Source organism: Nocardia barduliensis, from assembly GCF_013315795.1.
Taxonomy (GTDB): domain Bacteria; phylum Actinomycetota; class Actinomycetes; order Mycobacteriales; family Mycobacteriaceae; genus Nocardia; species Nocardia barduliensis.
Window position 1 is genome coordinate 1 of sequence record NZ_JABLTE010000056.1, and the last position, 50308, is coordinate 50308.

At 69.2% G+C, this 50308-nt stretch carries 40 protein-coding genes and 2 pseudogenes; 25 read left to right on the forward strand and 17 right to left on the reverse strand.

Features of this window, described 5'->3' with window-relative positions; genetic code table 11:
- On the reverse strand, positions 1-3175 hold a 3175-nt coding region (locus HOV91_RS22915; RefSeq protein WP_174187479.1), incomplete at its 3' end, for a non-ribosomal peptide synthetase.
- 477 nt (positions 3176-3652) lie between these two features.
- Here HOV91_RS22915 and HOV91_RS22920 point away from each other — a divergent pair.
- The 3 genes from HOV91_RS22920 (at position 3653) to HOV91_RS22930 (ending at position 5681) form a co-directional block, all read left to right on the forward strand.
- Entirely contained in the window at positions 3653-3820 is a 168-nt protein-coding gene (locus tag HOV91_RS22920; protein ID WP_174187480.1) for a DUF4236 domain-containing protein, read from the forward strand.
- Between the two features lie 371 nt (positions 3821-4191).
- Positions 4192-4851: a TetR/AcrR family transcriptional regulator gene (locus HOV91_RS22925; protein ID WP_174187481.1), complete on the forward strand. Its 660-nt coding sequence runs from the start codon at positions 4192-4194 to the stop codon at positions 4849-4851.
- An 11-nt stretch (positions 4852-4862) separates the two neighbouring features.
- Positions 4863-5681 (forward strand): mycofactocin-coupled SDR family oxidoreductase, encoded by an 819-nt coding sequence (locus HOV91_RS22930; protein ID WP_174187482.1) that lies wholly within the window; start codon positions 4863-4865, stop codon positions 5679-5681.
- Positions 5682-5813: 132 nt separating this feature from the next.
- Here the strand turns inward: HOV91_RS22930 and HOV91_RS22935 are convergent, their stop codons facing one another.
- The 7 genes and pseudogenes from HOV91_RS22935 to HOV91_RS22960 all read right to left on the reverse strand — a co-directional run bounded on the left by HOV91_RS22935 (position 5814) and on the right by HOV91_RS22960 (position 11265).
- The gene (locus HOV91_RS22935) at positions 5814-6881 is read right to left on the reverse strand and encodes an ABC transporter permease (protein WP_217441036.1); all 1068 of its coding nucleotides are present in this window, start codon (positions 6879-6881) and stop codon (positions 5814-5816) included.
- A gap of 24 nt (positions 6882-6905) precedes the next feature.
- Positions 6906-7841, reverse strand: coding sequence for an RNA polymerase sigma-70 factor (locus HOV91_RS22940; protein WP_174187483.1), 936 nt, complete (start codon positions 7839-7841; stop codon positions 6906-6908).
- Between the two features lie 149 nt (positions 7842-7990).
- Entirely contained in the window at positions 7991-9181 is a 1191-nt protein-coding gene (locus tag HOV91_RS22945; protein WP_174187484.1) for an NAD(P)/FAD-dependent oxidoreductase, read from the reverse strand.
- A gap of 107 nt (positions 9182-9288) precedes the next feature.
- Positions 9289-9567: a hypothetical protein gene (locus HOV91_RS22950; protein WP_174187485.1), complete on the reverse strand. Its 279-nt coding sequence runs from the start codon at positions 9565-9567 to the stop codon at positions 9289-9291.
- Positions 9568-9628: 61 nt separating this feature from the next.
- Positions 9629-9796, reverse strand: a pseudogene (locus HOV91_RS41115) (three-helix bundle dimerization domain-containing protein); the annotation flags it as partial.
- 306 nt (positions 9797-10102) lie between these two features.
- A complete protein-coding gene (locus tag HOV91_RS22955; RefSeq protein ID WP_174187486.1) occupies positions 10103-11080 on the reverse strand; it encodes an NAD-dependent epimerase/dehydratase family protein in 978 nt (325 codons plus the stop codon).
- 38 nt (positions 11081-11118) lie between these two features.
- Positions 11119-11265, reverse strand: coding sequence for a hypothetical protein (locus HOV91_RS22960; RefSeq protein WP_174187487.1), 147 nt, complete (start codon positions 11263-11265; stop codon positions 11119-11121).
- A gap of 565 nt (positions 11266-11830) precedes the next feature.
- On the opposite strand from HOV91_RS22960, the gene HOV91_RS22965 reads away from it, so the two are divergent.
- The 3 genes from HOV91_RS22965 (at position 11831) to HOV91_RS22975 (ending at position 16357) form a co-directional block, all read left to right on the forward strand.
- Positions 11831-13165 carry a lipase family protein gene (locus HOV91_RS22965; RefSeq protein WP_174187488.1) on the forward strand — a complete coding sequence of 445 codons (1335 nt, stop codon included), beginning with the start codon at positions 11831-11833 and terminating at the stop codon, positions 13163-13165.
- Between the two features lie 186 nt (positions 13166-13351).
- Positions 13352-14947 (forward strand): GMC oxidoreductase, encoded by a 1596-nt coding sequence (locus HOV91_RS22970; protein WP_174187489.1) that lies wholly within the window; start codon positions 13352-13354, stop codon positions 14945-14947.
- A gap of 213 nt (positions 14948-15160) precedes the next feature.
- A complete protein-coding gene (locus tag HOV91_RS22975; protein ID WP_312884738.1) occupies positions 15161-16357 on the forward strand; it encodes a GDSL-type esterase/lipase family protein in 1197 nt (398 codons plus the stop codon).
- A 106-nt stretch (positions 16358-16463) separates the two neighbouring features.
- Here the strand turns inward: HOV91_RS22975 and HOV91_RS22980 are convergent, their stop codons facing one another.
- The 3 genes from HOV91_RS22980 to HOV91_RS22990 all read right to left on the reverse strand — a co-directional run bounded on the left by HOV91_RS22980 (position 16464) and on the right by HOV91_RS22990 (position 19185).
- Complete coding sequence (locus HOV91_RS22980) at positions 16464-17294, reverse strand: LLM class F420-dependent oxidoreductase (RefSeq protein ID WP_174187491.1); 831 nt, start codon at positions 17292-17294, stop codon at positions 16464-16466.
- Positions 17295-17451: 157 nt separating this feature from the next.
- Positions 17452-18066, reverse strand: coding sequence for a class I SAM-dependent methyltransferase (locus tag HOV91_RS22985; protein WP_174187492.1), 615 nt, complete (start codon positions 18064-18066; stop codon positions 17452-17454).
- Between the two features lie 33 nt (positions 18067-18099).
- Positions 18100-19185 carry an aldo/keto reductase gene (locus HOV91_RS22990; protein WP_174187493.1) on the reverse strand — a complete coding sequence of 362 codons (1086 nt, stop codon included), beginning with the start codon at positions 19183-19185 and terminating at the stop codon, positions 18100-18102.
- A gap of 46 nt (positions 19186-19231) precedes the next feature.
- On the opposite strand from HOV91_RS22990, the gene HOV91_RS22995 reads away from it, so the two are divergent.
- The 9 genes from HOV91_RS22995 (at position 19232) to HOV91_RS23035 (ending at position 38093) form a co-directional block, all read left to right on the forward strand.
- A complete protein-coding gene (locus HOV91_RS22995) occupies positions 19232-23137 on the forward strand; it encodes a non-ribosomal peptide synthetase (protein ID WP_246350586.1) in 3906 nt (1301 codons plus the stop codon).
- Complete coding sequence (locus tag HOV91_RS23000) at positions 23124-23621, forward strand: OsmC family protein (RefSeq protein WP_174187495.1); 498 nt, start codon at positions 23124-23126, stop codon at positions 23619-23621. Before HOV91_RS22995 ends, HOV91_RS23000 begins: the two co-directional genes overlap by 14 nt.
- Positions 23618-31246, forward strand: a complete 7629-nt coding sequence (locus HOV91_RS23005; RefSeq protein ID WP_174187496.1) for a type I polyketide synthase — start codon at positions 23618-23620, stop codon at positions 31244-31246. Before HOV91_RS23000 ends, HOV91_RS23005 begins: the two co-directional genes overlap by 4 nt.
- Entirely contained in the window at positions 31243-31965 is a 723-nt protein-coding gene (locus tag HOV91_RS23010) for a class I SAM-dependent methyltransferase (RefSeq protein ID WP_174187497.1), read from the forward strand. Before HOV91_RS23005 ends, HOV91_RS23010 begins: the two co-directional genes overlap by 4 nt.
- Positions 31966-32058: 93 nt before the next feature.
- On the forward strand, positions 32059-33264 hold the full coding sequence (hsaA, locus tag HOV91_RS23015) for a 3-hydroxy-9,10-secoandrosta-1,3,5(10)-triene-9,17-dione monooxygenase oxygenase subunit (protein WP_174187498.1): 1206 nt from the start codon (positions 32059-32061) through the stop codon (positions 33262-33264).
- Positions 33261-34604, forward strand: coding sequence for a class I SAM-dependent methyltransferase (locus tag HOV91_RS23020; protein ID WP_174187499.1), 1344 nt, complete (start codon positions 33261-33263; stop codon positions 34602-34604). The genes hsaA and HOV91_RS23020 overlap by 4 nt, the downstream gene beginning before the upstream one ends.
- Positions 34601-35989 carry an FAD-binding oxidoreductase gene (locus HOV91_RS23025; protein WP_174187500.1) on the forward strand — a complete coding sequence of 463 codons (1389 nt, stop codon included), beginning with the start codon at positions 34601-34603 and terminating at the stop codon, positions 35987-35989. The genes HOV91_RS23020 and HOV91_RS23025 overlap by 4 nt, the downstream gene beginning before the upstream one ends.
- On the forward strand, positions 35986-37107 hold the full coding sequence (locus tag HOV91_RS23030; RefSeq protein ID WP_174187501.1) for a class I SAM-dependent methyltransferase: 1122 nt from the start codon (positions 35986-35988) through the stop codon (positions 37105-37107). Before HOV91_RS23025 ends, HOV91_RS23030 begins: the two co-directional genes overlap by 4 nt.
- A gap of 14 nt (positions 37108-37121) precedes the next feature.
- A complete protein-coding gene (locus HOV91_RS23035) occupies positions 37122-38093 on the forward strand; it encodes a fused (3R)-hydroxyacyl-ACP dehydratase subunits HadA/HadB (RefSeq protein WP_174187502.1) in 972 nt (323 codons plus the stop codon).
- 39 nt (positions 38094-38132) lie between these two features.
- Here the strand turns inward: HOV91_RS23035 and HOV91_RS23040 are convergent, their stop codons facing one another.
- Together HOV91_RS23040 and HOV91_RS23045 are read right to left on the reverse strand one after the other, a co-directional pair.
- On the reverse strand, positions 38133-38894 hold the full coding sequence (locus tag HOV91_RS23040; protein WP_174187503.1) for a TIGR03943 family putative permease subunit: 762 nt from the start codon (positions 38892-38894) through the stop codon (positions 38133-38135).
- Positions 38891-39865, reverse strand: a complete 975-nt coding sequence (locus HOV91_RS23045; protein WP_174187513.1) for a permease — start codon at positions 39863-39865, stop codon at positions 38891-38893. Before HOV91_RS23045 ends, HOV91_RS23040 begins: the two co-directional genes overlap by 4 nt.
- A 152-nt stretch (positions 39866-40017) precedes the next feature.
- Here HOV91_RS23045 and HOV91_RS40000 point away from each other — a divergent pair, with 152 nt between their 5' ends.
- The 3 genes from HOV91_RS40000 (at position 40018) to HOV91_RS23060 (ending at position 43048) form a co-directional block, all read left to right on the forward strand.
- Positions 40018-41160 (forward strand): sensor histidine kinase, encoded by a 1143-nt coding sequence (locus tag HOV91_RS40000; protein ID WP_174187504.1) that lies wholly within the window; start codon positions 40018-40020, stop codon positions 41158-41160.
- Positions 41157-41837, forward strand: a complete 681-nt coding sequence (locus HOV91_RS23055) for a response regulator (protein WP_312884739.1) — start codon at positions 41157-41159, stop codon at positions 41835-41837. The genes HOV91_RS40000 and HOV91_RS23055 overlap by 4 nt, the downstream gene beginning before the upstream one ends.
- A 158-nt stretch (positions 41838-41995) precedes the next feature.
- Entirely contained in the window at positions 41996-43048 is a 1053-nt protein-coding gene (locus HOV91_RS23060; protein ID WP_217441038.1) for an NAD(P)-dependent alcohol dehydrogenase, read from the forward strand.
- Between the two features lie 57 nt (positions 43049-43105).
- Here the strand turns inward: HOV91_RS23060 and HOV91_RS23065 are convergent, their stop codons facing one another.
- Entirely contained in the window at positions 43106-43435 is a 330-nt protein-coding gene (locus HOV91_RS23065; protein ID WP_174187506.1) for an ANTAR domain-containing protein, read from the reverse strand.
- Positions 43436-43867: 432 nt separating this feature from the next.
- Here HOV91_RS23065 and HOV91_RS23070 point away from each other — a divergent pair, with 432 nt between their 5' ends.
- Entirely contained in the window at positions 43868-44236 is a 369-nt protein-coding gene (locus HOV91_RS23070) for a MerR family transcriptional regulator (RefSeq protein ID WP_312884740.1), read from the forward strand.
- A 193-nt stretch (positions 44237-44429) separates the two neighbouring features.
- Here HOV91_RS23070 and HOV91_RS23075 read toward each other — a convergent pair whose 3' ends face one another.
- Complete coding sequence (locus tag HOV91_RS23075; RefSeq protein ID WP_174187507.1) at positions 44430-44924, reverse strand: GtrA family protein; 495 nt, start codon at positions 44922-44924, stop codon at positions 44430-44432.
- 347 nt (positions 44925-45271) lie between these two features.
- Here HOV91_RS23075 and HOV91_RS23080 point away from each other — a divergent pair, with 347 nt between their 5' ends.
- From HOV91_RS23080 to HOV91_RS23095, 4 genes and pseudogenes are all read left to right on the forward strand, one after another.
- The gene (locus HOV91_RS23080) at positions 45272-46336 is read left to right on the forward strand and encodes a fatty acid desaturase family protein (protein ID WP_174187516.1); all 1065 of its coding nucleotides are present in this window, start codon (positions 45272-45274) and stop codon (positions 46334-46336) included.
- Between the two features lie 102 nt (positions 46337-46438).
- Positions 46439-46558: pseudogene (locus HOV91_RS40850) on the forward strand (LuxR C-terminal-related transcriptional regulator); the annotation flags it as partial.
- 114 nt (positions 46559-46672) lie between these two features.
- Entirely contained in the window at positions 46673-46813 is a 141-nt protein-coding gene (locus HOV91_RS23090; RefSeq protein WP_174187509.1) for a hypothetical protein, read from the forward strand.
- Entirely contained in the window at positions 46810-47259 is a 450-nt protein-coding gene (locus HOV91_RS23095) for a MerR family transcriptional regulator (protein WP_174187510.1), read from the forward strand. The genes HOV91_RS23090 and HOV91_RS23095 overlap by 4 nt, the downstream gene beginning before the upstream one ends.
- Positions 47260-47264: 5 nt before the next feature.
- Here HOV91_RS23095 and HOV91_RS23100 read toward each other — a convergent pair whose 3' ends face one another.
- Positions 47265-47768 (reverse strand): SPW repeat protein, encoded by a 504-nt coding sequence (locus tag HOV91_RS23100; protein WP_174187511.1) that lies wholly within the window; start codon positions 47766-47768, stop codon positions 47265-47267.
- A gap of 132 nt (positions 47769-47900) precedes the next feature.
- On the opposite strand from HOV91_RS23100, the gene HOV91_RS23105 reads away from it, so the two are divergent.
- On the forward strand, positions 47901-48344 hold the full coding sequence (locus tag HOV91_RS23105) for a MarR family winged helix-turn-helix transcriptional regulator (RefSeq protein ID WP_246350588.1): 444 nt from the start codon (positions 47901-47903) through the stop codon (positions 48342-48344).
- 79 nt (positions 48345-48423) lie between these two features.
- Positions 48424-50064 carry a RecQ family ATP-dependent DNA helicase gene (locus HOV91_RS23110; RefSeq protein WP_174187512.1) on the forward strand — a complete coding sequence of 547 codons (1641 nt, stop codon included), beginning with the start codon at positions 48424-48426 and terminating at the stop codon, positions 50062-50064.
- Positions 50065-50105: 41 nt separating this feature from the next.
- Here the strand turns inward: HOV91_RS23110 and HOV91_RS23115 are convergent.
- Positions 50106-50308, reverse strand: a 203-nt coding sequence (locus tag HOV91_RS23115) for a ferritin-like domain-containing protein (RefSeq protein WP_281370929.1), incomplete at its 5' end; no start/stop codon positions are given.

Sequence of the window (50308 nt, forward strand, 5' to 3'; positions counted from 1 at the left end):
CGCACAACCGCCGGGCGAACCCGGCGACCGTCGCCTCGTCAAACAGGTCGATGGAATAGGTGAACGCCGCCGAAATCCCCAACGGTGTCCGCTCATCCTCGTGCGGCACCATCGTCAGCTCGAGATCGAACTTCGCCACCGGCACGGTGAAGTCCAAAGGCGAGACCCGCAATCCGGGCAGCTCCAGCGTGGCCGGGGTGAAGTTGTGGAAACTCAGCATCGTCTGCACCACGGGGTGATACGCGCTCGAGCGCACCGGGTCCAGCACCTGCACCAGCCGTTCGAACGGCACATCAGCATGCGCGAACGCCTCAATGTCGCGGCTGCGCACCTGATCGAGCACCTCGGCGAAGCTGTCCCCGGGATCGACCTGGGTACGCAAGGCGAGGGTATTGACGAACATGCCGATCACACCATCCACCACCGCATCACCACGGCCCGCCACCGGCGTGCCCACGGTGATGTCACCGGTGTTGGACAACCGCGCCAGCAACACCGCGAACGCCGCGTGCGCGACCATGAACAACGTCGCCTCGAACCGCTGCGCCAACCCGTTCAGCGCCGAATGCACCCCCGCGTCGATCTTGAACTCGAGGCTGGCTCCGCGGCCGGAGAACACCGCGGGACGCGCCCGATCCGCAGGTAGATCCAACCGTTCCGGCACATCGGCCAGCCGCTGCCGCCAAAAGCCGATCTGACGGGCGAAAAGGGAGTTCTGATCGCTCTCCTCACCCAGCATCTCCCGCTGCCACAACGTGTAATCCGCGTACTGCACCGGCAGCGGCTCCCAGCTCGGAGCACTTCCGGCCGCCCTGGCCGAATACGCGGTCATCAAGTCACGGGCCAGCGGACCCATGGACGAACCATCCGCGGCGATGTGATGCACCACGGCCACGAGCACATGCTCGCTCTCGGCCGAACGCAGCAAACACAACCGCATCGGCGGCGCGACCGTCACATCGAAGCCCTCGGTCATCGCCGCCAGCAAGTGCTGCGGAATCTGGGCTTCGGTGATCTCTCGAACCTCGAGGTCCGGTACCGCCACCGGATCGGAGACCGGGTGCACACGCTGGCTTCCGGTGCCGTCGTGCTCCGGATAGCTGGTGCGCAGCACCTCGTGCCGTTCGATCAGATCCCGGATGGCGGCCCGCAGCGCGTCCACGTCCAGATGGCCGCTCAACCGCACCGCCAGCGGAATGTTGTCGACGGCGCTCGCCGGGTCGAACCGGTTGAGGAACCACATTCGTTGCTGCGCATAGGAGAGAGGCACCCGCTCCGGTCGCGTCATCGGCCGGGGCGCGGCAACCGCGATACCGTCGGGCTGCTCCAAGCGTTCGGCCAGCCTGGCCACCACCGAGTTCTCGAACAGCAGTGAGACCGGCACCCGCACACCCAGCGCCGTGGCGAGCCGGGCGGCGGCCTGCGCTGCCAGGAGCGAATTTCCGCCCAGTTCGAAGAAGTCGTCGTCCGCACCGACTCGGCCGGCATCCGCACCGCCTTGCGGCAGCAGCACGGCGGCGAAAGTGTCGGCGACCAATCGCTCGGTCGCCGAGACGGGTGCCTGGAACTTCCGGGCACTGAGCACCGGTCGCGGCAGTGCGGCGCGATCCAGTTTTCCGACCGGGGTGAGCGGTAGCTCGTCGAGCACCGTGATCGAGACCGGAATCATGTAGGGCGGGAGTGCTCGCGCGATGAACTCGGTGAGTTCGGCGGTATCGATGCTGATTCGGCCGCTGTCCGCATCCGTGGTGGACACGGCGCGGGGGAGCACGTACGCGGCGAGCGCTTGGACGCCGGACGGCAGCGTCACGCCGAGTGTGGCGGCGTAGTCGACGTCCGGGTGCGCGGTCAACGCGGCGTCGATCTCGGCCGGTTCGATTCGCAAGCCGCGGATCTTGACCTGGAAATCCACTCGTCCGTGATATTCGAGCATCCCCGCCGCGGTGCGCCGCACCAGGTCGCCCGTGCGATACATGCGCCCGCCCCCGCTCGCGGAGAAGGGACCGGCCACGAAACGTTCCGCGGTCAACCCCGGCCGTCGCAGATATCCCTCGGCCAGCGCCGGACCCGACAGGTACAGCTCGCCCACCACACCCGGCGGCACCAGCCGCAACCGCGCGTCTAGCACGTGCGCGCCCATACCGGGAACCGGCGTGCCGATATGCGACAGATCGTCCGCGGTGAGCGCCGCGGTGCCGGTCGCGACGATCGTGCTCTCGGTGGGGCCGTACAGGATGTAGAACGACCGGCCCGGCGCCCACCGAGCGGCCAGCTCCGCGCCCACCCGCTCGCCACCACACAGGATCGCCCGCAGCTCGTCCAGGCCTGCCGGGTCCAGCGACTCCAAGGCGGCGGGGGTGATGCACAGATGGGTCACCCGCTCGCGCCGCAGCAGGTCGGCCAGCTCCGCACCACCGAATACCGTGGGCGGCGCCACTACCAGCGTCGCACCGGCCGAGAACGCCAAGAGCATCTCGATCAACGAGAAATCGAAGCTCGGCGAACACAGATGCGTCACCCGCGACTGCCGGGTCACCCCCCGGACGGCGACCTCGTGCTGAACCAGACTCGCCAAACCGGCATGCGTGACCGCGACTCCCTTCGGTCTACCCGTCGACCCGGAGGTGTAGATCACATAGGCCACATGCTGTTCCGTCAGCGGGCGAAGCCGGTCCACGTAGGACACCGAATGCGCCGGCTCGGCAGCGATCCGTTCCCCATGTTCCGCGGAATCGAACTCGATCCACTCGATGGCACCGCTCGGCAGCCCTGCCCGATCCGCCCTGACGGTCAGGCCCAGCACGGCGCCGGAGTCCGCCAGCATGTGCTCGATCCGATCCGCCGGGTAACCGGGATCCACCGGCAGATAGGCGGCGCCGGTCTTCGCCACCGCCCATACGCCCAGCACCGACTCGACCGACCGCGTAACCGCCACCGCCACCACATCGCCCGGCCCCACCCCGAACCGGATCAGATAGCGCGCCAGCCGCGAAGAGGCTTCGTCGAGTTCCCGATAGGTCAGCGCGCGCTGATCGCCCGGATCTCCGGTCGGGTTGAACCGGAGCGCCACCGCGTCGAAGGCCGTGTCGACCGCCGCGGTGAGCAACTGGGGAAAAAGGGGATTACGTGATCGGGAATGGTGGACGCGACGTGCGGAACGACGTGTGGCGGTCATGCGCTAGCGGATCACTCTCTAGGTCGAACACTCCCACCCTGGCAATCGAGCCGGAAGCCAGTGCGTCGATGCATGACCTTGCCGCCAGAGCGTGCTGTCGGACATTAGCGAACGACGAGCGAATAGACTCGCCGCCAGTGGGAAGCGTCCGGAGCGAGCTGATACCGCCCGAACCGCACCACGATCGGATCGGGCGAGCCGCGCGTCGGGTCATGGGTGGAGCAGGGCTTTGATAGCGCGGCGTTCGTCCATCGCCCGGTAGCCTTCAGCGACCTCGGCCAACGGCAGTTGTCTGCGAATTGCGCTGCGGGGAACGGGTATCGACGTAGGGGGAGAGGTGGGGTCGGCGATCCGGCACCGGCTCGGCGAGTGGGGGTTGCAGAAGCCGATGGTGGGTATTCAGTCGCCTGACGAGTAAAAGTCATGCGGGATAACCTGATCGGTTGTCCCCGGGGATGCGAGTCAGGGAGGCTGCTCATGCCTATCAGATACCGTCAGCGTAAATCCTTCGGGCCGCTGAAGTTCAATTTCACCCAGTCGGGTCTGTCTTCGTGGGGTATCAAGATCGGCCCCTGGTCGTGGAACTCCCGCAGCAAGAAGAACAGTGTCGACCTGCCGGGACCGATGAGCTGGCGTCAGCGCTGAGCGGGTCGGCGTCCAGCTACTGGATCTCGTAGTCCGAACACCACATCGCCCTGCTGTCAGGATCGTTGGAGATCCGTCGACACGGACCGTGTGTGGGAAGCGGCTGCGGACGCCTACCCCGTGGGTGATATCGATGGAGGCCGAGCGACCTTTGGTTCGCTCGGCCTCCGTCCTCTTTCGGGTACAGGGACGCCCGGCCGGGTGCGGTGTGGTCGGTAGCGATCTTTTACGGTCAAAAGTATGCACATACACGGATATGCGCATTCAACTATGTTGCGGCCTGAGAGTCACTGTCTCGGATCGCGGCGCCGCTCGAATCCTCGACAAATTACGCCACCTGACTTAATCTCGCGGCGGAGGAACGGAGCGAGATGGCGCGGCACAGCGACGCGGCCCGGCGGGCCCTGATGGACGCGGCGGAGGAACTGTACGGCCGGTACGGCATCGACCAGGTCTCCAGCCGACGGATCGCCGAACACGCGGGCAATGCCAACCACTCCGCGGTGGCCTACCACTTCGGCGACCGGGACGGGCTGATCGGCGCCATGCTGGACCGATACACCGAGCAGTCCGAGTTGCTGCGGGCCGACATGCTGGCCGCGCTCGAACCCGAGCCCACGCTGGTGGATCTGCTGCGTTGCCTGATCGTCCCAGCCGTCCGCAGCCTCGCCGACCGGGCCGCGCCCTCGTGGCGGGCACGCTTCGTCAACCAGGTGCGCGCGACACCGTCGACGGCGGTGCTGCTGGAGCGGCCGATCGGCGGGCGCGCGGCCACCGACACGATCATGGCCGCGACCCGGGAACGGTTGCGCGGCATCGACCAGCAGGTGCTGGACGGCCGCGGCTGGATCCTCACCCGGATGGTGTTCGAGGTCTGTGCCGCCTACGAAGCGGAGGTCGCGGCGGGGCAGCGGGAGTCCGACTGGGCCGCGTTGGGCTGTTTCCTCACCGATGCGGCGGCCGGGATGCTCGCCGCGCCGGTCACCGTCTCCCACGGGTTCGCCCCGGACCCGTCGCTCATTCGCATCTGAGAGGATTCACCATGACAGGACGTGTAGCAGGCAAGGTAGCGCTGATCACCGGCGCGGCGCGCGGTCAGGGTCGCGCGCACGCGGTGCGGCTGGCCCGGGAAGGCGCCGACATCGTCGCGATCGATCTGGCCGGACCGCTGCCCGGTGTGCCCTACGACTCGCCCACCCCGGACGACCTGGACGAGACCGTGCGGCAGGTGAAGGAGGCGGGCGGCCGGATCGTCGCCGCCATCGCCGACGTCCGCGATATCGACGCCATGAGGTCGGCCACCGACGCCGCTGTCGCCGACCTGGGCAGGCTCGACATCGTGATTGCCAACGCGGGCATCTGTATCCCCGCCGCATGGGACAAGATCACCCCGCAGGCGTTCCGGGACACCATCGACACCAATGTGATCGGAGTCTGGAACACCGTCATGGTCACCGCGCCGCACTTGATCGCGGGTGGGCGCGGCGGCTCGATCGTGCTCACCAGTTCCTATGCGGGGGTGAAGATGCAGCCGTTCATGGTGCACTACACCGCCAGCAAGCACGCGGTGACCGGGATGGCGCGGGCTTTCGCCGCCGAACTCGGCAAGTACGAGATCCGGGTCAACAGCATCCATCCCGGCGGCGTGCACACGCCCATGGGTTCGGGCGACATGCAGTCCGCGCTCGCCGCGGCGGGCGAGACCAACCCGCTGCTCAACGGGATGGGCACGCCTTTCCTGCCGCGCTGGGCGGCGACCGCGGAGGAGATCGCCGATGCGGTGCTCTTCCTGGTCGGCGACGAATCGAAGTACATCACCGCGGTGCCGCTTTCCATCGACGGCGGGGCCGCGCACTTCTGACGCAAATCCCCGGCAGGACGCGCGTCAGACCTGGGCAGATCCAGACGCGCGGACATCGGTAGACGAATCTGAGCGCTCTGATCCGTTCGGTATCGCTCGCGGGCGGGGTGTCGTCGCGCAGTGGACTGATGACTACGACGTCAGCCTCTGTGGGTCGTTGACGTCGTACCCGCCGGTGGTCCGAGTACTCCTCGGCAGTCCCGCCGTGATGGTGGCGGTCCGTCGCGCGCGCAGGCCGCCTAACAGGCACAGTACGACACCGAACAGGAACCAGGCCACCAGGACGGTGACGGGATGGGTGGCTCCGTGGCCGTCGAAGAAGGCGGTGGAGCGCAGCAATTGACCACCTGCCCCGGGAGGCAGCAATTGGCCGAGCCCGCCGGACCAGCCGGGCAGCATCTCGGGTGCGGTCGCCGTCCCCGAGAGGGGGTTGCCGATGAGCATCATGGTGACGGCGCCGATTCCGATGCCGAGGTATCCGAGCAGGGATTCCAGCCCGAGGACGGTCAGGGAGGTGGCCGCGATGGTCAGCGCGACGGCTCCGGTGTTCGCGGCGTAGGGACCGCTCAGTGAGCCGAGCCAGAACTGCAGGATCGCTGTCACGGCCGCACCGCCGGTTGCCGCGAAGGCGAGCGCCCCGGTGACCCGGCGTGCGGTGCCGCGAACGCGTCCGGTCAGCAGCACGGCGGCCAGCAGACCGCCCATGACCAGCGGCAGGGCGCCTGCGGCCAACCCGGCGCCGCGCGGGTCGTCGGCGGGCAGCGCGGCGAGGTCGCGGACAGCGACCGGCGGACCGGACTTGCCTGCCTGGCCGAGGCCGTTCGCCGTGGCCTGCAGGGTCTGGGCGACCGCGGTGCTTGCGGCGGAGGCGATGACGACTTGCGGGGAGCCGGAGCTGACATCGATCGCTCCGTAGACTCGCCGGTCGCGGATGAGTTGTTCAGCGGCCGCGGTGTCGGAGACCTCGGTGATCTCGAAGCCACCGGGCAGACGTTGGTCGAGGGCGCTGCGGACCTGCGCGACCGCGGTGGCCGGCCCGGCGACCGCGATCGGCACATCGTGTACCGACGACCGCGCCGACGGCCAGGCGAAAGCGGTGAGCAATACGCTGGTGATCGCTGTGAGCAGGACGACTGCTCCGGCCACCGTCGGCCATCGGGACGGACCGGTATCGGTGGCGAGCGGTGCCCGCAGGGTCATGTCTACTCCTCGAACGGTGGGTGTTCATCGCAGGGCGAGTGGGGTCTCGGACTCGATGTGGGTGAGCTTCTGCGGGTTGCGGACGTAGTAGAGACCGGTGATGTGGGTGTCCTCGACGCGGATCGCGATGACGCCGTCGAGTTGCCCGTCCACGTGCAGAGCCAGTGCGGGGCTGCCGTTGACCGTGGTCGCCTCGACGGTGAGCGGGACGTCGTTCTTGGTGAGGCCGCCGACGATGAAGCGGGCCACCTTGCCTGCGCCGGTGACCGGACGCGGTGTGGCCTGTTTGATGCCGCCTCCGTCGCTGATCGCCACGACGTCGGGAGCGAGTACGTCGAGCAGGCCCTGCAGGTCCCGGGTCTCGAGTGCGCGCCGGAACGCCTCGGCAGCCGCCTCGGCCTGGCGCGCGGTGACCGAGCGGCGCGGCCTGCGGGCTTCGACGCGGCGGCGGGCGCGGTGGGCGATCTGGTACACGGCGGCGGGTGTCTTGTCGATCGCGGCCGCGATCTCGTCGTAGCCCACGCCGAATGCTTCGCGGAGCACGAACACCGCCCGCTCGGTCGGCGTCAACGTCTCGAGCACGAGCATCAACGCCATCGAGACGCTCTCGGCGAGTTCCACGTCGGCGGCGACATCCGGAGTGGTGAGCAGCGGCTCCGGTAGCCAGGAGCCGACGTAAGCTTCCCTGCGGCGCTTCATCGAACGCATCCGATTGAGCGCCTGGCGGGCAGTGATCCGAACCAAGTAGGCGCGCGGGTCGTCGACGTGGGCCGCGTCGACCGCGACCCAGCGCAACCAGGTCTCCTGCAGGACGTCGTCGGCGTCGGCCCCCGATCCGAGCATCTCGTAGGCGACGGTGAAGAGCAGATTGCGGTGGGCAACAAAGGTATTCGTCGCCTCGACAGTCGCGTTGTCGCCGCCTGCCTGTCGCTGCCCACCAGGTTCGCTTGTTCGGTCCATGGAGTCCTCTTCCGTCTCTTCTCGATAGCCGTTCGATCCGGCCCGGCGTCGCCGAGCGACCCGCGCGCGGCAGCCTCCCGATCAGGGCCGCTGCCGCGCATCGGGCAGCCGGAGTCGCCGGTATCCGGGCGCGACGACAGGTCGGTGTCCTACGCGACCGATGCCGCCGCGCTGCCGTGCCGGGCCTGCAGCAGAGCGGGCCTGTGCTTGCCGTCCTTGGGCCAGGAGTGCGAGCCGGGCTTGCGCGCTTCGTTCACCAGGTGTCGAACACTGAAGGCGCAGGACATTTCCTTGAGTTTCTTACCCACGGGCCCGCTGAAGTAGAGCCGCATCGCGGTGTCGTCCTTGTGGGCGAGCTGGAAGATGCCGGTGCGGCGGCCGAAGCTGATGCACATCGCGGGGAACGACAGGTCGATCGGCGCGGGCCGGTCACCCGCGATCCGGTTCAGCACGGTATCGGCGGCATGGGCGCCCAGGCATCCCGCAGCGTAGGCGCTCATCCGGAACGGCAGATCCGACGGTGCCGCCGAATCGCCTGCCGCGATGATGCGCTCGTCGTCGACGCTGGTCAGTGTCTCGTCGGTGCGCAGGCGACCGGCGGTATCGGTGTTCAGTCCGCTGCGGGCGGCCAGATCGGGCACACCGAATCCCGCGGTCCAGATGGTGACCTGACTCGGCAACGTGCGGCCGTCGTCGAGTTCCACGGCTTCCTGGGTCACCGCGGCGACCGACGCGCCGGGGCCTTCCAGCACGTCGACTCCCAGCTTCGCGAGGTATTTGCGGGCTGTGCCTCGAGCCCTGGGGTGCAGGTACGGGCCGAGGACACGTCCACAGACCAGCGTGACGGCGCGACCTTGCTCGGCCAGTTCCGCGGCGGTCTCGATGCCGGTGGGACCGCCGCCGACGACCGTCACCGCGGCTGTCACGGGCGTGTCGAAGAGCAGCGACCGCAGCCGCTGCGCCGCCTCCAGAGTGGCGACGGGGTAGGCGAACTCGGCCGCGCCCGGCACCTGGGCGCCGGCGCTGCCGCTGCCCACCGCGTAGATCAGGTAGTCGTAGTTGATACTGCCGCTCTCCGCCAGCGTCACACTGCGCCCGGCCGCGTCGATCCGCGTCGCGCTGTCGACGACCAGCCGGACGCCGTCGGCCAGGACTTCCGCGTAGTCGACGACCGCATCGTGGGTCCCGCCGACGAGCTGGTGCAGACGCAGCCGCGGGACGAAGAGCGCTCGCGGATTGATCACCGTCACCGCTACGTCGTCGCGCTGCGTCAGTCGATTGGCGGCCATCACTCCGGCGTATCCGCCGCCGAGCACGACCACGTCGGTCTTCTTGCTCATGGTGTCTCCTTCTCCGAGGGGGTCGTACACAAGACACCGGGAGAGCGAAGATACTGACATCGTGTGAGGCAGGTCACTCGGACGACGCCGCGGTTACCCGTTTCGGCTCAGCCAGGCGCGGGCACCGGATCGTTTCCGCTCAGGCTCGGCGACCGGTGGGCGAGTTCCCTGCGGGGGAGTGAGCCATCGGGCGCGACGCCGGGGAACCGGTGGCGTAGCTGAGTGATGCAGCGGAGCACTTCGTGCAGTTCGGTTCGGAGCCTGCGCAACTCGGTGGCGCGCTCGGCCGGGCTCGAGGACCCGGCGCGCGTCATGGCCTCGATGAAGGAGTCCAGCTCGTCCGCCTCCGCGACGAGCAGGGTCGACGAACACTTCCGCTTGGGCACGGTCCGCTTGGTTCTGCACGGTCGGCTCAGCCCAGCCCGAGGTCTCGGAGAGTTCTCTCCCCGCGCGGAGTTCCACCAGTAGTGGCACGAATTCGCGTACGGACGCGCGTCCGAAGCTTTCATGGGTTCTTCGCACGACCAATGCCACGGCCTCGGGGGGAACCTCCGGGTGGCACTGCACGAGTCGTCGGACGACATATCTGATCTGGCTGGCCTCGTCGTTCTGCATGCTCAGTCCCTGTTGGGGGCCGTACACGCAGAGCGCGACGACCACGCGTTGTGAGAATTGGGCCGAAACACCACGGCGGCGCGGGAACTTCTCGCGGTTCTGCCCCGCCGTTACGCGAGACTTCCCGGTAGCGCCCTTCGAACGGGACTTCACAGCGGACCGGCCGCGGCGCGACTACCAGGAGCGTCACGCGATCAATGTACCGTTGTATGACGGTACGATCAATGGCGGCAAGGAAATTCGGTGATCTCGCCGCCCGCGGAACAGGTCCGGCCGCAACGGCTCGTCGGGTCTGAATCTACCGGCTCAGCGGGCGGCGGCGAGTGCCGCGAGCGTCTCGGCGGAGGTATGGCCCGGCTTCCAGCCGAGGTCCCGTTTCGCGCGGCTGGTGTCCATGACGACGGGGGTGCGGACGATGTGCAGCCATTCGAGGGTGGCGGGCACGAACGGGAGGCGGGCGAGCGCAGCGGATGCGGCGGTGGCGGCGACCGCAGGCACGCGCACCGGCCTGCCGCCCAGCGCGGTTACCACCTCGGAGAGTGTGAGGGTGCCGTCACCGGCGATGTTGTAGGCACCGGGCGGCGCGTCCGCGGTGGCGGCCAGGGCGATGGCGGCGGCCACGTCGTCGTGGTGGACGAGTTGCAGCGGATGGCCTGGATCGGGGATCACCGGCTTGAACAAGGCATTCGACCGGGCCAGGGTGCGCAGCGGGCCGGGGAGTTTCTCCCACGGCAGGTCATGCAGGGCCGGTGCCTTCGGGCCGGCCACGATGCACGGCCGCAGTACGAATATCTCGAGGTCGGACCCAGCGGTGATCTCGGCGAGCGCCGCCTCGCACGCGGCCTTCTGCTCGGAGTAGTAATGCTCGGGCGAGCCTTGCGGCGGCACGTCCTCGGTAATGGGGGACGGGTTGCCCGGGTGGTAGCCGTAGGCCGCGACCGATGAGGTGTAGACGAGGCGGCGGACCCGCTCGGCGGCCACCGTCGCCTCGAAGACGTTGCGGGTGCCCGCGAGATTCACCCGCGCGCTCTCCTCGCGCGAGCCCATGATCACGAATGCCAGGTGGATCACCACGTCGGCATCGGCGACCAAGGCGTCCACGGCGGCTCGGTCGAGGATGTCGCCGCGCCGGTACTCGGTCTTCGTCCAGCCGTGTGCGGCGGGGTCGAACGGGCGGCGGGCCATTCCGACGATCCGGTCGACCGCCGGGTCGTTTTCGAGCGCGGTAACGGTGGAGATGCCGATCTCGCCGGTCGGCCCGGTGACGGCGACGGTGATACCCATGCGGCCGGAATGCCCCGGCCGCCGTGGGCGAAACGTGCTCAGTCGGGCGGTTCGACGGCGCCCGCCTCCTGGTTCACGTCCTCGTTCTCCGGGGTTTCGCGGGTTTCGAGATCCAGGTCGTCGGGGTGGGAAGTGTCGGTCTGGTCGCCCAATTCGGGTGCGTTCTGGTTTCCGGGTTCGGTCACGTTCGTGGCCTACCCATCGGCGTCTTCTTCACACGGGGGCCGCGCGTTACCTGTGTGCCGCACACCGTCGCGCGTCCGGAAGGGTCGCCGACGGTACCGGTATCGGCAAGGCCGAGGCGCGCGAGCGGCAATGGCGCGCATCAGGGCAGCTCGCCTAGGTGAAGTCGTTACTCGATTCGCCACCGCGGCACGGAGTTTCGAGTGCATATTTTCATCCGCCGATGACGAATGGCGAGCGAGCCGTCCACCCGCACCGTCAGCTCCCACTGGCCTTACCGAGCAGCGCCTACGGGACGTCCGTGCCGGGGCGAGACACGGGGCTCGGCGCCTGGTCGCCGAGCCCGGTGGTCCTGCCGACCTGCGATCCCGAGCGAGTGCCTTCTCGAACCCGATTGCGTCGTGCGGCGGAATTTCGACGCGGGAAATAGGCAGCGCGTGATTCCAACTTCCGGGTAACCATGTTACCGTTCCGTAAGTTGCATGCTGTGACGCATTTCATGTCGAACAGCTATTGCGACGTAGGACACTCGGCAATGGTGCTGGGTGGTGTACATGGAGAGTCTGGATGCTTCAGCAGGATGGGCGCCGTTCACGTCCGAGGTGGCGGCGTTGGGCCGTTCCGGCGGCGGTGGCCGTTGTCTGTGTCACCGCGGTGGCCGTGGTGGGCACGGATACGCAAGAGGCGGCGGCCGCGCCGGTGAGTGATTTCTATGTTCCGCCCGCGCAGATTCCGTCGGAGCGGGGTGCGATCGTCAAGACGGCGCCGATGAGTCTGTTTGCGACGGTGCCGACGGACAAGGGGTGGCCGGGTAAGGCGCAGCATGTCATGTACACCTCGCGGTTGCAGGACGGGTCGCCGGTGGCGGTGTCGGGGACGTTCATCGATGCGACCGGTCCGTGGCAGGGGCCGGGTCCGCGTCCGACGGTGGTCATCGCCCCGGGTACTTCGGGCCAGGGTGATCGCTGCGCGATGTCGGTGGCATTCTCCACCGGAATCACGGTCTTCACCGACCCTTCGCCGGGGTTGTCGGCGAATCAGGAACTGCCTGCCTCGGCGGTGTGGAGTGGGCTGGGCGCTCGGGTTCTGGTGACCGACTACATCGGGCTGGGCACGCCGGGTATTCATACCTACGCCAACCGGATCGAGGCCGCACACGCGGTGCTCGACGGCGCCCGCGCCGCCAATACTCTCGCCGGGGTCGGTCCCGACACCCCGTTGGTGTTGTGGGGCTACTCCCAGGGCGGTGGCGCCACCGCGGCCGCGGCGGAGATGCAGCCGGAATATGCCCCCGAACTCAACCTCAAAGGCACCTGGGCCGGCGGTCCGGTGGCGGATCTGGCCGCGATTCTGGAACGCATCGACGGCTCCCTCATCAGCGGCGCGATCGGCTTCGCGATCAACGGGTTGCTCGCGCGCTATCCGGACCTGCACAAGGCGGTCGATCGGGTGACGAGTCCGGCGGGGCGCGCCGTGCTGGAGACGCTGAGCGATGAGTGCATCGGTGACATCATCGTCCGCCATCCCTTCCTGAAGACCGGTTCGCTGACCAACGACGGCCGATCGTTGACCGAGCATCTGGCGGCGATTCCCGAAGCGGGGCCTGTGCTGGCGGAACTGCGTATCGGTAATCGCACTCCGGCGACGCCGGTGTTGATCACCAGCGGGTTGAACGACGACACCGTTCCTTACGGTCAGGCGCGTCGGCTCGCGGAGGACTGGTGCGCGAAAGGCGCCACGGTGACGTTCCGGACCAACGACCTGCCGCCGATCTTGCCGGGCACCACCATTCCGAACCATTTCGGTCCGGAGATGATCGACGGTTTCGGCCCGGACAACGCGATCGTCTACCTGCTCGATCGCCTCGCGGACAAACCCGTCACCGGCTGCACCATCGACTGACCGCCTTCGCGCCGAAGTCGAATCGGCGCGTCCCCAGGTCTACGACCAACCGAGTCGACCTTGCCTGGCTTGCGGCGGAGATTGCCGGGCCACGCGCACACCCTCCTTGATCCGGGCTGTCGAAAATCCGGCTCGCACGGCGCTCAGGACTTGGTTCGACACGCATTCACCACCGAAGGAATCTCGATGACAGCAATCTCGCGCCGGTCACTGCTGACCGGTGTCGCCGCCACCGGCGCCGCGGCCTTGGCCGCCCGCACGCTAGGCGCTCCCGCCCCGGCCGCCGCACAGGTGAACAACATCGCCACGACCTACGAGGAGCACCGCGTGGTGGTGGTCGGCTCCGGTTTCGGTGGCGGAGTCAGTGCCCTGCGCCTGGCGCAAGCGGGTGTACCCGTGACCGTACTCGAGCGCGGTATGCGCTGGAGCACCGGACCGAATGCCGAAACGTTCCCGCGCGCTTCGTCACCGGACAAACGACTGCTGTGGTATCGGTCCAGCCCGAACGTTTTCGGGCGACCGATGGTGTTCGAGCCTTACACCGGCCTGGTCGAAGCGGTGCCGGGGGTGAACATGACCGCCCTGTGCGCGGCGGGCGTGGGTGGCGGTTCCCTTGTCTACCAGGGGATGTCGCTGCAACCCACGCAGGAGGTGTTCGACACCCACTTCCCGCAGGAACTGGACTGGGCGCTGATGAACCGGGTCCACTACCCGCGGGTGGCCCGGATGCTGGGCTTGGCCGAGGCCCCCGACGAGCTGATCGCCAGCGAGAACTACCGAGCGGCCCGAGTATTCGCCGACCGTGTCCGGCGGGCCGGGATGCCGTTGTCGAAGATCCCGATGCCCATCGACTGGGATTTCGCGCTGGCCGAGTTGCGCGGGGAGATGAAGCCGTCCTACACCAACGGGGACGGCGCGATGGGCGTCAACAACGGCGGCAAGCATTCGGTCGATGTCACGTATATCGCCGCCGCCGAGGCCACCGGCTTGGTGCGAGTGCAAACCCTGCACGAGGTCACCGACGTCGAACGCGCATCCGACGGCCGGTGGATCGTGCATGTGCGGCGCTTGGATACCACCGGCGCGGTGGTCGAGAACAAGGTCATCACCACCGGTGCGTTGATCATGGCGGCGGGCAGTCTCAACACCACCCGGCTGCTGATGCGCGCGGGCGCCAAGGGGCTCATCCGCGATCTGCCCGACGGGCTCGGCCGGGGCTGGGGCACCAACGCGGACCGCATCTATGTCTGGACCGATCCCTCGGCCGAGTTCGGTGCGCCCCAAGGCGGACCGGTGGTCTTCGGCAGCAAGAACTGGGACGATCCGCACGCCGCCCACACCGTGATCCAGGCATCCATCCCGCCGCTGTCGCTGGACCCGCGCAGCACGATGATGGTCGGATTCGGCGTCAGCGCGGGACGTGGCGCGTTCAGCTACGACTCGGCACGCGACGACGCGATCCTGCATTGGCCCACCGATGGCGACAGCTACATCCAGGACAATCACATCGCTCCTGCCATGCACCGGATCGCAGGACCGGACGGCATGCTGATCGATACCAACGCCTTGTTCCCCTCGACCTGGCATCCCCTGGGAGGGGCGTGTATGGGCGATGTCTGCGACCTGGACGGCCGCGTCCACGACCAACCGGGGCTCTATGTCCTCGACGGTGCGCTGATGCCGGGCAACACCGCGGCGTGCAACCCGTCGATGACCATTGCCGCGGTCGCCGAACGCGCACTGGACAACATCGTCGCCCGCGACATCGGCAGCCGGATCTGAGTCCGAGTTTCCGTCCATGGAGAGGTGAAGATCGTGCGACCTTTTGCGGCGACTCCCGCGAGTCCGGTCGAAGCTGTCCCCGGTGCGCGAAACCGGCGGCGTGCCCGTCATTGCGGGGCAGTGTTGGGCGCTGTCGTCCTGCTCGCGGCCCGCGCCGCCGCGGGAGATCCTGCGGTGGGTCGGGCGGCGCCTTCCGGGTGCGGCGAGCATTTCGTGGCGTCGTGGACGGCCAGCCCCACCGATTCGGTGACCCCGCTCGACGCGGCCGGAGGGCCGATTCCACTCGCGGTCCAGGATCAGAGTTTCCGGATGGTCGTCACTCCGCATCTGGGTGGCTCGCGACTGCGTGTGCATCTGACCAACCGGTTCGGGCTGACGCCGGTCACATTCGAACGGGTGAGCATTGCCGACCAGTTGTCGGGCGCGGCGGTGGCGAATGTGGCGCCGGTGCTGTTCGACGGGAAGACGGCGGTCACCTTGCCTCCCGGAGCCGATATCGTCAGCGATCCGGTGTCGTTCACTGTCGCGGCGTTCGCCCCGGTGGCGGTCAGTATCTATGTTCCCGATTCGGCTGGGCCGCCGACCAAGCACTGGAATGCCAACGCCACCTCGTTCTACTCTCCGGCCGGTAGCGGTGATCTCACCGCGCAGACAGGCGCCGACGGATTCAGCTCCACCACCGGTTCCTGGTTGTATGTCGCCGCTGTGGACGTGCTCGCCCCCGCACATACTCGTGCGGTGGTGGCGTTCGGTGACTCCATCACCGACGGCTTCGTGGGCGCCAACGCTTTGAGCGTGCCGGTCGACCGTGGAGCGGCCGACACCAACGGACGCTATCCCGACGTTCTGCAGCGTCGTCTGGACACCGCGGGCATTCCGATCTCCGTGGTCAACGCCGGGATCGGCAGCAACCGCGTGCTCACCAGCGGTGAGCCGCTGCTGCTCGGCCCCAGCGGGCTGTCGCGCTTCGAACGTGACGCGCTCGCTCAGTCCGGGGTCAGCGGGGTACTCGTGCAAGAAGGCATCAACGATCTCGGGTTGCCGCCGCCCGCCGAGGCCACCCGGATGATCGCCGGATACGAGCAACTCATCGCCGCGGCACACCGGCACGGCAAGAAGATCTGGCTGGGAACGCTGCTCCCCGCCTCCGACGCCGTTGTCGACGGTGTACTCCTGGCACCCCGCAGCGAGATCGACCGGCAGCAGATAAACGCCTGGATACGTACCCAGAACCTGGCCGACGGCGTCGTCGACTTCGACGCGGCCCTGCGCGATCCCGCCGACCCGTCCGTGCTGCGAGATGTGTATTCCAGCCCGGATCGCCTGCACCCGAGCCTCGCCGGCTATCGGGCGATGGCCGAGACCGTAGACCTCGCCCTGCTCGAGGACTCGCCTGCGCCCGCCTGCTGACGATCTCGCGGCCTCAGCCGTGGCCGGGGCGCGGTGTCGATGCGGAGCCCTCGTCTGCCCTCCGACGATTGTCGGAGGGTCCTGGCCGCGGCCTTCGCGCGGTGCTTCAGTCGGCCGCCGTCAGCAGCGGCGCCAGTTGGCGCAGCGGGCCGAGATAGTCCTCGCCCAACGCCTGCAGGGCGAGATGATCGGCTCCTGCCCTCAGATGCTCCACCAGTTGGCCGGTGACCTCGACGGGGCTGCCGTGCACGGCGAGCACATCGATGAGACGGTCACTGCCCGGTATGGTCACGTCTTCCTCGGAGAAGCCGAGCCGCCGGAGGTTCGAGACGTAGTTGCGCAGGCCGAGATACATCTTCACCATCTGCCTGCCGACCTCGCGGGCCCGCTGGGGATCGTCGTCGAGCACGAATTTCTGCTCCGCCACCAACAGCGCGGAGCCGAGGATCTGGCGCGCCTGCGCGGTGTGCTCCGGCGGGGTCAGATACGGCAGCGCGCCCGCGGTGCGCGTACGCGCAAGTTCGAGCACCTTCGGCCCGAGCGCGGCCAAGGCCATCCGGTCCTTGGGCACCCCGGCCGCGTCGAGTTCGTCGAGGTATCGCACCAGCGCGTCGTACGGTTTCTGGAAGGGCGCATTGACTTCCGGATGGCCCGCGCCGATTCCGAGCAGGAAACGACCGGGGAAGCGCTGCTCGATCCGGTGGAACGATTCGGCGACGGCGGGCGCCGGGGCGGTCCAGATATTCACGATGCTGGTGGCGACGATCAGCGTCTCCGTCGCCTCGAGCAACGATTCGGCCACCGGCAGGTCAGCGGGCGGCGACCCACCGAGCCACAATGCGCCGTAGCCGAGCTTCTCCAGTTCAGCGGCGTCATCGGGAGTGAACCCTAGATAGCCGCGCCATACTCCGAAGCGTCCGAGACCGTCGATCGCCATAGCGTCCGAGCCTTCCTGTTGCCGTTGCCTGTCCACTGCTCATTCAACCGTGCCAGTGCCAGTAGGCCGCAGCGGTGCAGCGGCACGCCCACTCGCAGCCATCGGAAGCCTGCCAGACTTTTTGGAGTGGAGTGATCGACACCCGGCGCAGTACTCGTCAGCTCGGCCGCGATGCCGTGACGAGTTGGAAGGCATCGCCGACCCGCTCGACGCGCGGTTGGTGAAAGCCCGCCGCCTCGAGCATCGCGACGAGTTCGGCGTCGGAGTGAAAGCGCACGCGCTTCGCCAACGGCGCGGGCATGGCCGAGCGCGGCGGCTCCGGTGCGACGGTGTGCAGGACGAGGCGCCCGCCCGGCGCGAGCACCCGATGCAGTTCGGTGAGCAGGGCTGGAACCGAGACGAAGAACAGCACGTTCATCGCGGTCGCACAGGTGAAGTGCCGGTCCGGCAAGGGCAACGATTCGGCCGCAGCTTCGATCACCTCGAGCCGGCCCTCGCGCACGGCGTCCGCGTTGGCCGTCTTCGTCAGCGTCACCATGTCGGCGCTGTGATCCACCGCGGTCATCCGGCAGCCGAGCGCGAGCGCCTGTGCGGCGAAGGTGCCGCCGCCGCAGCCGATTTCGAGCAAGTGATCATCCGGTGTGAGGTTCAGCGCCGCCAGCGTGTCGCGGAAGATCCCGTAGTGCGACTTCATGTCGCGCCACATCATGCGGGCCATCCGGCCCCGGGGCCTGCGCAGCAGGTGGTCGGTGAACAGGTCGAAGAGAGCCAAGACTGTTTCCTCGGTCGGTGTCGGTGATCGGTGTCAGGATCGGGGATGCGGGTCGATGCGCATGTCTCCGAAGACGCTCCGGCGCGCCATCGGGCTTGCGAGGACGTTGTGTGGATACCCCGCGGCGACGGCGGAGGCTTTCCGCAGGTACTCGAGCTGGTCGTCATCGAAGTGCACGGTCAGGGCGCCGAGATTGTCCTCGAGCTGGGGGAGGGTGCGTGCGCCGAGAACGGGCACGGTGACATCGGGCCGGCGCAGCGTCCAGGCGAGGGCTACCTGCGCCGGTGAACGACCGAGCTCCTCGGCGACACGGCGCACCGAATCGGCGAGGGCCAAGGATCGTTCGGTGAGCCCGTCACCGGCGAGGATCAGGTCCTTGCGGGAGGTCCCCACCGTCGGCCTGCGCGCGTCCGACGGCAGATCGGCCCGGGTGTACTTGCCGGTGAGAACCCCGCCCGCCAGTGGTGACCAGGCGACGACGCCGAGCCCGAGTTCCCGTGCCATGGGCAGCATGTCTTGCTCGGCGGTGCGCTCGGCGAGGTTGTATTCGAGCTGGACCGCGATGAGCGGCGTCCAGCCGCGCAGGTCGGCAATGGTCTGCATGCGTGCGATCTGCCAGGCGGGGGTGTTCGAGATGCCGACGTACAGGACTTTGCCCGTGCGCACCAGATCGTCCAGGCCGCGCAGGATCTCCTCCACCGGTGTCAGGTCGTCCCACAGGTGCAGGTAGAGCAGATCGAGATAGTCGGTGTTCAGGCGGCGCAGGCTGGCCTCGACCGAGGCGATCATGTTCTTGCGGTGGTTGCCGCCGGAGTTCGGGTCGGTGAGCCGTCGCAGCGCGCTGTACTTGGTCGCCAGGACGAGGGTGTCCCGGTCGGTGGCGGCGAACTCGCCGAGCCATTCCTCGGCGGTGCCGTTGGTGTAGTTGCCCGCGGTGTCGAGGAAGTTGCCGCCGCGTGTGACATACGCGTCGAAGATCCGCCGGGCCTCCTGCTTGTCCGCCCCCCACCCCCAGGCGGACCCGAAGGTCAAGGTGCCCAGAGCCATTGGTGACACACGCAGTCCGGACCGGCCGAGCAATCGGTAGTGGTCCAGCGCATTATTGAAAAGGAATGTCATTTGCGGTTAGTGTAGGCGCGTTGAGTTACCCGAGCAAGGGCTGGAGATGCCGACAACCGTGAATGAAGTTCGCCGTTGCGCCGCAACGGTTCTCGGAATCGACGCGAGCGAGATCGACGCGCGGCGCCCGTTGCAGGAGCTCGGGTTGGATTCTTTCCTGGCCGCCCGGCTACATCTGCGTCTGGCCGAACGAACGGGCGTCCGCGTCCCGCTCGCCTCCTTCGTCGGAGCCACACTCGAATCACTGGGCGCCGAAGTGGAAAAGCGCATCGCGACAAGGGATCACGCGCCCGTTGCCGATGCCGCGCCGTCGCCCACCGCCGCGGCGCCCGACGCCGTCGACGAGGAGGAGCTCACGGCGATCCAGGCGTCCTACTGGGTCGGCCGGGAAGAGGGGATGCCACTCGGCGGGGTAGCGACCTTCTACTACTTCGAGTTCGACCGCGACCCGGAGCGGTTCGCGGCGGTGGACGGGCGATCCGAGGTCGGCGTGCTGGAGGCGGCCTGGAACAAGGTCGTCGCACGTCACGACATGCTGCGGGCCGTCGTCACCGATGAGGGCCGCCAGCGGGTGCTACCGGCCGGACATCCTTACCGCATCGGGATCACCGATCTGCGAGACCCGGGAAGCGACGCCTCCGCAGAGCTGGCGCGCCTACGGCGGGAGAAGTCGCATCAGGTGTGCGACACCGCGACCGGACCCTTGTTCGACATCCACGCCGCGCTGCTGCCATCCGGCGCGATCCGGCTGTTCGTCGGCTTCGACATCATGATGCTGGACATGGCGAGCTGGATTCAGCTCATGCGGGAGTGGGGATCGTTCGTCGCCGATCCCGGCGCCGTATTGCCCGCACCCTCGACGTCGTTCCTGCGGGTACTGCGCGCACGCCGGACGGCCGAAACGGCGCGACGTGAGCGGGACAAGGCGTATTGGCAGGAACGACTGACCGTACTGCCGCCCGGCCCGCGGTTGCCCTACGCCGTCGCACCGGAAAGCGTTCGCACCGCGCACTTCCGCCGTCATGAGGAACGGCTGAGTCCGGCACACTGGTCGGCTCTCACCACGCACGCGGCACGGCGCGGACTGAGCCCTACCGCCGTGCTGCTCGCGGCCTTCGGTCTCACCCTGTCGCGCTGGGGTGCCACCGACGCGTTCTGCCTCAACGCCACCCTGTTCGACCGGCCCGACGACGGCGCGGACATCGAAGGCGTGGTCGGTGACTTCAGCACCACCGCGCTGGTCGAGATGCCGTCGCCGGAAGTGGGATCCTGGCAGGGCTTCACCGATTTCGCCCGCCGCGTCAACGAACGGTTCTGGGCTGATCTGGAACACCGCTCCTACAGCGGTGTCGAGGTGCAGCGCGAGCAGGCGCCCGACCTCGCCCCGCGCTATCCGGTGGTCTTCACCAGCGGCGTGGGCCTGGGCCAGTCCGAGGGTCCAGCCGCGGGCTGGCTGGGCGACGAGATCTTCGGCGTGTCGCAGACCCCGCAGGTGACCCTCGACCACATCGTCTGGGACGAAGCGGGTGGACTGCGGCTGGCGTGGGACGCGGTCGAGGAGGTCTTCCCGCCCGACTTCGTGACGCAGATGCTCACCGCCCATGCCCGCCTGCTGCGTCGGCTGGCCGAGGACGAGGCCGCCTGGGAAACCGTCGACCTGGGCTGGAACCCGCTTTTCGAGTCGGTGCACCCGCTGCCACCCGGACTCGGCGCCGGGCTGCTCACCGACCCGCAGCGCGACCAGACGGCGACGCGGCCCGATGCCGCCGCCGTGCTGTCCTCCACGGGAATGCTCACGCACGGCGAGGTCCGCGCGCGGGCACGGGCGCTGGCCGGGCGGCTGATCGCGGCCGGGGTCCGGCCACAGGAACGGGTGGCGGTTCTCGCGCCCAAGTCGGCGGCACAGATCGTCGCCGTTTACGGAGTCCTCTGGGCGGGAGCGGCATTCGTGCCCGTCGAGCCCGACTGGCCCGCGTCGCGGATCGCCTCGGTCTGTCGCCGTGCCGGGATCACGCACGCCGTGGCCGCACCCGGCGTGGAGTTGCCCGAGAACGTCACCGCGCACGCGCTCGAGTCGGCGTCCGGTGTTGTCACCGTGGACCAGCCGCCGGCCGCCGCGGACGACACCTTGGCCTACATCATCTTCACCTCCGGATCGACCGGTGAGCCGAAGGGCGTCGCGGTCGAACATCGCGCCGCGCGCACCACCATCGACGACATCAACGACCGCTTCGGCGTCGGCCCCAGCGACCGGGTGCTCGCACTCTCGGCACTGAGCTTCGATCTGTCCGTGTACGACATCTTCGGCGTGCTCGGCGCGGGCGGCGCGCTGGTCCTGCCGGATGCCGAGGGGCTGCGCGATCCGGGGCACTGGTGTGAACTCGTCGCGGCGCATCAGGTCACCGTGTGGAACACCGCGCCCGCGCTCGCCGAGATGCTCGTCGAATACGCCGAGGCCGATCCGGCGGCTGCGGCTCGGCTGCGCTCGCTGCGCGTGTTGCTGCTGTCCGGGGACTGGATCCCGCTGTCGCTGCCGGATCGGCTCCGTGCGGTGATCGGCGAGCACGTGCGGGTGATCAGCCTCGGTGGGGCGACCGAGGCCGCCATCTGGTCGATCTGCTATCCGATCCGGAAGGTGCGGCCCGAATGGACCAGCATCCCGTACGGCACGGCGTTGCGCGCGCAGTCGTTTCTCGTACTCGACGACGAAGGACTGCCCTGTCCGATCGGTGTCCCCGGTGAGCTGCACATCGGAGGCGCCGGTCTGGCCCGCGGGTATGTCGGTGACGACGAGCAGACCGCGCGCCGTTTCCTCCGGCACGACCGGCTGGGGCAGCGGCTTTATCGAACCGGTGACTTGGGCAAATGGCGTCCCGACGGAACGATCGAGTTCCTCGGCCGGGTCGACCGGCAGGTCAAGGTGCGCGGCCACCGCATCGAACTGGGCGAGATCGAAGCCGTGCTCGCCCGTCATCCGGGCGTCCGCCGCTGTGTGGCGGCGGCCGTGCCGGGGGCGGACGACCGTCCGCAGCTCGTGGCCTACCTGGTGACCGATGACGCGCCCGCGCGGACAACGGATCTCGCCGACCACGCGGCGCGACACCTGCCGCAGTACATGGTGCCGTCCCGCTGGGTGCGACTGGACGCCTTGCCGTTGACGTCCAACGGCAAGGTCGACCATGCCCGGCTGCCGAACCCGTTCCGTCCCGGCGCCACCGCCGCGACGGCCCCGGCCGAGGACGGTCGTGCAGTCGACGGGTCCTCCCGCCCGACGCCCGAAAAACACTCCCCACCAGATGATCCCGCGCAATCATTCGTGGTGACGGCCGCAGCGGCTTCCGGCGATCTCCCGGGCACACCGGGTGCGGCAGGTGAGCAGGCGTGGACCCCGGCCGACGATTGGCTACTACACGCGGCGCGACAGGCCGAGGCGCTCGGACTGACGCTGACGTTGCGCGCGGAACCCGTCGATGACGCCGCCGCGACCGACGCGGGGGAGTGGGTCGGCCGACTGCATGCCGCCGCCACGGCGGGCGGGCTGACCGCCGAGGTCAGCTTCGGCGAAGCGGCCGAACTCGTGCTCACCCCCGCGATCACGACGGCCACGGCCGCCCGCGTGCGGGTGGAGGCCGTGATCGCCGAGGTCTTCACCGATCTGCTCGGCCCAGCAGTCGCGGCGACCACCCCCTTCCACGATCTCGGCGCGACCTCGCTGACCTTGGTTCGCGCCCATCGCAGGCTGCGGCACCTCACCCCGGCGCTCACGGTCCCGGACATCTTCCGGCTCGGCACCGTCCGGCGGCTGGCGGACTGGATCGCCGAGCGTGTCGCGCCGGGCGCGTCGCCGAGCGAAGCCGATGCCGTGCCGATCGATCTCACCGCCGCCGCCGCGCGCGGCCGCCGCCGCCGTGCGCACCATTCGAAAGCGAGGCTCGCGGATGTCGTTCGCTGACACCGTATTCCGGCTGCGTTCCGCCGCGAGCCGTGCGGCCGACCGCAGACAGCGATTCACCGTCCACACCGCCCACCGCTCCGGCACCCCCACCGAGATGTCGGTGCGCATCGGACGCCACAGCCTCGTCGTCGACGAACCCGTGGCGGCCGGGGGCGGTGACGCCGGTCCCGACCCGATCGGCATGGCCTTGGCCGCGCTGGGCGCCTGTCAGGCGGTCACGTACCGGTTTCACGCGGCACGGCTGGGTATCGACATCCGTTCGCTGTCGGTGGACGTCACCGCCGATGTGGATCTCGGTCCCGTTTTCGGGCTCGCCGATCCCGCACCGCCGGGGCGCATCCGCGTCCGTGCCCAGGTCGGCGGCCCGGACGAACCGGCACGGTATCGGGAGCTGCATCGGCTCGTCGAGGCTTCCTGCCCGGTGCTGGCGATGCTGCGCGGACAACTGACGGTGGACTCGGAAGTGGAGATCGAATCGTGAACGACGACAACGCCGTCGCCATCATCGGGATGGCCTGCCGGTTTCCGGGTGCGCCCGACCTGGCCGCGTACTGGGACCTGATCGCCTCGGGCCGGGAAGGTCTGACCCGGTTCGACGACGCGGAGCTCGCCGCGCGCGGCGTGTCCGCCGAACTGCGCGCGCACCGCAATTACGTACCCGTCGGCGCGGTGATCGACGGGCAGGACCGTTTCGAGCCGGAGCATTTCGGCATCGTGGCGCGCGATGCCGAACTGATGGACCCACAGCTGCGGCTGCTGCTGGAATGCGCATGGGACGCCCTGGGCGACGCGGGATACCGAGGTGGGACAGGTCTCGACGCGGTCGGCGTTTTCACCGGGACCTCACCCAGTGACTACCTGGAACACAATCTCGCCGCCTACCGCGCGGATGCCGAACGGGATCCGATCGGCCGGCTGCAAGCGGAGATGGGCACGCTCACCGACTATTTCCCGCAGCAGATCGCCTACCGGCTCGACCTCACCGGACCCGCTGTCGCGGTGCAGGCCACCTGCGCGACCTCGCTGGTCGCGGTCCACACTGCCGCGCAGGCGTTGTTGTCGGAGGAATGCGACGCCGCTCTGGCCGGGGGCGCGTCGTTGATCGTCCCCCAAGGACGCGGCTACCTGCACGTGCCCGACGCGATCTTCTCCGCGGACGGTCGTACCCGAGCGTTCGGAGCGGGCGCGACGGGCATGGTGCACAGCCAAGGCGTCGGCGTGGTGGTGCTGCGGCGGCTCGCGGACGCGCTCGCCGACGGCGACCCGATCTACGCGGTGGTGCGCGGCAGCGCGGTGAACCACGACGGTGGCGGCAAGGCCGGTTTCGCCGCTCCGTCGGCGGCCGGGCGGGCGCGCGTGATCGCCGAGGCGCTCGCGGTCGCCGATATCGGGATCGACGCGGTGGACCTGATCGAGGCGCACGGCACGGCGACACCACTGGGCGATCAGATCGAGCTGGCGGCGCTGGCTGCGGTGTTCGCCGACCGGACGGCGGCACAGCCGATCGCGCTGGGGTCGGTGAAGAGCAATATCGGCCACACCAACAGCGCGGCGGGCATCGCGTCACTGATCAAAACCGCCCTCGCCCTGGCCCATCGGCGCATTCCGGCGACGCTGCACGCCAGTCCGGCCCATCCCGACCTGGAACGCCACCGGCGGCTGTTCGAAGTCGTCGAGCACACCCGGGACTGGCCGGAGCGCGACGGAACCCGGATCGCAGGGGTGAGTTCCTTCGGTATCGGCGGCGCCAATTGTCACGCGGTGCTCGAACAAGCTCCCGTGCGCGGCGGTTCGAGCGATCCCGACCCGCGCGCGCAACTGGTCCTGGTTTCGGCGGTCACGGAAGCCGGATGCCGGGAGCAGATCGCGCAGGCCGATGCCGGTGTGACCGCGGAAACCAGAGCCGATTACGCCTATACCGTTTCGCGCGGGCCGCATCCGGAATCGGGGTGGCGTGCCGCGGCGCTGCTGTCGAACGAGGACCCGAACTCGCGGCCCGTTGCCGTCGGGCCGGTACCGTCCAGGCGACCGGAGATCGTCTTCGCGTTCCCTGGCGCCGGTGCGCAGTATTCGGGCATGGGCGCCGGGCTCTATCGCGACGAGCCCGAGTTCGCCGCTCGCATCGATGAATGCGCCGAAGCCATGCAGCCGGTGCTGAACTACGACATCCGTGCGATCGTCGACGGCCGCGCTCCCGCGCAGGACGTGGACGACGTGCGCTACGGACAGCCCGCCCTGTTCGCGGTGTCGGTCGCCACCGCGGCGACCCTGCGCCACTACGGCATCGAGCCCGACGCCGTCATCGGCCACAGTTTGGGCGAATACGTCGCCGCCGTGGTGGCGGGAGCGCTGAGCTTGCCCGACGCCGCCCGATTGGTGGCGGTGCGGTCCGTCGCACTGGCGGACACCGCGCCCGGAGCGATGCTGGCGATCACGCTCGGCGAGGAGGATGTACGCGCCGCTGTGGCCCGCTACCCGGAGATCGCGCTCGCCGCCGTCAACGGCCCGGACGCCTGCGTGGTCTCGGGACCGGTCGACGCCATCGAGACGCTGTCGGCCGCCCTCGGCCGCGCCGGGATTCGCGCGAGCAGGCTGCGCGTCAACGCGGCGCTGCATTCTCCCGCGGTCGCCGCGGCGGCCACGGCGCTGCGCTCCGCTGCCGAGCACGTGCCGTCCGCACCGGCCACCCTGCCGCTCTACAGCACCCTCACCGGTCGCAGGACCCGATCCTTCGACGCGGAGCACTGGGCGCGGCATCTGCGTGAACCGGTGCTCTTCGCGTCCGCGCTGCGGGCCGCGACCGCCGCGGCTGCGACGGTCCTCGTCCAGGTCGGACCGGGCAGCGCCCTCGCCGCGCTCGCGCGCCGAAACACGCAAACCACGCTGACAACCACGTTGACAACGCTTCCGGAAGCCGACGAGCGCACCGGCGACACCGCACCGGATCGCGCCGCGCTGCTCACCGCGGTCGGTCAGCTGTGGTGTACCGGCGCGACGGTGGACGTCGATGCTCTGCATCGCCGCCGCCGTCGCACGCGCCTGCCCGCCTACCCGTTCCAACGGCGCAGCGTGTGGATCGAGCCGCCCAACGTCACCGGACCGGCCTCGGTCGCGCGGGAGGCCCGATCAGCGCAGGACGGTAGCCGTCCCCAGCTCGGTCCAGAGGTACGGATCGAGGCGTCGGCGGCGCTCGCGCCCTCTGCGGAGCGGACTCCAGCGGTCGTCGAAACGCAGGCGGTATCGGTGGTCCGCGAACCGGTGCGGCCCACCCCAGAACCGGTGCTGCCCACCCCAGAACCGGTGTTGTCCGCCCGTGAACCGGTGTGGTCCACCAGCGATTCGGTGCTGCCTGCCCGCGATTCGGTACTGCCTGCCCGCGGATCGGTGTGGTCCATCAGTGATTCGGTGCTGCCTGCCCGCGATTCGGCGTGGTCTACCGGTGAATCGGTGTTGTCCGGCCCCGAACCGGTGTGGTCCACCGGTGAACCGGTGTCGCCTACCTACGAACCGGCATTGCCCATTCGTGAACCGGCGGTGCCCAACGGGCGGACGGAAGCGACCGAACCGGACCGGCGGCCCGAACCGCCGACGAGAAACGACGGGCCGCAACCGGCGACGTTACCTACCCCTGACCTGGTAGGTGGAAACGGAACACCGGAATCACCGGCCCCGACCGCGGTATCGGGACCTGGCGGGTCGCGCACGTTCGAGAGTCCGGAAGAGGACAAGATCGCCGCACTCTGGGAGGAGTTGCTGGGGGAGCGGGTCCCCGGCGCCGAGGCGGACTTCTTCGCGCTCGGCGGAACCTCCCTGCTGGCGACCCGGATGCTCGACATTCTCAACGAAGGCGAGCGCACCGATATCCGCATGCGGGAGCTGCTCGCTCACTCCACTGTGGCGGCCTTCGCGGCGCTGCTGCGAAGCCGCCGCCCGGCATCGTCCGTCGCGGCCGCGCCTGCGGTACCCGAGCCCCTCGCGACCGAGGTCGAACTCCCGGTACGCGCGGACGTGCCGGTCGCCGACGCCACGTTCCCGCTCACCCGCGTGCAGCACGCGTATTGGGTCGGCCGGTCGGGCGCCTTCGGGCTGAGTGACGTGGCGTGTCACATCTATCTCGAATACGACTGCGACAAGCTGGATCTGGATCGCTACGAGCAGGCGTGGAACCGCGCGATCCGGCGGCACGAGATGCTGCGGGCGGTCGTCACCGAGGACGGGCGCAATCAGATCCTCGCCGAGGTGCCGGAGTACCGGATCCGCCGCCACGATCTCACCGGCTCCACCGGCCGGGCCCGTGCGGACACGCTGGAAGACCTGCGGCGGCGGCTGTCGCACCGGGTGCACCGTCCGGACCGCTGGCCCCTGTTCGATGTGCGCGCCGCCCTACTGGACGACACCACCACCCGGCTGTTCATCGGCATCGATGCGCTGATCTGCGACGCGGGCAGTTTCCTCGTCCTCGATCGAGATCTGCGCCTGCTCTACACCGACCCGGCGGCGGTGCTGCCGCCGTTGCCGACCCGGTTCGCCGATTACGTGGCACATACCGAGGCACGCGCCGAGTCCGCGGACCGCAAGCGGGCGATCGACTACTGGCGGCGCCGGATGGACGACCTGCCCGGGGCGCCCGCCCTGCCGACCATCAGCCGCACCCAGACCCAGCCCTGGTTCGGCCGCCGTGCGGACCGTCTCGCACCAGCGGAATGGCAGGGGCTGCGGCGGCTGGCCGCCGATCATGGCGTCACGCCCTCCGCTGTGCTGCTCACCGCGTACTCGGACGTGCTCGCCGCCTGGTCCGGCGACGAGCGGTTCACCCTGTCGCTGACTCTGGTCGACCGGCCGGTGGCGCTGCCCGGGATCGACGGCGCGGTGGGCGATTTCACCACGCTCCTGGCGCACGAAGTCGATCGCACCGATGGCGGCGCCTTCGCGGAGCGGGTCGTCCGCACCCAGCGGCGACTGTTCGACGACATCGATCACCGCGAGTACTCGGCGCTGGATCTGCTCGCCGAACTGTCCACCCGCACCGGGCAGCGCCGGCTGCTGCCGGTGGTGTTCACCAGTGCCCTCGATATGGCCCAGCTGGTCGGCGGCGCACCGGACCTGGAGTGGGCGGGCCGCATCGTGCACGGCGTGAGCCAGACGCCGCAAGTGTGGCTCGACCACCAGGCGTTCGTGGATGCCGGGGGACTGCGTCTGCAATGGGACGTCCTCGAGACCGTCCTGGATCCCGTGGCCGCGGATACCGCCTTCGCTTCCTACGTGGAGTGGCTGCGCCGTCTCGCCGCTGATCCGGAGGCGTGGACCGTACCGGACGCCGGTACGCGACGGGAAGACCGGGACGACGACGTGGCCGCCGCCGTGTCCGCGATCTGGGCGCAGGTTCTCAACGTGGAAATCGATGTGCTGCGGCCTGATTCGACGTTCGTTGGCCTGGGCGGCGACTCGGTTCTGGCGGTGCGCATGGCCACCATGGTGCGCACCCGACTCGGTGTCGCGGTGCCCGTGGCGGAGCTGGTCGGGGATCTCTCGTTCGCCGATCTCATCGAGCTGATCGCCGAGCGGCGCTCCGGTATCGCGGCGACGGCTGTCGAGCTGGCGCGCCAGGCCGACCCGGCCGCGCCGTTCCCGCTCACCCCGCTGCAACAGGCATATTGGGTCGGTCAGCAGCACGGGTACGCCCTGAGCTACGACTCGGCGCACAACTATGTCGACTTCCGGCTCACCGGGATAGATCCGACCGTTCTGGACGAGGCGGTGCGACGGCAGGTGGAACGCCAGCCCATGCTGCGGGCGGTCTTCCTACCGGACGGCACGCAGCAGGTGCTGCCCGCCGGTGATCCGCGACTTGCCGCGCTGCCGATCATCCACCTCGACCTGCGGACCGCGAATGCGGCTGAGATCGACCGGCGGCTGGCCGCCATCCGAGCCGATGTGCAGCGCTCCGGCCCGCGGCTGGATCCGTGGCCGTTCGCCGTCACCGCCGTCCGGCTTCCCGGCGACGAACTGAGTTTGCACATCGTGTGCAGTCTGCTCGTGGCCGACGGGTGGTCGGTGCAGCTGATGTTCACCGAGCTGTTCACCTACCTCGACGAACCCAATACGGTGCTGCCCGCGCTCACCGCGCACTTCGGCGACTACGTGGAAACGATCTCCCGCCAGCGCGGCGAACCGGAGTGGCGAGCACAGCGCGACTGGTGGTGGGAACGCATCGACGATCTTCCGCCCGCGCCCGCGTTACCGCTGGCGGTGCCGTTCGATCAGGTGCGTCCGGACACGCTGGAGCGGCGTGAGTTCCGAGTATCCGGCGAGCGCATGGCGGTCCTGCGCGATCGCTGCGCCGAGTACAACATCACACCGACCACGGCGTTCGCCACCTGCTGGGCGGCGGCGCTGGCCCGGCTGGCCGGGCACCGCCGATTCCTGCTGAACGTGCTCTACCTCAACCGCCTGCACCTTCCGCGCGATCTGGACCACGCCATCGGCCCGTACGCGGGCACCGTACTGCTCGACATCGCCCTGCCCGCGCAGCCGACCTTCCTCACCGCCGCCCGGACGGTGCAGGAGGCCATCGCCACCATGCTCGACCACGGACAGGTCACCGGCGTCGAGGTGCTGCGGGAACTGGCGCGGCGCAGGCGCGACACCGCACCCCAGGCGCCGGTTGTCTTCCACAGCACCCTCGGGCTCAATCCGCCGGGCGGGACGCCCGACACGGTCGGCGTTCGCGATTTCTACCAGCGGGTGCGCACGCCACAGGTGGCCTTGGACATGCAGGTGTTCCAGTGGGACTGGGACGACTCGGTGGTCGTGAACCTGGACGCGGTCGCGGAACTGTTCTCGCCGGGCGTGCTGGACAGTCTGTTCGCGCAGGTGTGCGACCTGATCACCGCGCTCGTGGACCGGCCGGACACCTGGACCGCGCCGCTCGCGGTACCCGATGCCGAACGACCCGCGCACAGCGTCACCGCACCGGTGCCCGCGGCGGTGGGCGGCCCGCCGGCCACCGAGACCGAGCGCGCCGTCGCCGAACTGTGGCAGCGGATGGTGGACGTCCCCGGTGGCCTCGACCGCGGCACCGACTTCTTCACCATCGGAGGCGATTCGGTACTCGCGATCCGGATGCTCAACCGCCTGCGTGGCGAGCTCGGCTTGGCCGTTTCGCCACGGGAGTTCCTCGCCGACCCCACGCTGGCGGCCGTCGCGGCGGCCGCGCGGCACGAAGCCGCGGAGCCGTCCGTCCCGGGTGATTGCCTGGTGCCGCTGCGCGACGGAGTGGGACGCCCGCTGTTCTTGATCCACCCGACCGGTGGCGATGTGCTCTGCTATGTCGATCTGGCTCGCACGCTCGACACCGGAGCACCGATCGTCGGAATACAGGACCCGGAACTGGCCGGTGCGCCGGGACCGGAGACGATCGCCGAGCTGGCGCGGGTGTACGAGGGCGTGGTGCGCGCGCACCAGCCGGCCGGCCCATACCGGATCGGCGGCTGGTCGATGGGCGGCATCATCGCGCACGAAGTCGCACGCCGGCTGCGCGCCGCGGGGGACACCGTGGAGGCGTTGATCCTGCTCGACTCGAACATCGCCGACCGGATCCATCATGTCGACGGGCGCGGATTCTGGACGCGCTACCTCGGATCCCTCGCCGCTTTCCTCGACTTGGACCTCGAAACCGCCACGCTCGGCGCCGAGTTCGACAGGGATCCGGACGAGCGGCAGCGAGCCGAGATCCGGCGTCGACTGGCTGCCGCCGGACTCGTCGAGCGCGGCGACCCGGCCGACCAGCGGGTCAGGGAGGACATCTTCCGGCGGCACCTGCGGGCCCTCGGTACCCACCACACCGGTCATCTCGACGGCGAGGGGCTCGAGATGCTCCTGGTGCGCGCCGATCTGCCCGCGCCGCACAACTCCGGTGTCGGCATGGGAGTCGACGACTGCTCCGATCTCGAGGACCTCGGGTGGGCAGCGCATACCGACGTTGTCATCGATACCCGGCCGGTCGCGGCCCACCACTACGCGCTGCTGCGTCCGCCCGCCGTCCTGACGGTCGCCCACCTGGTGTCGGAACTGCTCGCGAGCCTGGACGAATCGGAGAAGCCGTGACCGACGACTATGCCGCCGCGGCGGAGTTCTACGACCTGATGGCCACGCCATACGTGGCGGGTGTGGAACCGGTGCTGACGAAACTGCTGGCCCAGGTGGACACCATCGCCGGACCGGTGGTCGACATCGGGGCGGGCACCGGACTGTCCACGATGCTCGTCGCCGACGCGTTGCCGGACGCGCGGATCGTCGCGGTGGAACCGGCCGCCGCGATGCGCGCGGTGCTGCTGTCGCGACTGGCCGCCCGCAAAGACCTGCGCGAACGAATCACGGTGCTGCCGTATGGGTTCCTCGATATCCGACTGCCCACGGGATGCGCGGCGGTGGTCGCCCTCGGTGTGATCGGGCACTTCGATCCCGTGACCCGTCCCCGGGTGTGGGCGGCCATCGCGGACGCGCTGGCGCCGGGCGCCGACGCGGTGGTCGAAGTGCAGCGTCCCGGCCGCGTCGAACCGTCGGCGGAACGGCGTTACACCACCGCCAGGGCCGGTGACCTGCGGTACGAGGGTTGGAGCCGGGCCGACCCGGTGGACGCGGAAACCCTCGTCTGGCGGATGACCTACCGCACCTACGACGGCGACCGACTGGTGCAGGAGGTGTGCACCGAACACCAGGTCTGGCCGGCCGACGCCGACCGGCTCGCCGCCGAGGCGCGCACGGCCGGGCTGCGTCTGGCCGACGCGGACCCCACGACCGGGCTGCTGCGCTTCACCCGCTGACGGCTCCCCGCACCTGGAGACCGCACCGGTACAGACGATGACGGTCTCGCCGACCGTGCCCGGACAACCCGACTCGCTATGGAGGACAACGCAATGACCGACGACGCCACCGCCGCGGTACTGGCCGCGGTCGGTGAACTGCTGCCGACGCTGAGCAAGCGTGCCCAGGACACCGAACAGGCCAGGCGGATTCCGGCGGAGTCGCTGGAGGAGATCACCGCGACCGGGTTCTTCGGCCTGCTGCGCCCGCGCCGCTACGGCGGACACGAAGCGCATCCGGTCGTCTTCTACACGGCAGCCGCCGAGCTGGCCTCGGCCTGCGGCTCGACCGGGTGGGTCGCCTCCGTCCTCGGCGTATCGCCGTGGAACCTGGCACTCTTCGACGGACTCGCCCAAGAAGAGGTCTGGGGCTCCGGGGTCGACACACCCATCTGCTCCTCGTACGCCATGACGGGCACTGCCGTCCCGGTCGATGGCGGCTATCTGCTCACCGGCACCTGGGGTTTCGCGTCCGGTTGTGACCACGCGCGGTGGGCGTTGCTGGGCGCACGGGTCATGGTCGACGGCGAACCGGTCGATTCGTGCACCTTCCTGGTGCCCGCCGGGGACTACGTCGTCGCCGACGTGTGGCAGGCGATGGGCCTGCGGGGCACCGGGAGCAACGATATCCATGTCGAGGAGGTGTTCGTGCCCGGGCACCGGGTGCTCGCCTCGGACGCGGTGACCGCCTGCCGTACGCCCGGACAGCAGGTCAACGACGCACCGCTGTACCGGATTCCATTCGGCTGCCTGCACACCAGCGCCATCACCGCCGCCATCGTCGGCATGGCGCGCGGCGGCTATCGCGCGTATCTCGAGCAGCAGAGCGACCGGGTGCGGGCCGCGCTGCCCGGTGACGCGCGCAAGGACACCGGATATCGCGGCGACCGATTGCGCGACGATCCGGCCACGCTGGAACGCATCGCGTTCGCCGCCACCGAAATCGATGCGGCCTGGCGCCAGCTCACCCACAACATCGATGACCTGTACGCCCTGGCGGCGGCAGACCGGCCCATCGGACCGCGTGATCGCTTGCGGCTGCGCCGCGACCAGGTCCGCGGCACCGAGCGTGCGGTGGCGGCCATGGATCGATTGTTCGAAAGCTCCGGTGGCCGCGCCTTGCGGCCGGACAGCGCCGTGCAGCGTTTCTGGCGCGACGTGCACGGAGGGCGGGCGCACGCGGCCAACGATCCCGAACGCGTGTACCGCATGTTCGCCGCGGCCGAACTCGCGGCGGTATCGGAGGCGCGCGAGCCGTGACGGATCAGTTGGCCGCCGTTCTCGGGCGGCATCCCTGGGTCGGCTCGGCATGGTGGGACGGGCGGCGCGCGGCGCTGGTGGTGCGCCCCGCCGCCGAAGCCGTCGCGGTGCGGCCTGTCCCCGGGGCACTGCTCATCGAGTACCTCGAGCACTGGCGGCACGTGTACGAGTACGTCTACTCCTCCGCGGAGCTACGCCACGGCGACGATCTCGATCTGTCGGGATGGCGGGCCTCCGACACCGGCGCGGCGTTCCCCCGCGAGCACATGCTGGAGTGGATCGATCACGCCGTCGGCCTGGTGCGTCGCCGACAGCCCGGTATCGTCCTCGAGATCGGCTGTGGCAGTGGGCTTCTCGTTCACCGGCTGCATTCCTCGACACGTGGTTATGTGGGGCTCGATCCGGCCGAGCCCGTGGTGGAGAGGTTGCGCGAGCGGCGGCTCCCGGGAGTGTCGGTGCTGCGGGCCGCCGCGCACGAGCTCACCGCGCGCGAGGTGACGGCGGCCTTGCGTGCCCTGGACGCGAGCGGGCGTCCGGACTGCGTGGTGCTCAACAGCGTGACCCAGTGCTTCCCGGACGAGCGGTACCTCGCCGCCGTCCTCGATGACGCACTCGACGTGGTCGCGCCCGGCGGCGCCGTCGTCGTGGGTGACATCCGCAATCTCGCCGGAGCGCGAGATTTCGCGAACTGGCTGGAGCTGGCCCGCGATCCCGGTCTGAGCGCCGACGACCTGGCCCGGCGAGCCGCCGCCCGGCTGGAGGCCGACGAAGAGCTCCTGTGCGACCCTCGGTTCTTCGCTCGGACCGCTCGCAAGCATCCGCGATCGGTGCGCGTGGCCTGTTACGCCAAGCCGATGCGGGACGACACCGAGCTGACCCGATACCGCTACGACGTGGTGCTGACCGTAGACGCGCCGGAACCCGGCCCGATCCGCGCCGTCGCGTGGCGTGACCTGCCCGGCCGCGGTGCCGACCGGATCGGCGCGCTCGCCGACACCGTAGGCCGGGACGCGACCCTGGTCACCGGCATCCCGAACGCGCTGCTCGACCACGACGCGGCGGACGCGGTCACCCCGGCCGCGCTCGCGGCGGCGCTGCCGCCGGAATGCGCGGTCCTGCTCGACTCGGCCGACGCCCGGCTCCTCGCGGCCGGTCGGCCCGAACACCAAACGGATCTGGAAGCCGTGCGTGCCGACGCGCCGCACCGCGTATGCAACGACCCGTTCGCCCGTTACGTGCGGCACCGGATGCCGGAAGTCCTCACCGACTATCTCGAATTGCTCGGCGCCGCAGCGACACCGCCTCCCATCATCGTCTCCGAGGAGTTCGCCGCCCCATGACCACCACACGACCCGCGGACCACCTCGCCGACCTGCGCGCGGCCTGCCGAGGCCCGGTCCTGCTGCCGGGTGATCCGGGTTACGACCGGGCGCGGCGACGCTGGAACACCGCTGTCGACCAGCGACCTGCCGCCGTCGTGCGCTGCGCCCGGGTCCCCGACGTGCGGGCCGCGGTCACGACCGCGGGGCGGCACGGGATGGCCGTGTCGATCCGCGGCGGCGGGCACGAGGTCGCTCGGCACGCGGCGGCCGACGGCGCGCTGCTGCTGGATCTGTCGGGCCTGCGGACCATCACCATCGATCCCGGCGCCCGGCGCGCCACCGTCGGCGCGGGCGTCACCTGGGCGGACTTCGATCGTGCCTGCCACCGGCACGGCCTCGCCGTGACCGGGGCGGACGTGTCCACCGTTGGCGTGATCGGCTCCACGCTGTGCGGCGGCAGCGGGTGGTTGCAGCGAATGGCCGGTTTCACCTGCGACAGCGTGCGTTCCGCCCAGGTGGTGCTTGCCGACGGACAGTTGGTGCACACCAGCCGCGAGCACCACCCCGACCTGCTGTGGGCGCTGCTCGGCGGCGGCGGCAATTACGGCGTCGTCGTGGCTGTGGAGTTCGAACTGCATCCGATCGGCCCCGTGCACGCGGGCACGCTGCTGTTCCGGCTCGAGGCGGGACGCGGAGTCTTCCGCGAGTTCCGCGAACTCTGCGCGGAGGCCCCGGACGAGTTGGCGCTGCGCGCGACCCTGCTGCACTGGCCGCCCACCGCACCCGAGGGGCCGCCGATGGCGGCGATCACAGTCGCCTACTTCGGACCCGCCGACCGGGCCCGCACGGAATTGGCGAGACTGAAGCGCTTGGGGGAGCCGGAGCTCGACCTCATCCGGCCGCTGGAATATCCCCAGCTGCAACGCAATACCGAACAGGCGTTCCACGAAGGCCACGGCACCGCAACCGGAACCGAATGGCTGCGCGAATTCGACGACGACGCCGTCGACGCGCTCATCGACCTCGCGGCCGCCATGCCCACACCGTATTCGCTCGTCTCCGTCCACCAACTCGGTGGCGCGCTGCGCCGGGTGCCCGCGGACGCGACGGCGTTCGGATACCACGACGCCGCCTACCACGCGGTCATGTTCTCCGGCGGACCCGCCGGGACGGACCTGGACCACTCACGGCGGTGGATCGCCGAGGTGGTGGACGCGCTGCAAGGCTGTTCGGCAGGCGGGCCCTATATCGGGATCCTCGACGACACCGCGTCACCAGAACGGGTGCGCCGCGCCTACCACCGCGATTCCTACGCACGACTGCAGCAGCTCAAAGCCGCCTACGACCCCGGCAATCTGTTCCGCGCCAATCACAACATCCCGCCGTTGAACGGTGCGCGATGACCACCGACGAGGCTCTCGACATCGCCGGGCGCGCCGCGGCCGCGGTCGCGGATTTCGATGCGCGACACTGCCTTTCCGCACGCGACGACCTGGACCTGTTCGGGTTGCGCGCGATGGCGGACGCGCTGCGACCGGCCCTGTCCGGCGGTGCGGCGCGCACCGAGGACGAGATCGCGGCAGCGCTGGCCGTCGCGCCACGCCATCGCTGGCTGCTGCGCCGCTGGCTCGGCCTGCTCGCCGCGCGCGGATGGCTGGACCACGAGGACGGGCGTACTTTCTCGTCCCTCCGGCAGGTCGCGGCGCCGAACCGCGCGCAGCTCGACCGAGTCTGCGCCGATCTCGGGTTCTCCCCACAGCTCGCGCGGTTCTTCGCTGCCGCCAACCGCCATGCGCTCGATCTGCTGCGGGACCGGGTACTGGCCCAGGAACTGTTGTTCCCGGACGCCGACCTGCTCACCGCCGAGGCCGCGTACCGGGACAACCCGGTGAACAGATACCTGAACGCGGCGGCCGGCGCGGTCGTCGGCCGGGCGGTGGCGGATCTCGCCACCGACCGCCACCCCGTATGCATCCTGGAACTGGGCGCAGGGGTCGGCGGCACCACCGCCGACCTGCTGCCGGTACTCGACGGTCTGCCGGTCGAATACCATTTCACCGACGTGTCGGCGTTCTTCCTCGACGCCGCCCGTGCGCGTTTCTCGCACTACCCTTGGCTGCGGTTCGATCTGCTCGATCTCAACGCCGACTTGCCGCCGCGGCGGTCCTTCGACATCATCCTGGCGGCGAATGTGCTGCACAACGCGCAGCACTGCGGCGCGACGCTGGCACGTCTGCGCGAGTCGCTGCGCCCCCGCGGTCACCTCGTCGTCATCGAGTCCTGTCGGGAACACTGCCAGTTGCTCACCTCCATGCACTTCCTGATGTCTCCCCGACCCGGCGGTGTCCGCCCCGGTCGCGACGATGTGCGTGCCGGGACCGACCGGATCTTCCTGACCGAAACGCAGTGGCGCGCCGAGCTCATCGCGGCCGATCTGCCCGCCCGGCTGGTTCTGCCCGGACCGGAGCAGCCGTTGGCAGCCCACGGGCAACGGATCTTCGCCGCTCGTACCCACCGGTGACCGCAGGAGTCGTCATGTCCCCACACCCCACCGTTGGCCGTAGTTTCCCCGGCCTCGACCACTACGAGGTCGGCCGGGAGCAGGTCCGGGATTTCGCCCGTGCCGTCCAGGACTTCCACCCCGCGCACTGGGACGACGCCACCGCCGTCGCGCTCGGCCACCCGGGCCTGGTCGCGCCGATCACTTTCGCCTCGGCGGTCGGCTCCCTCGCGCAACGCTCGCAGATGCGGGACGCGCTCGACGGCTACAACCCAGCGCACCTGCTCCAAGTGGACCAGGACATTCACTGCCATCGCCCCGTAGTCGCGGGGGATCGGCTGACGCGCGAGATCATCGTCGATTCCCGCCGGTCCACACCGAGCGGTGAGTTGATCGCCGTCACCACCGTCATCCGTGACGAGACGGCGAACCTGGTGCAGACCGTGCACACCACCCTCGCGGGGCGCGCTCAGGATCTCGCACCGACGGTGGACACCCTCGCCATGCTAGACCTCGGCGCAGCGGCGCCAGCGGCGAAACCAGCTGCGCCGCAGAACGTGCGATCATCGCCCCCCATGAAAGGCGCCTGCTCGGCTGTCCCCGACTTGACGGTGGGACGAGAATTCCCGCAACGCGTGTTCCGCTTGTCGCGCGGTGAGCTCGTGTACTACGCCGGTGTCTCCGGCGATGTCAATCCGATTCACTGGAGCGACGAAGCGGCCAGGCATGCGGGGCTGCGCGGGGTGACCGCCCACGGCATGCTGACGATGGGGCTGGGCGCCGCCTGCCTGAGCGAATGGCTGGGCGCCGCCGATTGCGTCGCGAGCTATTACGTGCGGTTCGCGAGCCCTGTCCTCACGCATGCCCACCGCATGGCCGAGATCACCTTCGGCGGCACGGTCCGCTCCGTCGACGGCGCCACCGGACGGGCGGTCATATCGCTCACCGCCCACTGTGACGATGTCGCTGTCTTCGCCGGAGCGTCGGCAACGGTGTACGCAAGATGAAAGTCAGCGGCGGTCGTCACCCTGTTCGCCGCCGCGGTTTCAACGATCTTGCTCGTAGGTGTGGTCCGGCTTCGCCACCCTCTGGTAGTCCGTGACGCGGAGCGTGGGAACGAGGTCGGGGTCGTGCTGCGCGCTGCCCGGCTCGACGACACCGCGAACCTCAAGCCACGCGTCGTCCTCGATCGCTTCGGCCAGCCCGGCCAAGTGCACCTGCACGTACCGGGCATCGCCCACACAGCAGGTGATGACTACCCGGGCGAGGTCCACAGCAGGTGTATCGGGTTCGTGCTGCCCGAGATCGTTCGGCCGCATGACGAATCCGCTGATCATCACCTCCCTGCCGTCCAGCGAGTGCTCGGAGTCCAGCAGAGCCCTGTTCACCAGGTCGACGAGCCGCAGGGTCGGCACGCCGTCCGCGGGCAGTGGCGGAAACGGCCGCTGCCGCGGTCCGGCGTCGGGCGAATCGCGTGGCACCACCTGGACGCGGGAGCTGGTCAGCGCGGCCTCGGCGCCCAGCGGGGGCGGAGCGATGAGCAGCAGTGCGGCGGCGGGAAGCAACAGCAGCCAGTGAACTCGGCCGCTGCCGTGCGAATGGCCGTGCTCGTCGGCGGCGGTCGCCGCGCCGCGTCCGATGTCACGCGCGATCGCCACCAGCCCCAACAGGATGAATCCGATACCGCTGATCACCAGGAACGGATGCAGGCTCGGCTTCACGTAGCGCAGGTACGAGCCATCGAGCGCGGTCCACAAGACCGCGCCGCCGATCAGCAGCAACAGCAGGTTCTGCGTCTCCCGCCTCATCGGGCGCCTCCCAGGAAAACGTATCCGGCCACGGTGCCGCACACCACGGCCACCACGAATGTCAACGGCGCGAACCGCATCGCGAACGAGCGCCCGAACGAACCCGCCTGCATGGCGAACAGCTTCACATCGACCGCCGGGCCGACCACCAGGAACACCAGTCGCGGCAGCAGCGGCAGCGCCGACATGCTCGCCGCGACGAACGCGTCGGCCTCCGAGCACAGGGCGAGCGCGATCGCCAGCAGCGCCATCACCAGGATGGCCATCAGCATCTGGCCGGCCAGGTGTCCATACCAGGCGGGCGGAACCAGCACGTGCAGCGCGGCGGCGGCCGCAGCGCCGAGGACCAGAAACGCGCTGGCCTGCAACAGATCATGGCGGGCGGCCTCGGTGAAGACCTCCCAGCGGGTGCGGCCCACCGCGCAGTGGTCGTGCCCGCCGCTGGGGAGCAGCCACGCCGGACGCCCGATCCGCGACCAGATCAGCCCCATCACCACCGCCGTGGCCAGCGAACCGGTGAACCGCGCCGCGACCATACCCGGTTCGCCGGGGAACGCGACGGCGGTGGCGATCAGCACGACGGGATTGATCGCGGGCGCGGACAGCATGAAGGTCAACGCCACCGAACCCGGCGCCCCCTGTTCGGTGAGCCGCCGCGCGACCGGTACCACCCCGCACTCGCATCCCGGTAGCGCCATACCGGCCAGCCCGGCCACGCCGACCGCGGCGGACTCGTTGCGCGGCAGCATCCGCCGCAGCACAGCGGGCGAGACGAAGGCCGCGATACACCCACTGACCAGCACCCCGAGCACCAGGAACGGCACCGCCTGCACGAACACGCCCGCGAAGACCGTCACCGCGGTCTGTAACCGCGCCGATGCGCCGACCGCGCGGACCAGGGGCGCTTGCAGGGCCACGGCCAGGACGACCAGCGTGGCCAGCACGTACATCGAGGGAACCCTCGTCCGCATCGAGTTCAGACTGTTCTGCGCGAGCACGCCTCCATCCTGTCAGCACCCGCGGTGTGCCGAGTAACCCTATGCGCGTGCGTCATACGCCGGTCGCCGAACTACGCGCCCCGCGCCGGTTTCCCTTCCTCGCATCCGAACGCGATCATTGAGGCGTGCGTCAACTCCTCCGCTCGGTATGGTACGAGCCCCACGCGCCGAACCCGCCGCGGCGGTCCTGGCGGGACTGGGCGCTGGTCGGGGTGTTCCTCGGGCTCGTGCTGCTGGAAGGGTCGCTGCGGCAGGATCTTTCGCATCGAGTCGTCTGGGTTCTCGTCGCGGTCGCGATCATGCCCACGTTGTTGTGGCGCCGGAGCAGACCGTTGCTGATGGTCGCTGTCGCCTTCACCGGGTCAGCCGCGACGACCGTGCTGCTGGGGGGCGATCAGTCCGGTATCGACGCGATGGGGGCGATGCTACTGCTGCCGTACGCGTTGTTCCGATGGGGATCCGGGCGGGACATCGTGACGGGATCGGTGCTCGTCTTCGCGACCGCGGGCATCGCCATGCTCGCCGGCGGTCTGCCGGTCACCGATGTCGCCGGTGGGCTCGTCGTGCTGTCCTCGGCCGTGGCGCTCGGCCTGGCGTTCCGGTACCGGGCTCGGGCGAAGGCGCGCGAACTCGACCAGGTCAAGCTGATCGAACGCGAACGACTGGCCCGCGACCTGCACGACACCGTCGCGCATCACGTCTCGGCCATGGCGATTCGCGCCCAGGCGGGTCTGGCGACCGCGCAGTCCACACCCGGCGCCGCCGTCGACGCGCTGCGGCTCATCGAGTCCGAGGCAGCGCTCGCCCTCGCGGAGATGCGCGCCATCGTGCGCGTGCTGCGGCGCAACCAGCCACCGGTGGAAGGGGACCGCACGCCCAACCCGGGCATCGCCGACCTGGCTCGACTCGCCGAGCCCACCGGCGCCGGTCCGCCCGTCGACGTGGCGATCAGCGGCGACGTCACCGATCTGCCCGCGACCCTCGGCACCGCGATCTACCGCCTGGCCCAGGAGTCGGTCACCAACGCCGTGCGGCACGCGCGGCACGCCACCCGCATCGAGGTGCGGGTCACCGCCGAGGACACCGCCGTGCGGCTGGTCGTGCGCGACGACGGCACAGCCGCGCGCTCGGTCGGATCACCGGGTTACGGGCTGGTCGGCATGATCGAGCGCGCCGACTTGCTCGGCGGCACCTGCGCGGCGGGCCCGAACCCCGGCCGGGGATGGACCGTCACGGCGGTGCTGCCTCGCAAAGGCGCGGCGACGTGAGGACCGGTGAGCCGGTGGACCAGAGCCTGCGCGTGGTCGTGGCCGACGACCAGGAGATCGTCCGCACCGGACTGGTGATGATCCTCGACGCCCAGCCGGGCATCGAGGTCGTCGGCGCGGCGGCGGACGGGGAACAGGCCGTCGAACTCGCCATGGACCTGCGCCCCGACGTGTGCCTGTTCGATATCCGCATGCCGGGCGTCGACGGTATCGAAGCCACCCGCCGTCTGGCCGGGCCGACCGTCGAGGACCCCCTCGCCGTGGTCGTCATCACCACCTTCGACCTCGACGAATACGTCTACGCGGCGCTGCGGGCAGGCGCCCGCGGCTTCCTGCTGAAGGAGGCCGGGGCAGCGATGCTCACCCAGGCCGTCCACGCCGCCGCTCGCGGCGACGCGCTCATCGCCCCGAGCGTCACCGCGCGCCTGCTGGCCGCCTTCGCCGCGGGCGGCCCCGCCGCGTCGCAGGTCCAGCCCGCCACCGCGCTCACCGACCGCGAGGAGCAGATCCTGGCCGCCGTCGCACGCGGGCGCACCAACAACGAGATCGCCGCGGAGCTGTACATCAGCCTCAGCACGGTCAAGACCCACATCGCGAGCCTGATGGCCAAACTCGGCGCGCGCAACCGCGTCGAGATCGTCATCTGGGCCTACGAGACCCGCCGCGTCCAGCGCTGACCGGTCGCGCGCATCGGCCGAAAGTACCAGCGCGCCACCGGCCTCCCGGACGACGCGGATCGAACCGCTCGTCCGATGTGGTGCACCCCCTTGGATCGCCAAGATTGCGTCATACCGTCGACACCGGCGGCCCGGCACCGACCATTCGAGGAGACATCATGTCGGCTTCGGCGAACGCGATCACACCCGACGCATCCGACGGCGATCGGAGACCCACGATGCAGGCGATCGTCCAACGCGGCTACGGCCTGCCCGAACAGGTGCTCGGACTCGCCGACGTCGACCGACCCGCACCCGGCGACGACGACGTCCTGATCCGGATGCGGGCCACCAGCGTGAACACCCCGGACTGGCTCGCGGTGACCGGCGTCCCGTACCTGCTGCGGCTGCAATTCGGCATCGCGGGACCGTCGGCGCCGGTGCGGGGCAGCGATATCGCCGGAGTCGTGCAATCCGTCGGCAAGAACGTGACCGACTTCCGGCCGGGCGACGAGGTGCTGGGTTCGCTGTGGGACAACAGCGCGAAGTCGTCGGTCGGCACGTTCGCTCAATACACTGTGGCGCCGGCGTCTCGACTGATCACCAAACCCGCCGCGCTGTCCTTCGAGGAGGCAGCGGCGGCTGTCATGTCGGGCGTCACGGCACTGCTCGCGATACGAGACGTGGGGCGGACCGGGCCGGGCAAGCGCGTGCTGATCAACGGCGCATCCGGTGGCGTCGGCACATTCGCGGTACAGATCGCCAAAACACTCGGCGCGCATGTCACCGGCGTGTGCAGCACACGGAACGCCGAGTTCGTCCAAGCGCTCGGCGCCGACGAAGTCATCGACTACACCCGCACGGATCACACCCGCGGCACCCGGCGCTACGACGTGATCCTCGACAACGTGTTGAATCACCCGCCCGCCAGAACAGCCCGCCTGCTGGCGTCCGGCGGAACCTTGATTCCCAACAGCGTCGGACCCGGCCGCGGACTGGTGGGAAGCCTGCCGAGAATCGTGCGAGCGAAGACGATGCGCTGGGGCTCGACCGATGTCCGCACCGCCACCTGCCTGCCCACCCGCGAGAACCTCGGCGATCTCGCCGCCCTGCTGGTATCCGGCGACGTCAAGGTGATCATCGAGAAGTCCTACCCGCTCACCGAAGCCGCCCAGGCGGTCGCCCACATGCTGGCACATCACGCCAGAGGCAACATCGTCATCACGATGTAGGCGGCGTCCGTGCCGGGCCCCTCCGGCAGCGTCATGGGTGGGACCGCCGATACGGGCTCATCGAGCATCACGGGTAGGTCCCAGCGGCGTGGTCGCGCTGGAGTCGCGCGGGGGCGGCGGTCCGAGCATGATCCGGTCCAGTTCGGCGCGCAGCTGCCCGACCGTGTGCTGCCCCCCTGAGCCCGGGAGTTCGGTGACGATCCGCTGGGCCAGGTCATGGACGCGCACATCGGTGTTCCGCGAAGACGACCGCATCAACTGGAACGCTCGCTCCTCGCCGATTCCGTACAGCAACATCACGATGCCTTTGGCCTGCTCGGTCACCGCCCTGGTGGCCTCGAACGCGCACCGTTCGACACCGTCCGACGGCTTGGGCTCGGTATCCACACCCAACGCATACCCGGCGCACGCCGGGAAGTAAACACCCGCACCGGCAGGAAAAAATCTACAGCGAGGGATGTAGACATGCTGCGAGACGAGGTATACAGTCGCTGTCGTTGGAGATTCGAAGTCCAGTTGGCCGGGCAGGTGAACTGCCTGGAAGCAAGATCCACCATCCCCTCCGGCGGAGAAGAGAATCCGGTGCAGTCGGCCGGACCGCCGGAGGGGGTGACGCAATACCGCAGACAGGTCCGTCGATCCGGGAGGTGGTCGCTGAAACAGTTTCCTACACGCTCCGTGCCCGGAAAGAAGTATCCGGCGCGGTGTTCGACGCCGACCCTGCTGGTCGGCGGATGGAATTGAAATCAAACCCCTTCGAAAGTCCCGGGCCCCGGCGCACTGCGCCGGGGCCTGACGGCGTTGACCCCGAGAGGTGTTGTGGACCAACCGAACACGAACCCCACCAGCGGCTCCAGTGCGGCGGACCGGCTCGATGACGATGACTACCCCGCCTACAGCATGGGCCGGGCGGCGGAAATCCTCGGCGTCACCCCCGCCTTCCTCCGCGGTCTCGACGCCGCCGAGCTACTGACACCACAGCGCTCCGAGGGTGGGCATCGCCGTTACTCCCGCTACCAACTGCGCTTGGCCGCGCGGGTCCGCCAACTCGTCGACAGCGGCAACACCCTCGAGGCCGCCACCCGCATCGTCATCCTCGAAGACCAACTCGCCGAAGCCCAACGCCTCAACACCGAACTTCAACACACCCTGGACCAGCGCACCGACACCACCACCCACCCCGATTGAACCCGGCTGCCAGCTAGCGCCTCGACCACGACTGCTCGCGTGCGGCGTCCATCTCGAGCTCATGTCTCTGCCGTGGCCCGCTTCGACGCCTCTGGGCGTGGTCGTCGAAACCAGTTGCCTGGGCCATGCGGCCAGCCAGGGCCCCGAGGCCCGCCAAAAGAATCGACCAGGGCGATCCGAGGTCGGAGACCCTTCAGAAGACGAGGCCACGCAGTGCCAGGAAGCGCATACCGCCGACCGCCGCCATGACGGCGATCACGGCGCCCGCCTGGGCGATCTCGTCGAGGCCGGGGGCCCAGAACTCCAGACCGGCCAGCGCCGCGGTGCTGATCAGAAGGCCGATCAGCGCCAGCCCGCCGCCTTCCCACTGTGCGGTGAACCAGCCGACCCGTCCAGCCGCGCGGAAGGTGAGCCGTCGATGCAATTCGTTCGCGATCACCGTGCTGACGATCGAACCGGCGATATTGGCGACCAGTGGGCAGATCCCGTCCATCGCTACGAACAGCAGGAGATAGGCGATGTTGCTCGAGCCGCCGACCAGTGCGAATCGGATCACCTGGGCGAAGGCGTGATCGCCGCGCAGATACCGCGTCACTCGGGCGATGCCGTCGAGCCATTCCGTGCGCAGCATCGGACAGGGGCCGACACCGACGACCTGAGCGATGCCATCGAGGATCGTCTTGTCCATGTACGTCTTCCGCATCCCGGAAGCTGCCATCGCCGTGCTGTTCACATGAGTACTGTCGCCAGCACGGCTGACACCGCTCTGACGCCGACCTGACATCTGCACTGACACGATGTCCGGCCTGGTCGTGTAGGCAGTGTCGGAGGTGTATCCGTCGGCTCGCGGAGGTGGATTTGTCACGCGGATGTGTGGCGAACCGGTGCATGTGTTTACCTAGTGGTGGTCCGAGCGCGGCATCCTGTTGTTCCTGAAGGTTGAGCCGTTCTGTGCTCGACTTCCGATCGGGCAGCAGTGGTCGGATGAGGTCCGGCGGATGATGGCGAGAGCAGGACGGTAGGCGGCCCGTGGTGATGGAAAGTGCTGTGTCCGCGCGCGGCAGCGAGTATGCGGTGTTGCTGCGGCGGGTGCGGGAAGCAGGGCTGCTGAAGCGGCGACTGCGTTATTACGTCTGGAAGAGTGCGATCACCGCCGGGGCGCTGGCGGCCGGGTGGGCGGCGTTCGTGTGGATCGGCGATTCCTGGTGGCAGCTGGGCGTCGCCGTGTTCCTGGCTGCGGTGTTCGCCCAGATCGCCTTCCTGGGCCATGATGCCGGGCACCGGCAGATCTTCGTCACCCGGCGTGCCAACTACCTGTACGGAGTGCTTTTCGGCAATCTCGGCATCGGGGTGAGCATCGGCTGGTGGACCTGTAATCACAACCGGCACCACGCGCATCCGAATACCGAGGGCGCGGACCCCGACGTCATGGGGGTGCTGGCGCACTCCGGCGATCGAGCGCGCGCGAGCCGGGGCCTACGGCGGCTGATCTTCCAGAACCAGGCTTGGCTGTTCTTTCCGATGCTTCTGTTGGAGGGCGCGAGCCTGCACTACGCGAGCGCCCGTGCGGTGCTGCGGTGGGCGATCCCGCACCGCGCCTTGGAGGCGTTCTTGCTCGCCGCGCACGCCACGGGGTACCTCTGCACGGTGTTCCTGGTTTTGTCCCCGGTCAAGGCGGTGGTCTTCATCCTCGTGCAGCAGGGCCTGTTCGGGTTCTATATGGGCTGCACCTTCGCGCCCAACCACAAGGGGATGGAAGTGCTGACGGCCGCCGACTCCAGGGGCTTTCTCCGCCTTCAGGTGCTCACCTCCCGCAACGTCCGCGGCGGCTGGTTCACCGATGCGGCCCTGGGTGGCCTGAACTACCAGATCGAGCATCACCTGTTCCCGTCCATGCCCAGGCCCAACCTGCGCCGAGCGCAGCCGATGGTCGCGAAGCACTGCGCCGAACTCGGACTGCCCTACTGCGAGACCAGCCTCGCGGGCTCCTACGTGCAGGCCCTGCGTCACCTCCACAGCGTCGGGCGACTCGCCCGGCCGCTCACTCCCGCCGGTCGAGTCGGTCATTCGGCCGACGCCGCGACCGATGGGGCCGGCTGAATCGGTGCACGACGCCGGATGGCACGGGCGAGGCCGCGTCCGAACCGGCGGGTGCACTGGACTCAGGGGCGGCTCTGTGTGTACCGACGAACCCGTCAGCTTCGGCTCGTGGTATCGCCACGCACCGTCGACCGGCACTTGGAGAACATCCTCGGCAAGCTCGGCTTCTCCTCGCGGACGCAAATCGCCGCCTGGACGGCGCACATGCACCCACGGCGATAACGCGTGCCGCCGATCAGGGGCAGCGGCAGTTGCGGTCGCCGCCGCACGCGTCGGTGGTGGCGCCGAGGGGCTGGGGTTGCATCCTGTACCCGGGTACAGGCTTACCGTGGCGGTATGACGATTTCGCCTTCTTCCGGGGAGTGGGTGCCGGATTCGTGCACCTTGCCCACCGTCGAGCAGCCTGTCCGGGTCGCGGAATTCGATCGGGACGCGCTCGCGGAACGGGTGGACGCTTCGATCGGCGGCCGGAAGTGACCGGCTTGCGCACCGGCGAACTGGCCGCGGCGGCGGGAGTGAACACCCAGACGTTGCGGTACTACGAGCGGCGCGGGCTGCTCGCCGAACCGCAGCGGTCCCTGGGTGGGCATCGTCTGTATCCGGAGCGGGCGGTGACGGTGTTGCGGGTGATCAAGGCGGCCCAGCGGCTGGGGTTCACCCTCGACGAGGTCACCGAGTTGCTCACCGCCACCCGGTTCGGCCGTCGCCGCGCCGAAGCCGGGTTACAGGCCCGCGCCACGGCCAAGCTGGCCGAGATCGATGCGAAGGTCGCCGAGCTGACCGCGGTGCGCGACACTCTGCGCGCCGCGCTCGCGGCCGGATGTGACGACCTGATCGCCTGCAGCGAAAGCCCTTGCTGCCCGGTCCCGTTCGCCACCGACGGAAGCGACGCCGCCGGTGGGGAAGGCGACTGCGACTGCTGAGGGCATCACCGCGCCGAAGTTTCCGGCGGAAGCCCGGACGGCCGCTGGGTTCGCGCCGTGCCTTCATCACGCGTTCGGCCGGTGAGTCGTCCGGTCCGGCTCATTCCGAGGAACATCGAGCCGAGACCGAGCAGCACGGCGATGGCGCCGGCAACAACGTTGTTCCAGATCGTCGAGGCGGTGTCGACGTTACCGCTGACGATCCAGGGGGCCAGGATCGTCCAGAGTCCGATCAGCGGAGCGGCCCAGACGAGGCCGTGGGTCCGGCCGTACACCGAGGCAAACCCGAGAGCAAGCATCGCAAGGGCGATACCGCAGATCAGGTTGTTGACGGTCAAGGTCGAAAATCCGTTGAACCCCACGACCCACGGGGAGATCGCGATATACAGCCCGGTCAGGAACAGCAGGCCGGTGACCGCCTGGGCGTCGGGTGCTTCCGAGGCGCGCTCGTACTTTTCCCGCAACTCCACGATGTCGGGATGCCGGCTCATCATGGTTTCACTACTCATGTTCTCCACCACCCTTCAGATGTAGTGGCGAATCGAAGCTCTCCCGAGCCGGGGCGGCCCGCAATCGGTCCAGGAACGCGGCCCGTCCTGATCGCCGCTCACTTATATATCATCTCGTGATACTATCACTTCATGATGCATGGGTCGATGTCGTCGCAACACCTCACCGACCAGGAGTATTCGAAGCTGCTGGCGTTCCGGGCCGGGCTTCGCCGGCTCCTGCGGTGGAGTGAACGACGGGCGGCCGAAGTGGGGCTCACCGATACCCAGCATCAACTGCTGCTGGCGATCCGAGGCCATGCCGACCCGGGCGGGCCCAGCATCGGAGAGATCGCCGAATACCTGTCCACCCGTCACCACAGCGTGGTGCAACTGATCGATCGCACCGAGCAACTCGGCCTCGTCGCTCGCAAGCGCGGAGGGGGCAACGATCGACGCGTCGTCCGCCTCATGCTGACCGAGGCGGGCAAGGAAACCTTGGCCCTGCTCAGCGCCGCCCATCTGGATGAGTTGCAGCGCCTGGCACCCCTGATCGGCGCGTTGGACGACCTCGTCGCGGTGCCGCAGGCCGGATGAGCGCCGCCCGGCCCGGGCATGGGCCAATGCGGGTTTCGGCCGCACGTTTTCGCCGCGGCGGTGGTGGTATGCCCAGCCGATGACGACCTCGTCCGAATACGGCACGCGCCTGCGGAATCTCGCCGCCGAGAAGTTCGGCTGGGCGCACCTGCACGACGAGCAGCTGAACGCCATGGAGCAGGTGATGGCCGGTGAGGACGTGCTGGTCGTGCTGCCGACCGGTGCGGGTAAGTCGGCGATCTATCAGGTGCCCGCGTTGCTGCTGGACGGTCCGACCGTGGTGGTGTCTCCGCTCATCGCGTTGCAGAACGACCAGATCGAGAGTATCGACGGCAGCCGGGCCCCGGATGCCGTCGCGTTGAACTCCACCCAGAGCAAGAGCGAGCGCCGAGCGGCCTGGGACGCCTTGCGCCGCGGCGATGCCCAGTACGTCTTCCTCTCGCCGGAGCAACTGGCCAATGAGGATCTGGTCGACGACCTGGCCGGGCTGCGGGTTTCACTTTTCGTGGTGGACGAGGCGCATTGCGTTTCGGCGTGGGGACACGACTTCCGGCCGGACTACCTGCGGCTGGCTCCGGTGATCGACCGGCTCGGGCATCCTCGGGTGATCGCCTTGACGGCGACCGCCGCCCCACCGGTCCGGCGCGACATCGTGTCCCGGCTGGGCATGCGGGAGCACCGCGAAGTCGTCGCCAGTTTCGATCGACCGAACCTGCACCTGGCTGCCGACCGATTCACCCGCGACGCGGACAAGCGCAACGCCGTCATCACCCGCATTCGGACCCTGACCGCCGACCCTGCGACGCGCCGGGGATTGGTGTATGTGGCCAGCCGCAAGGACAGCGAGTTTTACGCCGAAGAGGCGGCCGGGGTCGGCATCCGAGTAGCGGCTTACCACGCGGGCATGAAGGCGGCTGTTCGCGACGAGGTGCATCAGAAGTTCCTGAACGACGAGATCGACGTCGTGGTGGCTACTTCGGCGTTCGGTATGGGGATCGATAAGCCCGACGTCCGTTTCGTCGTCCACGCGTCGGCTCCGGATTCGCTGGACTCGTATTACCAGCAGATCGGCCGAGCCGGACGGGATGGTGAGCGGGCCGAGGTCATCTTGTTCTACCGTCCCGAAGATCTGAGCCTGCAGAGGTTCCTGACTTCCAGGACGGTCCCCGAGGACACCATCGCCGAAGTCGCCCATGCCCTGTATCGGCACGACCGTCCGGTCCGGCCGTCCCGGCTCGCGGTCGACGCCGCGCCCGCTCGGCGTACCCGGGCGATCAACCTGCTCGAACAGGTCGGCGCGATCACGACCACCGAGTCCGGCCTCCTCGCGACCGATTCCCGGCGCACCCCCGAGCAGGCGGTCGAACAGGCGGCCGAAGCCGCACAGGCCTACGAAGAACTGACCCGCTCGCGCATCGAGATGATGCGCGGCTACGCGGAGACGACCGGCTGCAGGCGGCAGCATTTGCTCGGCTACTTCGGCGAGCAACTACTCGACCCGTGCGGCACCTGCGACACCTGCGATGCCGGGACCGCCGAACGGCGCACGCCCGGCACCGCCGAGTTCCCGGCGGACAGTCCGGTGCGGCACCGCGATTGGGGCGCCGGGACCATCATGTCCGTCGAATCGGATCGCATCACCGTGCTGTTCGAGGAAGTCGGTTACAAGACCTTGTCCCTGCCCGAGGTGCGCAAGCACAACCTCCTCGGCCGGGGATGAGCATCCGGCTCCGCCGCGAGCGCGGCGGAGCCGGGGTCGGGTCAGATCGCGCGGTCCTCCGACTTGATCATCCACGCCAGTTTCTCCAGGGAATGAATGATCTGGTGCAGCAGATCGCTGGTGCTGGGGTCCTCGGCGTCCACGGCGTCGTGCACGTCCCGGAGGGTGTCGATCGCCGCGTAGGTCCGCGTGGTGATCAGGTCGACGACGTCGGCGGTGTTCACCTCCTGGGCGGGGAAGGGCG

Coding starts and splice junctions, on each gene's coding strand:
- HOV91_RS22920 (WP_174187480.1), top strand. CDS start 3,653: ATGCCTATCAGATACCGTCAGCGTAAATCCTTCGGGCCGCTGAAGTTC.
- HOV91_RS22925 (WP_174187481.1), top strand. CDS start 4,192: ATGGCGCGGCACAGCGACGCGGCCCGGCGGGCCCTGATGGACGCGGCG.
- HOV91_RS22930 (WP_174187482.1), top strand. CDS start 4,863: ATGACAGGACGTGTAGCAGGCAAGGTAGCGCTGATCACCGGCGCGGCG.
- HOV91_RS22935 (WP_217441036.1), bottom strand. CDS start 6,881: ATGACCCTGCGGGCACCGCTCGCCACCGATACCGGTCCGTCCCGATGG.
- HOV91_RS22940 (WP_174187483.1), bottom strand. CDS start 7,841: ATGGACCGAACAAGCGAACCTGGTGGGCAGCGACAGGCAGGCGGCGAC.
- HOV91_RS22945 (WP_174187484.1), bottom strand. CDS start 9,181: ATGAGCAAGAAGACCGACGTGGTCGTGCTCGGCGGCGGATACGCCGGA.
- HOV91_RS22955 (WP_174187486.1), bottom strand. CDS start 11,080: ATGGGTATCACCGTCGCCGTCACCGGGCCGACCGGCGAGATCGGCATC.
- HOV91_RS22965 (WP_174187488.1), top strand. CDS start 11,831: ATGCTTCAGCAGGATGGGCGCCGTTCACGTCCGAGGTGGCGGCGTTGG.
- HOV91_RS22970 (WP_174187489.1), top strand. CDS start 13,352: ATGACAGCAATCTCGCGCCGGTCACTGCTGACCGGTGTCGCCGCCACC.
- HOV91_RS22980 (WP_174187491.1), bottom strand. CDS start 17,294: ATGGCGATCGACGGTCTCGGACGCTTCGGAGTATGGCGCGGCTATCTA.
- HOV91_RS22990 (WP_174187493.1), bottom strand. CDS start 19,185: ATGACATTCCTTTTCAATAATGCGCTGGACCACTACCGATTGCTCGGC.
- HOV91_RS22995 (WP_246350586.1), top strand. CDS start 19,232: ATGCCGACAACCGTGAATGAAGTTCGCCGTTGCGCCGCAACGGTTCTC.
- HOV91_RS23000 (WP_174187495.1), top strand. CDS start 23,124: ATGTCGTTCGCTGACACCGTATTCCGGCTGCGTTCCGCCGCGAGCCGT.
- hsaA (WP_174187498.1), top strand. CDS start 32,059: ATGACCGACGACGCCACCGCCGCGGTACTGGCCGCGGTCGGTGAACTG.
- HOV91_RS23025 (WP_174187500.1), top strand. CDS start 34,601: ATGACCACCACACGACCCGCGGACCACCTCGCCGACCTGCGCGCGGCC.
- HOV91_RS23030 (WP_174187501.1), top strand. CDS start 35,986: ATGACCACCGACGAGGCTCTCGACATCGCCGGGCGCGCCGCGGCCGCG.
- HOV91_RS23035 (WP_174187502.1), top strand. CDS start 37,122: ATGTCCCCACACCCCACCGTTGGCCGTAGTTTCCCCGGCCTCGACCAC.
- HOV91_RS23040 (WP_174187503.1), bottom strand. CDS start 38,894: ATGAGGCGGGAGACGCAGAACCTGCTGTTGCTGCTGATCGGCGGCGCG.
- HOV91_RS23045 (WP_174187513.1), bottom strand. CDS start 39,865: ATGCGGACGAGGGTTCCCTCGATGTACGTGCTGGCCACGCTGGTCGTC.
- HOV91_RS23060 (WP_217441038.1), top strand. CDS start 41,996: ATGTCGGCTTCGGCGAACGCGATCACACCCGACGCATCCGACGGCGAT.
- HOV91_RS23075 (WP_174187507.1), bottom strand. CDS start 44,924: ATGGACAAGACGATCCTCGATGGCATCGCTCAGGTCGTCGGTGTCGGC.
- HOV91_RS23080 (WP_174187516.1), top strand. CDS start 45,272: ATGGAAAGTGCTGTGTCCGCGCGCGGCAGCGAGTATGCGGTGTTGCTG.
- HOV91_RS23090 (WP_174187509.1), top strand. CDS start 46,673: ATGACGATTTCGCCTTCTTCCGGGGAGTGGGTGCCGGATTCGTGCACC.
- HOV91_RS23100 (WP_174187511.1), bottom strand. CDS start 47,768: ATGAGTAGTGAAACCATGATGAGCCGGCATCCCGACATCGTGGAGTTG.
- HOV91_RS23105 (WP_246350588.1), top strand. CDS start 47,901: ATGATGCATGGGTCGATGTCGTCGCAACACCTCACCGACCAGGAGTAT.
- HOV91_RS23110 (WP_174187512.1), top strand. CDS start 48,424: ATGACGACCTCGTCCGAATACGGCACGCGCCTGCGGAATCTCGCCGCC.